The organism is Shinella sp. R2-11, from assembly GCF_055330205.1.
In genome coordinates this window covers 275,973-331,767 of record NZ_JBVAPC010000004.1, presented here as the reverse complement: position 1 = coordinate 331,767, position 55,795 = coordinate 275,973, and the positions used below count along the sequence as shown (strand labels likewise).

Here is a 55,795-nt window from a genome sequence, read left to right as displayed (position 1 = left end):
GAGCACAAGCTGCTCGCCGCCGGGCACGATATCGGTATCGCCGACCTGGACCTGGCGAAAGCCTACAAGGAACGTGTCGTCGGCTGAGGTAGAAGAGGGCGCGTCCGCAAGGCGCGCCCTCTTTTTATCGGCAAGCCTTACCCGCCCATCGACGTCATCCTCGGCCTTGTGCCGAGGATCTGCCAACGCGTCGAAGAAATGGAGGCGCCGCAGCTGCTCGAAACAGGCCCGAGCATGACGGAGGAGAGGGGGGCGGACTTTGCCGGCAGTCTCAGTCCTTGAAGTTGGTGACGAAGGCGGCGAAGCCGGTGATGAAATCGCGCAGCTTCCTTTCGGTCGCCTCGTCGACGATCCGGCCGTCCTCGATGACGGTGGCGGCGCGCGAGACCATCAGCTTGGCGCCGAACCACGGCACGGTGCCGAGCGTGCGCATGGTGGGAAGCCAGGCTTCCTGCGAGAGCAGCGTGCCGAAATTGCCGGGCGAGGCCCCGGCAATGGCGAAGGGCTTGCCGCCGAACACGCGGGGAATGTCGGCCGGCGGGCGGCTCATCCAGTCGATGGCGTTCTTGAAGACGCCGGGAATGCCGTTGTTGTATTCCGGTGTGAAGAGGATCGCGCCATCGGCCCCGGCCACCTGCTCCTTGAGGTGGGCGACGGCCTGCGGAATGCCGTCGGAGGCTTCCACGTCCGCATCGTAGAGCGGAATGCCGCGGATGGTGCCCTCGACGATCTCGACGCCTTCCGGCGCCATGTCGAGGGCGGCGCGCAGCAGCGCCGTGTTGAAGGAGCCCTTGCGCAGGCTGCCCGAGATTGCCACCAGTCTGGTCATGTCGTTTCTCCGCTGTGAGGGTGCAAAAAACCCGGCGGGGGGCTGCCACGCCGGGGTTTCGGTCGGGTCAGGCGAGCGGCTTCAGCCGGGCCTCGATCTGCGCGCGGCGCGGCTCGAGGAAGGGCGGCAGCGACAGGCTCTCGCCGAGGGTTTCGAGCGGCTCGTCCACGGCGAAGCCGGGGCCGTCCGTCGCGATCTCGAACAGGATGCCGTTCGGCTCGCGGAAATAGAGCGAGCGGAAGTAGAAGCGCTCGACCTCGCCGCTGGAAGGCACGCGGAAGCCGCGCAGCCGCTCCGTCCAGGCATGCAGCGCTTCGACGTCCGGCGCGCGGAAGGCGACATGGTGCACGGCGCCCGCGCCCTGGTGGGCGACCGGCAGGTCCGGCTCGACGGCGACATGCAGTTCGGCCGCCGGCCCGCCATCACCCATCGAGAAGACATGGACCTCGCCCGCGCCATCGGGGTTGGGATAGGTCGAGGTCTCCGCCATGTTCATCACCTCGGTCAGCACGATTTCCGTGTTGCGGAGATCGGGCACGCTGAGCGTGATGGGGCCGAGGCCCTTGATCTGGTGCTCGGCCGGAACGGGGCTCTTCTTCCAGGGATTGGACGGCGCGCCGGCATTGTCGACGGTCAGGCGGAAGCGCTGGCCTTCGCCGTCCTCGAAATCGAGCGTGGCGCGGCCGCCGACATCGCGGATATCGCCGGCCTTGACCTTCAGGTCGGCAAGGCGGGCCTTCCACCATTCGAGCGTCGAAAGGCTCGCGACGCGCAGGCCCGTGCGCGAGACGCTGTGCGTGCCGCGGCGCTCATGGCCGACCGGCCAGTCGAAGAAGGTGAGGTCCGTGCCGGGCGAGGCGAGGCCGTCGGCATAGAAGAGATGGTAGGCGGTCGTGTCGTCCTGGTTCACCGTCTTCTTGACGAGGCGCAGGCCGAGTACCTGCGTATAGAAGCGCAGGTTCTCCGCTGCGTTCGCGGTGATCGCCGTCAGGTGGTGGATTCCTGTGAGCTCAAGGGTCATGATAACTCCTCCCCGGAACCGTCCGGGATGTTCGGGTGCGGCGCCGGTTTCGGCGCCTCGCATTGAGGCGAATATCGCCCTTTGCGCCGCCTGCCGGAAGGCCGGGTGGGGCGAACGCATCGTTCACTTTTCCCGAACGACCCTCCCGAGCGTGCCGGCGCCGCGAAATGCGCTCCGACGCCCTGAAAAGCCGCCCAGCGGGAAGAGCGCGCCGACCGGCATTTCGTTCCGGATATCGTTCATTCGAATTTTATCGTTTCATAAACCAGTACGCGCTTACGCTCCGGGTCTGCGAAATGACTTCGTCTCTGTTTCGCCGCGCCCGCCGGCATGTTTCCGCCATTTCCCGACGATTGCCGGTGCGTGCTTGCATGCCCGGATGCAAGGAGACGTTTCATGCTGCCAAAGACTGCGACTGCCCGGAACATGTTCGCCATCGTGGCGGCCGGCGTTGCCACCACCGTCGCGACCGCGGGCGTTCTGCTCTGGCTGTCCTACCGGGCGGTGGAGGAACGATCGATCTCGGAAATGGTGAACGCCGCCGAGGCGAGCGCCGGCAAGGTCGAGACCTATTTCTCCAAGGTCAAGGCGCTGAGCTGGAACATGCGCTCCACCCTCTATGCGGTGAAGGCGACGGGTACGCCGAGCCGCGAGGCGATGAACGGCATCTTCGACCGCCTGATGGCGGACAATCCCTATGCGCTCGGCGTCAGCACCGGCTGGGAGCCGAATGCCTTCGACGGCAAGGACGAGGAATACCGGAACAAGCCGGGCCACGACGCGACGGGCCGCTACATTCCCTATTTCGTGCGCAACGAGGGCAAGGTCGGCATGGAGGCGCTGGTCGACTACGACAAGCCCGGCCCCGGCGACTACTATCAGGTGCCCAAGGCGACCGGGAAGGATTTCCTGACCGAGCCCTACAGCTATGTCATCGGCGGCAAGAACGTGCTGATGACCTCCTTCATGGTGCCGCTCCTGTTCGACGGCGAATTCAAGGGCGAGACGGGCGTCGACATCGCGCTCGATTCGCTCGCCGCCGACATGGCGCGGCTGAAGCCGCTGGGCGAGGGCTATGTCGCGCTGCTCAGCCAGGACGGCAGCGTCATCAGCCATCCCGACCAGACCGCGCTCGGCAAGTCGCTTGCCGATTCCGGCCTCGACGTCGATGTCTGGAAGGCGATGCTCGCCAATCCGGAACAGGCGATGGAAATCAAGGATGCCGAGGGCGTCTCGTCGATCGCCGTCGCCGTACCGGTGCCGCTGGTGCCGGGCACCACATGGTTCACCGTCGTCGCCGTGCCGAAATCGGTGCTGTTCTCGCATCTTTCGGCGCTGGCGCTCACCTCGACCGTCGTCATCGCCATCGCCGCCGGGCTGATGGTGGCGATCGGCTGGCTGCTGGCGGCCCGCTTCCGCAGGCGGCTGGGCAAGGTCATCGTCGCCACCAGCGAGATCGCCGCCGGCCGCACGGATGTCGACCTTTCGGAATCCGAGCGCCAGGACGAGATCGGTGAAATGGCCCGGTCGCTGGCCGTGCTGCGTGATGCGACGCTCGCCAAGATCCGCCTCGAAGGCGAGGCGGAGCAGAACCGCGCGCTGACCGAGGAAGAGCGCCGCCAGCGCGCCGGGGAGGCCGAGGAGCGCGAGCGCCAGACCCGCATGGCCGTTGAGGCGCTTGCCGACGGGCTGCAGAAGCTCGCCGACGGCGACATGACGCACCGGATCGAACAGGCCTTCGCCGGCTCGCTCGATGAGGTCCGCCACGACTTCAACATCTCCGTCGAGAAGCTGCAATCGGCCCTTCGCTCGGTCGGCAGCAACGCCAATGCCATCCAGGCCGGCTCGGCGGAAATCCGCACGGCCTCCGACGACCTCGCCAAGCGCACCGAACAGCAGGCGGCCTCCGTCGAGGAGACGGCGGCGGCGCTGGAGGAGATCACCACCTCGCTCAAGGATGCGACGCGCCGGGCGGAGGATGCCGGCCAGCTCGTCGAGCGCACCCGCGCCAGCGCGGAAAAATCCGGCGACGTCGTGCGCCGGGCGGTGGATGCGATGAGCGGCATCGAGGCCTCCTCGCGCGAAATCTCCAACATCATCGGCGTCATCGACGAGATAGCCTTCCAGACCAACCTGCTGGCGCTCAATGCCGGTGTGGAAGCGGCGCGGGCAGGGGAAGCCGGCAAGGGTTTCGCCGTCGTCGCGCAGGAAGTGCGCGAGCTCGCGCAGCGCTCGGCCAACGCCGCCAAGGAGATCAAGGCGCTCATCACCAAGTCGGGCGAGCAGGTGCATCTCGGCGTCGCGCTGGTCGGCGAGACCGGCTCGGCGCTCTCTGAAATCGTCGACCAGGTGCAGGAGATCGACCAGAACGTGGCGGCGATCGTGCGCTCGGCGCGCGAGCAGTCGACGGGCCTCAACGAGATCAGCTCGGCGGTCAATTCCATCGATCAGGGCACGCAGAAGAACGCGGCCATGGTGGAGGAGCAGACGGCGGCAAGCCACGCGCTGGCAACCGAGGCCTCGGCCCTCAACACGCTGATCGCCCAGTTCCGCCTCGGAATGGGGACCGCCGACGCACGGCCCGCCGTGGCCTCGCCCGCAGAGCACCGCCCGGTCGCCTCCGGCGCGCGGGCCCTCGGCAGCAAGCTCGCCCGCGCCTTCGGCGGTGGCGGACAGCCGGCCGCGGCGGGCGCTGCGGCGCAGGACTGGGAAGAATTCTGAGATAGCCGCCGGGAACGGAGCCGGGGCTGGGGAGAGGGGCGGTCCGCCAAGGGCCGCCCCTCGATTTGTTGATAAACCCTGTACCACCCACCGACGTCATCCTCGGCCTTGAGCCGAGGATCCATGAACGCACCGAGAGATCGAGACGGTGTAGATGCCCGAACCGGGCCCAAGCATGACGGAAGAGAGGGTTTCGGACTGCGTCGGCAGTATGGATGCGGTCCGGCGATGGGCGCCCTTCTTTTGCGCTCAGGATTTAGGCTTTGCTCAGCTTTTGAACAGATCGAGTTGGCGCCCCTCGTCGCCTTGCCGTGGCGGAAAAATTACAAGCCGTTGAATTTACTTATTTGTTTTTCACCTTCCAAGTTTGGCACGCTTCCTGCTTTCCTTGGGGAAGGTCCAGAGGGGACCGCTAGAAGCGCTGGAAAACGGCGCTCCGGTAAAGCCGCCGTGCCGCTGCAGAGAAACACCAACGTTTCCGGGCGGCCCGGCGGCTTTCTCGTCTGACGGGCGGGCGGCGGCTGCGTGCCTGACGCGAATGGACCTCTTCTCTTTTTCCGCCACAGCACCTTCCCCCGATTGGCTTTTTGGCAAGACTTCGCCACACTCTGTCCCGGCATGTTCAACGCCTGATGGTGTGAAGGCTTGCCAGTCTGCTCTTCGCGATATAATGAGGACCCACACTAAATGGGTTCTGCAACGGTGGAGACGACGATGACCCGATCGGGCAGAATGATGCTGGCAGCGCTGCTGCTGTCCGCCACGGCCATGCCGGCGCTTGCCGATGGCGCGTCGCGTCCGGTGCGCACGGCGCCGGTCCATTTCGAGGAACGCGAGCAGACAGTCACCATCACCGGCGAGGTGGTGGCGCGGGTGGAGACGGATCTCTCCTTCCGCGTCGGCGGGCGCATTACCGGCTGGTTCGTCGACGTGGGCGACGCGGTGAAGGAAGGCCAGGTCCTGGCGCGCCTCGATCCAGAGGAGCAGAAGGCGGATGTGGAGGCCGGGGAGGCCGGCATCCGCGCCGCCGAGGCCCAGCTCAAGCTCGCCCGCGCCAATTTCGACCGCCAGAAATCCCTCCTCAACGACGGCATCAGCACGCGGCGCGACTTCGACGATGCGGAGACCGCGCTGCGCACGGCCGAAAGCGCCCGCGAGGCCGCCGTCGCCCAGAGCGATACGGCGAAGGAACTCCTTTCCTACACCGAGCTGCGCGCCCCGGCAGACGGCATCGTGACCGCCCGTCTTGCCGAGGCGGGGCAGGTGGCGCAGGCGGCGCAGACCATGTTCACCATCGCCGATACCGGCCCGCGCGACGCCGTCTTCAACGTCTACGAATCGCTCTTCTTCGAGCAGCCTTCCAAGGAGGGCGTGATCGTCACGCTGCTCAGCGACGACAAGGTCCGCACGACCGGCCATGTGCGGGAGGTTTCCCCGACCATCGACACGCAGACCGGCACCGTGCGCGTCAAGATCGCCATGGACCAGACGCCGCCGGAAATGACGCTCGGCGCGTCCGTCGTCGGCGTCGGCTCGCTCGCGCCCCGCCGCGTCGCGGTCGTGCCGTGGCAGGCGCTCTCCGGCGTCGGCAGCAGGCCCGCGCTCTGGATCGTCGACAAGGCGAACAACACCGTCAGCCTTCGCCCGGTCGAGGTGCTTTCCTTCGAGACCGGCTCGGCGCTCGTTTCGGGCGGCATCGAGGAAGGCGAGACCTATGTCGCCGACGGCACGAAGCTCTTGCGGCCCGGCCAGACCGTCACCGCCCTCGAAGGAGGCGCCCAATGAGGATGTCCGTTCCGCTGGCCATCGCCGTTATCGCCGCGCTGGCGCTTGCCGGCTGCAAGAAGGAAGAGGAGGCGGCCGCGCCGCCCCGGCCGGTGCTGTCGCTGGTCGTCGCGCCCTCCGCGCTGCCCGGCACGCGTTTTGCCGGCACGGTGCAGGCGAAGGTTCAGGCCGCGCTCGGTTCGCGCGTCGCCGGCCGCCTCGTCTCGCGCAGCGTCCATGTCGGCGATCTGGTGCAGAAGGGCGATGTGCTCGCCGTGCTCGACGCCACGGCCTATGAGCTTGCCGTCCGCTCGGCGCGCGCCGAGCTTTCCAGCGCGGAGGCGACGCTTGCGAGCGCCGTCGCCAACCAGGAGCGGCAGAAGACGCTGCTCCAGTCGAACGCCGCCGCCAAGGCGGCCGTCGAGAGCGCCGAGCAGTCCCGCGAGGCGGCCGATGCCGGCGTGACGCGGGCGCGCACGGCACTCGTCAAGGCGGAAGAGCAGCTTTCCTATACCCGCATCCTGGCCGAATTCGACGGGGTCGTGGTGGCGACGGGCGCGGAAGTCGGCCAGACGGTCTCGCCGGGCGAAGCCATCGTCACCGTCGCGCGGCCGGACGAGCGCGATGCGGTCGTCGACATTCCGGAAACCTCGGGCGGCGTTGCCGTCGGCAGCCGCTTCGAGGTGTCGCTGCAGATCAATCCCGCCGTCACCGTCAAGGGCGTGGTGCGCGAGGTCGCCCCTTCCGCCGATGCGGCGACCCGCACGCGGCGCGTCAAGATCGCGCTGGAGAACCCGCCGGATACGGTCCGGCTCGGCACGACGATCACCGCCGAACTCGAAGGGCCGGACCTCACCGCCCTCATGGTGCCGGAAAGCGCGGTGCTCACCAAGGACGGCAAGCCGCATGTCTGGCTGGTCGATGTGGGCAAGGGCGAGGTGCATCTCGTGCCCGTCGAGACGGGCATGACCGCCGGGCGCTCCCTTGCCGTGACGAGCGGCATCAAGGAGGGCGACCGTGTCGTCACCGCCGGCGTGCACAGCCTTGAAGAAGGCCAGAAAGTGAAGATCGAGGACGAGGCAAGCCTATGAAGAAGTTCAACCTTTCGGACTGGGCGCTCGAACATGCTTCGCTCGTCTGGTACTTCATGATCGTCTTCGCGCTGCTCGGTTTCTTCACCTACCAGAATCTCGGCCGCGAGGAGGATCCGTCCTTCGTCATCAAGACGATGACGATCAGCGCGGCCTGGCCCGGCGCCTCCGTGGAGGAGACGACGCGGCAGGTGACGGAGCGCATCGAGCGCAAGCTGGAAGAACTGGAATCGCTCGATTTCAGCCGCAGCATCACGACGCCCGGCCAGACGCTCGTCTTCGTCAACCTGAAGCCGACGACCCGCGCGCGCGACGTCGCGCCGACCTGGCTGACCGTCCGCAACATGATCAACGACATTCGCGGGGAGTTTCCCTCGGGCGTCGTCGGCCCCGCCTTCAACGACCGTTTTGGCGACGTCTTCGGCAATATCTACGCCTTCACCGCCGACGGCCTGACCTCCCGCCAGTTGCGCGACTATGTGGAGGATGCGCGCCGGCGCGTGCTCACCGTGCCGAATATCGGCAAGGTCAATCTCATCGGCGCGCAGGACGAAGTCATCTATCTCGAATTCTCGACGCGCCAGCTCGCCGCGCTCGGCATCTCCACCCAGCAGGTGGTCGCCACGCTGCAGGCGCAGAACGCGATTTCGCCCTCCGGCGTGGTGCAGGGCGACGGCGAGCGCGTCGCCGTGCGCGTCGGCGGGCAGTTCACCTCGGAGGCAAGCCTTCGCGAGGTGAACCTTCGCGTCAACAACCGCTTCTTCCGCCTCAGCGACATCGCCACCATCACCCGCGGCTACCAGGACCCGCCGTCCTCGCTCTTCCGCTTCAACGGCGAGCCGGCCATCGGCCTTGCCATCGGCATGAAGCAGGGCTCGAACCTCCTGGAATTCGGCGCGGCCGTCGAGAAGGAGATCGAGCAGCTTTCGCACGAGCTGCCGGTGGGCGTCGACGTGCACCTCGTCTCCGACCAGCCGAAGGTGGTGGAGGAGGCCGTTTCCGGCTTCACCCGCGCGCTCTTCGAGGCGGTCGCGATCGTTCTCGTCGTCAGCTTCGTCAGCCTCGGCATGCGCGCCGGGCTCGTCGTGGCACTCTCCATCCCGCTGACGCTCGGCATCACCTTCGTCTTCATGTATTACGACGACATATCCTTGCAGCGCGTGTCGCTCGGGGCGCTCATCATCGCGCTCGGCCTTCTCGTCGACGATGCCATGATCGCGGTGGAGATGATGGTGGCGCGGCTGGAGGCGGGGGATTCGCTGCGCAAGGCGGCGACCTATGTCTATACCTCCACCGCCTTCCCGATGCTGACCGGCACGCTGGTGACGGTGGCGGGCTTCATCCCGATCGGCCTCAACAACAGCGCGGCCGGCGAGTTCACCTTCAGCCTCTTCGTCGTCATCGCGATCTCGCTCGTCGTCTCCTGGGTGGTCGCGGTGATCTTCACGCCGCTGCTCGGCGTCACCATCCTGCCGAAGAGCATGAAGAAGCATCACGATGAGAAGGGCTGGTTCGCCCGCACCTTCGCGCGCATCCTCGATACCTGCATGCGCTGGAAGTGGACGACCATCGTCGCGACCGTGCTCATCTTCTTCGTCTCGGTCTTCGGCATGCGCTTCGTGCAGGAGCAGTTCTTCCCGTCCTCGGACCGGCCGGAACTGGTGATCGACTGGGGCCTGCCGCAGAACGCCTCGATCGCCGACACCAATGCGCAGATCGCGAAACTCGAGGAGGAAAAGCTCAAGGGCAATCCGGATATCGAGCGCTGGTCCTCCTATGTCGGCGAGGGCGCAGTGCGCTTCCTGCTCTCCTTCGACGTGCAGCCGCCGTCGCCGGCCTTCGGCCAGACGGTCATCGTCAGCAAGGACCTGGAGGCGCGCGACCGTCTCAAGGCGGACCTGCAGGATTACCTGCGCAAGACCTTCGTCGGGACGGACGCGCTTGTGAAGCTCCTCGACATCGGCCCGCCGGTCGGCCGGCCGATCCAGTACCGCGTCAGCGGGCCGGACATCCAGGAAGTGCGCAAGCAGGCGCTCGCCTTCGGCGAACTCATCGGCAAGAACGACCATCTCGGCGACATCGTCTACGACTGGAACGAGCCGGCCCGCGTCGTGAAGGTCGATGTGCTGCAGGACAAGGCCCGCCAGCTCGGCGTGACCTCGCAGGACATTTCCTCGGCGCTGAACGGCGTCGTCGGCGGCACGACCGTCACCCAGATCCGCGACGACGTCTACCTGATCGACGTCATCGGCCGGGCGCGGGCGGACGAGCGCCAGTCCATCGAGACGCTGCGCCAGCTCCAGCTCCCGACGGCGAACGGTACCTCGGTGCCGCTCGCGGCCGTCGCGAACTTCCGCTACGAGATGGAGCAGCCGGTCGTCTGGCGCCGGTCGCGCCAGCCCACCATCACCGTCAAGGCGAGCGTCACCGGCGGCGTGCAGCCGGCCACCATCGTCTCGCAGATGGACAAGGACGTCGAGAGCTTCCGGCAGGGCATGCCCTCCGGCTACAAGGTCGTCGTCGGCGGCACGGTGGAGGAAAGCGCCAACAGCCAAGCGCCCATCGTCGCCGTCGTGCCGCTGATGCTGTTCGCCATGGCGACGATCCTGATGCTGCAGCTCCAGAGCTTCTCGCGGCTCTTCCTCGTCTTCGCGGTGGCGCCGCTGGCGCTCATCGGGGTGGTCATAGCTCTCCTCGGCAGCGGGGCGCCGCTCGGCTTCGTGGCGATCCTCGGGGTGCTGGCGCTCATCGGCATCCTGATCCGCAACTCGGTGATCCTCGTCGTGCAGATCGAGGACCTGAGGCGGGAGGGCATGCATGCCTGGGATGCCGTGCGCGAGGCGACGGAGCACCGCATGCGGCCGATCATGCTGACGGCGGCGGCGGCGAGCCTGGCGCTCATCCCCATTTCGCGCGAAGTGTTCTGGGGGCCGATGGCCTATGCCATGATGGGCGGCATCATCGTCGGCACGGTGCTGACGCTGCTCTTCCTGCCGGCGCTCTACATCGCCTGGTTCCGCATCAAGCCGGAGGACAGGGACGGGGAGGCGCCTGCGCCGGAACCCGAACCCGTCGAGCCGCTCCCGGCGGTGTGACGTGTGCGGTGTAATTGGCACGATGTGACTTGCTTAGCGTAGCTTTCAGGGCGTGACGCGCGTCGTGCGGCTTGCGTCGCGACGCTTGAGCTCTCGCCCGAGCATGATGCCGGGATTGGGGGCAGGTCAATTTCCCCCGCCGGAGCTCCAGCCCGTCCTTGCCGCGATGAAGTTCGGATTGGCGAAATCCGCGTCTTGGGGCTGGTTGCGCTTGCCGTAGGTGAGCGGCGTGCCGTCGAGCATGCGCGTTTCGCCGCCGGCGGCGCGCAGCACGGCGTCGCCCGCCGCCGTGTCCCATTCCATCGTCCGGCTGAAGCGGGGATAGACGTCGGCGAGGCCCTCGGCGACGAGGCAGAATTTCAGCGACGAGCCGATGGCGGTGCAGGCGTCGATGCCGTGGTCGTCGAGGAAGCGCGCCGTCTCGGGCGTGTCGTGCGAGCGGCTGGCGACGGCCGTCAGCGCGCTGCCGCGGCTGCGGCAGCCGATGGGCTGGCGTTCGACGATCGCACCGCCGTCGACCGTGAAGCCTTCGGCGCGCCCGTCGACGGCGGTGAAGCCGTTCGACAGCGCCGGGGCATAGACGATGCCGGCAATGGGAACGCCGTTCTCGACGAGGGCGATGTTGACGGTGAACTCGCTGCGCCCGGCGACGAATTCCTTCGTGCCGTCGAGCGGATCGACGAGGAAGAAGAGACCGCCGGAAATGTCCGGCACCAGCCCGGCCGCGACCGCCTCCTCCGCAACGACGGGGATGGCCGGAAAGTGCGTCAGCAGGGCGGCGAGAATCAGCCGCTCGGCCTCCTCGTCGGCTTCCGTCACCGGGGAGCTGTCGGGCTTGTAGTGCACGTCCGCCCCGTCGCCGCGGATCGTCATGATGGCGCGGCCCGCGGCAAGCGCCGCGTCTTCCATCACCCGTCTCAGCTCTTCGAGGTCGCTCTGCATGGCTCATGCCTTAGCCCCGGCATGGGGCGAAAGCAATGTGGCGCATCGCCGGTACGCCGGTGGACGACCTCGCAAGCAAGGCGCGCAGCCATGATCTGCCGGTGGATTCGCGACGCGGTGAGACGTGTGTTCCACATTGGAACAGGCGTGTCGCGATTGCCCGCATCTTTCGGGGCAAAATGCCGATTTCGCTGCCGAATTTTTGGTTTTCGTGGCGTTAAACGCGCCATTTAACGCTTCCGGCCAAAGAAATTGTCGATCCGGGCATTTTGGGCTTCCCTTTTGTCTCGAAAGCGGTATGGAATCCCTTTGTCGAACAAGCTCTAAAATGAGCGGCAAGAAAAAGAGATGCGGCCGTCAGGAACCGCATCCGGGGGATTGTATATATGGAATACTTCGTGCAGCAGCTCGTGAACGGGCTGACTCTTGGCTCGATTTACGGCCTGATAGCCATTGGCTACACCATGGTTTACGGCATCATCGGCATGATCAACTTCGCGCATGGCGATATTTTCATGCTCGGCGGATTTGCCGCTCTCATCACCTTCCTGATCCTGACCAGCGTGTTTGCCGGCCTTCCGGTCGTCATCCTGCTGCTGGTGATGATCGCGGCGGCGATGCTGACGGCGTCGTTGTGGAACTGGACGATCGAGAAGGTGGCGTACCGGCCGCTGCGCGGCTCGTTCCGGCTTGCCCCGCTGATCACGGCGATCGGCATGTCGATCGCGCTGTCGAACTTCATCCAGGTGACGCAGGGCCCGCGCAACAAGCCGATCCCGCCGCTGGTCTCGTCGGTCTACAATGTCTTCGGCATCGCGATCTCGCTCAAGCAGATCATCATCATGGTGCTGACGGTCGTGCTGCTGACGACCTTCTGGTACATCGTCAACAAGACCTCGCTCGGCCGCGCCCAGCGCGCCACCGAGCAGGACCGCAAGATGGCGGCGCTGCTCGGCATCGACGTCGACCGAACGATCTCGGTGACCTTCATCATGGGCGCCTCGCTCGCCGCCGTCGCCGGCACCATGTACCTGATGTATTACGGCGTGACCGTCTTCACCGACGGCTTCATCCCGGGCGTCAAGGCCTTCACGGCCGCGGTGCTGGGCGGCATCGGCTCGCTGCCGGGCGCCGTGCTCGGCGGCATGCTGATCGGCCTCATCGAGAGCCTGTGGTCCGCATACTTCACCATCGACTACAAGGACGTCGCGACGTTCTCCATCCTCGCCATCGTCCTGATCTTCAAGCCGTCCGGCATTCTCGGACGACCGGAAGTCGAGAAGGTTTGATCCATGTCCAACATTTCGAATACCAATGAGAGCGCCGGCGGGAACCTGACGGCGCGGGCTCTGCGCGAAGGCTTTTTCGCCGGCCTCGTCTCGCTCGGCCTCTTCGTCCTCTTCGTCGGCCTGGAGACCACCCAGAACATCCGCAACGAGCTGGTGCTCAACCAGCGCTGGGGGCTGCTGGCGATCTTCGTGATCGTCGCCGCCGTCGGCCGCTTCCTCACCGTCGCCTATCTGCGCCCCTGGATGGCCGCCCGCAAGGCCGCCGCCGCGGCGAAGCCGGCCGCGGAGGTCGAGGAGAGCTTCTTCAAGCGCAATTTCAGCAAGATCGCCATCGCGTTCCTGCTGATCTATCCCTTCCTCGCCATCGCGATCTTCGGCGTGCAGGGCTCGCTGAAATGGGTCGACAATTTCGGCATCCAGATCCTCATCTACGTGATGCTCGCCTGGGGTCTCAACATCGTGGTCGGCCTTGCCGGTCTGCTCGACCTCGGCTACGTCGCCTTCTATGCGGTCGGCGCCTATTCCTATGCGCTGCTGTCGCAGTATTTCGGCCTGTCCTTCTGGATCCTGCTGCCGATGGCCGGCATCCTCGCCGCCTTCTGGGGCATGATCCTCGGCTTCCCGGTGCTGCGCCTGAAGGGTGACTACCTCGCCATCGTTACGCTCGCCTTCGGCGAGATCATCCGCCTCGTCCTCATCAACTGGACGGAGGTCACCAAGGGCACCTTCGGCGTCTCGGGCATTCCCAAGGCCTCGGTCTTCGGCATCTGGTCCTTCGACGTTTCCGCGCCGAACAATTTCGCCAAGGTCTTCGGCCTGCCGATGTCCTCGGCCTATTACAAGATCTTCCTGTTCTATCTCATCCTGGCGCTGGCGCTGCTCACCGCCTATGTGACGATCCGCCTGCGCCGCATGCCGATCGGCCGGGCCTGGGAAGCGCTGCGCGAGGACGAGATCGCCTGCCGCTCGCTCGGCATCAACACGGTGACGACCAAGCTGACGGCCTTCGCCACTGGCGCCATGTTCGGCGGCTTCGCCGGCTCGTTCTTCGCCGTGCGCCAGGGCTTCGTCTCGCCGGAAAGCTTCGTCTTCCTCGAATCGGCGATCATCCTCGCCATCGTGGTCCTCGGCGGCATGGGCTCGCTGGTCGGCATCGCCGTCGCCGCGGCCCTCATGGTCGGCGGCACGGAGCTCCTGCGCGAGATGCAGTTCCTCAAGCAGGTCTTCGGGCCCGACTTCACCCCGGAACTCTACCGCATGCTGATCTTCGGCCTCGCCATGGTCACCGTCATGGTCTGGAAGCCGCGCGGCTTCGTCGGAAGCCGTGAGCCGACCGCCTTCCTCAAGGAGCGCAAGGCCGTCTCCGGCAGCTTCACCAAGGAAGGGCACGGCTGATGGCGCCCGGCACGGATACAGCGACCCATACGATGACGAAAGATCCCATTCTCAAGGTCGAGCATCTGTCGATGCGCTTCGGCGGCCTGATGGCCATCAACGACTTCTCCTTCGAGGCCGAGCGCGGCGAGATCACCGCGCTGATCGGTCCCAACGGCGCGGGCAAGACCACGGTCTTCAACTGCGTCACGGGCTTCTACAAGCCGACCATGGGCATGATCACCATGCGCCAGAAGGAGGGCAGGGAGTTCCTGCTCGAACGCATGGCGGATTTCGAGATCACCCGCGACGCCAAGGTGGCGCGCACCTTCCAGAACATCCGGCTCTTCTCGGGCCTGACTGTCCTGGAGAACCTGCTCGTCGCCCAGCACAACAAGCTGATGAAAGCGTCCGGCTACACGCTCCTCGGCCTCCTCGGTTTTCCGACCTACAAGAAGGCTTCGGCGGAATCGATCGACGTCGCCAGGCACTGGCTGGAGAAGGCGAACCTCATCGAGCGCGCCGACGACCCGGCCGGCGACCTGCCCTATGGCGCGCAGCGGCGCCTGGAAATCGCCCGCGCCATGTGCACGGGGCCGGAATTCCTGTGCCTCGACGAGCCGGCGGCCGGCCTCAACCCGCGCGAATCCCTCGCGCTCAACGAACTGCTGCGCTCCATCCGCAAGGACAGCGGCACGTCGATCCTGCTCATCGAGCACGACATGTCGGTCGTCATGGAGATCTCCGACCATGTGGTCGTGCTCGAATACGGGCAGAAGATCTCCGACGGTACGCCGGAGCATGTGAAGAACGATCCGAAGGTTATCGCGGCCTATCTCGGTGTCGAAGATGATGAGGTCGAAGAGGTGATCGAGGAAATCGAAGAGATCGAAAGCACTGAGGGAGGGTCGCAGGAATGAGCGATACGCTTCTCAGCGTGAAGGGCGTGGAGACCTATTACGGCAATATCCGCGCGCTGGCCGGTGTCGATGTCGAGGTCAACAAGGGCGAGATCGTCTCGCTGATCGGCGCGAACGGCGCCGGCAAGTCGACCCTGATGATGACGATCTGCGGCAGCCCGCAGGCCCGCGCCGGCACCATAACCTTCGACGGCGAGGACATCACGCGCCTGCCGACGCACCTCATCGCCCGCCGCCGCATCGCCCAGTCGCCGGAAGGCCGCCGCATCTTCCCGCGCATGACGGTCTACGAGAACCTCCAGATGGGGGCGAGCCTCGACAACCTGAAATATTTCAACGAGGACGTGGAGAAGATCTTCACGCTCTTCCCGCGCCTCAAGGAGCGCCAGGGCCAGCGCGGCGGCACGCTTTCGGGCGGCGAACAGCAGATGCTGTCCATCGGCCGCGCGCTGATGGCCCGTCCGAAGCTGCTGCTTCTCGACGAGCCCTCGCTCGGCCTCGCGCCGCTGATCGTCAAGGGTATCTTCGATGCCATCAAGGTGCTGAACCAGGAACAGGGCCTGACCGTGTTCCTCGTCGAGCAGAACGCTTTTGCCGCCCTCAAGCTCTCAGACCGGGCCTATGTGATGGTCAACGGCCAGGTGACGATGAGCGGCTCGGGCAAGGAACTGCTGGCCAATCCGGAAGTGCGCGCCGCCTATCTCGAAGGCGGCAGGCACTAGACGGGTCCGGCAGGGGAGACAGGACAATGCAGGGAATTCTCTACGAAGAACCGTCGATCTGGCAGTTCCTCTTCATCACCGTCATCATGGGCGGCTGGACGGCCTGGCGCACCGGCAAGAGCGTCGCGGAGAACTGGCAGAGCTACGGCACGCTCGTCATCTACGTGCTGCTGCTCGGCGCTGCCATCCGCTTCATCCATCACGCGCTCTTCCACGGCACCATGCTCACGGTGCAATACTATGCCGTGGACACCGTCGTGCTTTTGCTGTTTGCTACACTCGGCTATCGCTACTACCGTACGCGGCAGATGACCAACATCTACTACTGGCTCTACGAAAAGGCCTCGCCCTTCTCCTGGAAAGCCAAATAATCAGAGGGAACACCGCTGCCGGCCCCGGCGGCGGAACGACGATACCGGCGCAATGAATGCGGGTGTTGCGACCGGTCGAAATCAACCCGCTTCAAATTGGGAGTAATAATATGAAGAAGTCTCTCATGTCGGCTGTTGCTTTGGCTGCAATGGTCGCTTTCAGCGGCAGCGCCTGGGCCGATGTGCTTTTGGGTATCGGTGCTCCGATCACGGGCCCCAACGCCGCCTTCGGCGCACAGATCCAGAAGGGCGCCGAGCAGGCGATCGCAGACCTCAACGCAGCCGGCGGCATCAACGGCGAACAGATCAAGGTCTCGATCGGCGACGACGTTTCGGACGCCAAGCAGGGCGTTTCGGTCGCCAACAAGTTCGTCGCTGACGGCGTGAAGTTCGTTGTCGGCCACTTCAACTCGGGCGTTTCCATCCCGGCTTCGGAAGTCTATGCCGAAAACGGCATCCTGGAAGTCTCGCCGGCCGCCACCAGCCCGACCTATACGGAGCGCGGCCTGTGGAACACGTTCCGTACCTGCGGCCGTGACGACCAGCAGGGCTCCGTGGCAGGCTCCTTCATCGCGGCCAACTTCAAGGACGCCAAGGTTGCCGTTCTGCACGACAAGACGCCTTACGGCCAGGGTCTTGCCGACGAAACCAAGAAGTTCATGAACGAAGCCGGCGTCACCGAGACCCTCTATGAAGGCGTCAATGTCGGCGACAAGGACTTCTCGGCCCTCATCGCCAAGATGAAGGAAGCCGGCGTGACGGTCGTCTACTGGGGCGGTCTGCACACCGAGTTCGGCCTCATCGAGCGCCAGTCCGCCGACCAGGGCCTGAAGGCCCAGTTCATCTCGGGCGACGGCATCGTTTCGAACGAACTGGCTTCGATCGCCGGCGACGCCGTCGACGGCACGCTGATGACCTTCGCTCCGGACCCGCGCAAGAACCCCGCCGCCAAGGAGCTCGTCGAGAAGTTCCGCGCTGCCGGTTTCGAGCCGGAAGCCTACACGCTCTACGCTTACGCGGCCGTTCAGGTCATCGCGCAGGCAGCAGCGGCAGCCGGCGGCAACGACCCGCAGGCCGTGGCCGAAGCCCTGAAGTCGAAGGGTCCGTTCAACACGGTCATCGGCGAACTGAGCTTCGACGAGAAGGGCGACATCACCCGTCCGGACTACGTCCTCTACACCTGGAAGAAGGGTGAAGACGGCAAGTACACCTACTCCCAGAACGAATAGTCCTCGTTCCGGAACGGGCGGCGCATGCACGCCGCCCGGCCGCCTCGATTTCGGCCCGGCCTTCGCGCCGGGCTTTTTCGTGGGCGAAAAGGCCGGGCACGCGCGTCGCCGCTTGCGCGGGTGTCGGCATCGTGGACATATGGAAGAGCCGGGCCTGATCCGGCCTCCCGGGATTCCGCTCCGCACGATGATCGCAAAAATTCCAGACGTTTCCGTTCCGGTCGCCCGTCCGCAGCGCGCGCGGGGCGAGGGCAGGCTCGTCACGAAGGCCTCTGCCGCCGGCACGCGGCTGGACGTGTTCTATCAGGAGGGCTGCGCCAAGATCCGCCTGCCGCGGACATTCGACGGCACGATGGAGGCGGTCCTGATCAATACCGCCGGCGGCCTGACGGGCGGCGACCAGATCGACTGGCGGCTCGACGCCGCCGCCGGCACGCGCCTTACCGCGACGACGCAGGCCTGCGAACGGATCTACAAGGCGACCGGCTCCGCCGCGGCCGCGGTCGAGACCCGCATCGTGGCGGGGGCGGGAGCACGCGTCGACTGGCTGCCGCAGGAGACCATCCTCTTCGACCGCTCGGCGCTCGCACGCCGGCTGGAAGTCGAACTTGCGGAGGATGCGACCTTCCTTGCGGTCGAAGCCGTGCTGCTCGGGCGCAAGGCGATGGGCGAGCGGGTGGAGGCCGGCGCCTTCCGCGACCGCTGGCGCATCCGCCGGGCGGGCCGGCTGATCCATGTGGAAGAGGTGCGGCTCGACGGCGACATCGCGGCGCTGACGGGGGAGCGGGCTGTGCTTGCCGGCGCCCGCGCCTTCGCCACGGTGCTCTTCTGCGGCGCGGGGGCCGAGGCGCATCTCGCTCCGCTGCGCCGCCTGCTGGAGGGTCTGGACGGCGGCGTCAGCCATTGGCAGGACAAGCTCGTGGCGCGCGTGATCGCCGAAGACGGCTTTGCCCTCAGAAAAAAGCTGCTTCCTGTCATTTCGCACTTGCGTGATGGCGCGGGCGTGCCGAAAGTCTGGAGTCTCTAGTCGCAACCGATGGATCGCCCATGAACCTAACACCCCGCGAAAAGGACAAACTGCTGATCGCCATGGCGGCGATCGTGGCGCGCAAGCGGCTGGAGCGCGGCGTGAAGCTCAACCATCCGGAGGCGATCGCCCTCATCACCGATTTCGTCGTGGAGGGCGCGCGCGACGGACGCTCCGTGGCCGACCTGATGGAGGCGGGCGCGCATGTGCTGACGCGCGACCAGGTCATGGAGGGCATCCCCGAGATGATCCACGATGTGCAGGTGGAAGCGACCTTTCCCGACGGCACGAAGCTCGTGACCGTCCACGAACCGATACGGTAGGCTCATGCTCGAGATCAGGCCGAACTGCGAATGCTGCGACCGCGACCTTCCGCCAGAGAGCCGCGAGGCGATGATCTGTACTTTCGAATGCACGTTCTGCGCGGATTGCGTGGCGGGCGTCCTCGGCGGCGTCTGCCCGAATTGCGGCGGCGACTTCGTGCCCCGGCCGATCCGGCCGGCGGCGCTTCTTGCGAAATATCCGGCATCCACCAAGCGGGTCCTGAAAGCCGAAGGCTGCGGGCCGGCAGAAGCTGCGTGAGGAAAGCATGATCCCGGGTGAAATCATCGCCGCCGAAGGCGAGCTCGAACTCAATGCCGGCCTGCCTGTGACGGAGCTGGACGTCTCCAATGCCGGCGACCGGCCGATCCAGGTCGGCAGCCATTACCATTTCTACGAGACCAATCCCGGCCTTTCCTTCGACCGCGAGAAGGCGCGGGGCCTGCGGCTCGACATTCCCGCGGGCACCGCCGTGCGCTTCGAGCCCGGCCAGACCCGCACGGTCCGGCTCATCCCCTTTGCCGGCAAGCGGGAGATCTACGGTTTTCGCCAGCGCGTGATGGGGAAGCTCTGAGATGCGGCGCCATCTTCTCCTCGCTTCCGCGGCGCTCCTCCTTTCATCCGCCTTCGCAATGGCGCAGGAGGACGAGCCCGAGGTCGATTGCGACAACGCCATGACCCAGGCGGATATGAACATCTGCGCCCGCCGCGACTACGAGGAGGCCGACGAGGCGCTCAACGCCGCCTATCGCAAGGCGATGGCCGCGGCGCAGACGATGGACGCGGACGCCCGCGACATGGGCGAGCAATATGTCGGCGCCGTCAATGCGCTGAAGAACGCCCAGCGCGCGTGGATCGGCTATCGCGACGGCCAGTGCGAGCTTGCCGGTTTTCCCATGCGCGGCGGCACGGGGGAGCCTTTGCTCGTCTCGGGCTGCCTTGCCGACCTCACGCGCAAGCGCACCGAGGAACTGAAAGCCGTCTACGAGCAGGAAAACTGAGGAGCCCATCGGTGTCGCGCAGGATCGTCATCGTTGGCAATGGCGACATCCCGGAAGGGGTGGCCGGAACGATCGACGCCGCGGACATGGTGATCCGCTTCAACGGGTGCCGCTCGGCGGGGCGCGGCGGTCGCAAGACCGACATCGTCGCCGTGTGCAATACCGGCCGCCCGGCGCTGGAGATGCTGGCCGGCGGGCGATGGAAGGCGAGCGAGACCGTGCGGCAGGCCGGTGAAATCTGGTGCGTGCGCGCTTCGCAGGTCTTCGCCGCGCTGCGTGCGCCGCTCGCCGAAAGCCACCCGGACCTCGACGATTTCTGCGATGATCATACCGACGGCTTCCGCACCTTCGCCGCGATGACGGGCCGGCGCCTGAAGGTCGTTCCGGCCGCCGTGCACCATGCGGTCGTCGCCTCGCTCCGGGCCTTCGACCCGGCGCCCTATGTGGTGCCGAGTTCCGGGCTCATCGTCATCGCCCATGTGTTCGACAATGTGGCTGGGGCCGGCGACCGGGTGTCCCTTGCCGGCTTCGGCCATGAGGGCTGGATGTGGCATCCCTTCGCCGCGGAGCGGCGCTGGGTGGATGCCCGCATCGCCGCCGGCCGCCTCGAACGTCTCGATCCTCCTTCCGCCTCCCGGAGAAGCTGACCATGTCCTACAGAATGTCCCGCGCCGCCTATGCCGGCATGTTCGGCCCGACAACGGGCGACAAGGTGCGCCTTGCCGATACGGAACTCTTCGCCGAAGTGGAGAAGGATTTCACCATCTATGGCGACGAGGTGAAGTTCGGCGGTGGCAAGGTCATCCGCGACGGCATGGGCCAGAGCCAGGCGACGCGGGCGGAGGGCGCGGTCGATACCGTCATCACCAATGCGCTGATCATCGACCATACCGGCATCTTCAAGGCGGATGTCGGGCTGAAGGACGGGCGCATCGCCGCCATCGGCAAGGCCGGTAATCCCGACACGCAGCCGGGCGTCACCATCGTCGTCGGCCCGTCGACGGAAGCGATCGCCGGGGAGGGCAGGATCCTGACGGCGGGCGGCATGGATACGCATATCCACTATATCTGCCCGCAGCAGATCGAGGAGGCGCTCGCAAGCGGCATCACGACGATGCTCGGCGGCGGCACCGGCCCGGCGCATGGCACGCTTGCCACCACCTGCACCGGCGCATGGCATATCGAGCGCATGATCGAGAGCTTCGACGCCTTCCCGATGAACCTTGCCATTGCCGGCAAGGGCAATGCGTCGCTGCCGGCGCCCCTCGAGGAGATGATCCGGGCCGGCGCCTCCTGCCTGAAGCTGCACGAGGACTGGGGAACGACGCCGGCGGCCATCGACTGCTGCCTTTCCGTCGCGGACGACTACGACGTCCAGGTGATGATCCATACGGACACGCTCAACGAGGGCGGCTTCGTGGAGGATACGATTGGGGCCATCAGGGGCCGCACCATCCACGCCTTCCACACCGAGGGCGCGGGCGGCGGCCATGCGCCGGACATCATCAAGGTCTGCGGCCAGCCCAATGTCATTCCCGGCTCCACCAATCCGACGCGGCCCTATACGGTCAACACCATCGCCGAGCATCTCGACATGCTGATGGTGTGCCACCACCTGTCGCCGTCGATCCCGGAGGACATCGCCTTTGCCGAAAGCCGCATCCGCAAGGAGACCATCGCGGCCGAGGACATCCTGCACGATATCGGCGCCTTCTCCGTCGTCTCTTCCGACAGCCAGGCCATGGGCCGTGTCGGGGAGGTGGCGATCCGCACGTGGCAGACTGCCGACAAGATGAAGCGCCAGCGCGGCCGGCTTGCCGGCGAAACAGGCGACAACGACAATCTCCGCATTCGCCGCTACATCGCCAAATACACGATCAACCCCGCCATCGCCCATGGCGTCGGCCATGAGGTCGGCTCGATCGAGGTCGGCAAGCGGGCGGACCTCGTCCTGTGGTCGCCGGCCTTCTTCGGCGTGAAGCCGGACATGGTGCTCCTCGGCGGCTCCATCGCCATGGCGCCGATGGGCGATCCCAACGGATCGATCCCGACGCCGCAGCCGGTGCACTACCGGCCGATGTTCGGCGCCTATGGCAGGATGCGCACGAATTCCTCCGTCACCTTCGTATCACAGGCCGCCATCGACCTTGGCCTCAGTGAACGCCTCGGCGTCGACAAGCAACTGATCGCCGTCCGCAACACGCGCGCCATTTCCAAGGCGTCGATGATCCTCAACGACCTGACGCCGCATATCGAGGTGGACCCGGAGACCTATGAGGTGCGGGCCGACGGGGAACTGCTCACCTGCGAGCCGGCCACCGTGCTGCCCATGGCGCAGCGTTATTTCCTGTTCTGAGACGAGGTTCCCGTGCCCTATCGTTCCACCCGGATCCTGCGGCATGGCGCCGGCGGCGACCATAAACCCATCGATGTCGTCGTGCTGACGCATGACCAGCGCCATGTGCGCCGCAAGCTGCTCCACATGCAGCATGACGATGTCGTCATGCTCGACCTCAAGGAGCCGGTGCAGCTCGGCCATGGCGACCTGCTTCTCACCGAGACGGGCGAGACCATCGAGGTGATCGCCGCGCAAGAGCTGCTCTACGAGGTGACGCCGAAGGACCGGCTGCACCTCGTCGAACTCGCCTGGCATCTCGGCAATCGCCATCTGCCGGCGCAGATCGAGGGCGAGCGCATCCTCATCCTGCGCGATCACGTCATCCGCGACATGCTGGCGGGGCTCGGCGCGACGGTGCGCGAGGTCTGCGAGCCGTTCCATCCGCTGCGCGGCGCCTATCATGGCCACGGGCACCATCATCACGGCCATGGCTGATACCGCGGCGCTCGTCCGGCTGATGACATGGCTGTCGCCCGCCTTCCCGGTCGGCGCCTTCTCCTATTCCGGCGGGCTGGAGCAGGCGGTTGCCGATGGCGACGTACAGGATGCGAGCACCTTGCGCGCCTGGCTCGCGAGCCTTCTTGCGCATGGCGCCCTCTGGAACGATGCGGTGCTGCTTGCCGAAGCCCATGGCGCGGCGGGCGATGCGGCACGGCTTGCGGCGGTGACGGAGCTTGCCGAGGCCCTTTCGGGCTCGGCGGAACGGCACCGCGAGACGATGCTGCAGGGCGGCGCCTTCCTTGCCGCCGCGGCAAGCTGGCCGCATCCGGTCCTTGCACTTCTCGGAGAGGCGGCGGCCTATCCGGTCGTGGTCGGCGCGGTTTCGGCCGGCCATGGCATTGGAGCGGAAGCGGCGCTTGCCGCCTATCTCCACGCGGTCGCGTCCAATCTCGTGTCCGTCGCCATCCGCTGCGGCGTCATCGGCCAGAAGGACGGCGTTGCCGTGCTTGCGGGGCTGGAGGCGCTGATCCTCGCACTGGCGGATGCGGCGGCACGGTCGACGCTGGACGACCTCGGCACGTCGGCGATCCGCGCGGACATTGCCAGCCTTCGGCACGAGACCCTGCCGACGCGGCTCTTCCGCTCATGAAGGCGCTTGCGGTCCGCTCCGCCGGAGCGCAGATTTTCAACGAAGGAGCGGCGGCGATCCCGGCCGGCCGCTCCGGACTTTCCGGAGGTTGGGAATGACATCGAAGAACGGTCCCCTGCGCGTCGGCATCGGCGGTCCCGTGGGCTCGGGCAAGACGGCGCTGACGGAAAAGCTCTGCAAGGCGATGCGCGAGCACTATTCCGTGGCGGTCGTCACCAACGACATCTACACCAAGGAGGATGCCGAGGCGCTGGTGCGCATGCAGGCGCTTTCCTCAGACCGCATCGTCGGCGTGGAGACGGGTGGCTGCCCGCACACGGCGATCCGCGAGGACGCCTCGATCAATCTCCAGGCCATCGCCGATCTCAACCGGCGCTTTCCCGATCTCGACGTGGTCTTCATCGAATCGGGCGGCGACAATCTGGCGGCAACCTTCTCGCCGGACCTTGCGGACCTGACGATCTATGTCATCTCGGTCTGCCAGGGCGAGGAGATCCCGCGCAAGGGCGGGCCGGGCATCACGCGCTCCGACCTTCTCGTCATCAACAAGAAGGACCTCGCGCCGCATGTCGGCGCCGATCTCGACGTGATGGAGCGGGATGCCGGGCGCATGCGCGCGGCGCGTCCTTTCGTCTTCTCCGACATGAAGCGCGGCGAAGGGGTCGACCGGATCGTCGATTTCCTCAGGGTCGAGGGCGGGCTCTGATCAGACGCGCCGCAATGCCTCGGGATCGCCTATATGGACGAGGCGGCCGCGCACGCTGACGCCGTGGCCGCGCAGCAGCGAGAAGGCGCGGGAAAGCGCTTCCGGCGCAAGGCCGAGCTTTCCGGCAAGCAGGCTCTTCTGGTAGGGCAGGCGGAAGCTGGAAGGCTTGCCGTCCACCGAGCAATGGGAGAGCAGGTAGCGCGCGACGCGTTGCGGCGCGGTGTGCAGCCGGTCGTCGGAAAGGCTTGCGAAGGCCCGGCCGAGCTGGCTGGAAAGGGTGGCGGCCAGCGCCATGGCAAGATCGGGCCGGCGGGCGGCGATGTCGCGCACGCGCTTCAGGTCGAAGCGGGCGATGAGGGACGGTTCCGCCGCCTGCGCGGTGGCCGGGTAGCGTCCGCCTTCCAGCACGACGCTGGCGCCGACCACGTCGCCGGGGCCGTAGAGTTCCACATCGGCCTCGCGCCCGTCGGGGTCGAGCTTGTAGACGCGGATATAGCCCGAGAGCACGCAATGCAGCATGTCGGCGGGCTCGCCCTCGCGGAACAGCATCTGGCGCGCCGGCAGGTTGCCGATCACCGCGATCTCCATCATCACCGCGACGCTCTCCACGCCGAGCATGGAAAGAAGGCCGGCGTTCAGCAGCGTTTCGCGTTCCCGTGCACCGGGTTTCATCAGCCTGTTCATCGATCTCACTCCGTGCTCCCGCAGGCATCCTGTGGTCTTGGATGCAAGAACGATAGTCGAGGTTCGGCCAGGCTTGCTTGATTTCGATCAAAGAACAACAAAACGGCCGGCCCGCATTTGCGCGGGCCGGCCGTTTTATTGCGATGGGCGGTGCCTATTCGGCCGCGAGCGGCGAGTGATGCACCACGCTGAAGGGCTTGCGCTCGCCGTTCTTCCTTTCGAGCGTGTCGATCCGCTTTTCGAGATCGGCGACGTCGCGGGCGGTCTGGTCGGCAAGGCGGGTGAGGGCTTCCGGCTTCATGGCGAGCTGCTCGTCATCCTTCCTGCCGACGAAGCGGCCGAAGAGCCAGCCGAGGAAGCGCGAGACGTCGTCCATGATGAGGAAGAAGGACGGCACGACGACGAGCGAGAGCACCGTCGAGACGATGATGCCGCCGATCACCGCGATCGCCATGGGCGAGCGGAACGAGCCGCCTTCGCCGACGCCGAGCGCCGAGGGCAGCATGCCGGCCGACATGGCGATGGAGGTCATGACGATCGGGCGGGCGCGCTTGCGGCCGGCCTCGATCATCGCATGCACCCGCTCCATGCCGTGGTGCATCATCTCGATGGCGAAGTCGACGAGCAGGATGGCGTTCTTCGTCACGATGCCCATCAGCATCAGGATGCCGATGAGGACGGGCATGGAGAGCGCGTTCTGCGTCAGGATGAGGCCCGCCGCCACGCCGCCGATGGCGAGCGGCAGCGAGAGGATGATGGTGAAGGGCTGGATCACGTCCTTGAAGAGCAGGATCAGCACCATCAGCACCAGGAGCAGGCCGAGCAGCATGGCGTTGCCGAAGGACTGCTGCATCTCCGCCTGCACCTCTGCGTCGCCGCTTTCGGCGAACTGGACGGTCGGCGGCATGTCGATGCCGGAGGCGATCTCCTTGAAGCGGGCGGTCGCCGTGTCGAGGGCGACGCCCTGCCTAAGGTCGGAGCCGATGGAGACGACGCGGTTGCGGTCATGCCGCTTCACCGAGCTCGGACCTTCCGAATAGTCGATGTCGGCGACCGAGGAGAGCGGCACGAACTGGCCGGCCGCCGTCTGGATCTTCAGGTTGCGGATGGCGGCAAGGTCGGTGCGGAAGCTGCGGTCGACCTGAACGCGGATCGGAATGAGGCGGTCGTCGAGCGAGACCTTGCTGAGCTGGGAGTCGATGTCGCCGATGGTGGCGACGCGCACGACCTCGGCGATCTGCGCCGTGGTGATGCCGAGGCGGGCCATCTGGTCGTCGCGCGGGCGGATCTGCAGCTCCGGCCGCGGCAGCGAGCCTTCCGAGCTGACATTGGCGAGCAGCGGATCGGCGCGCAGCCTGGATTCCAGCACCGCGACGGTGTCGTTGAGGGCCGCCTCGTCGTTGGAGAGCAGGTTGAAGGCAAGGTCCCGCTCGCCGCGGTCGTTGAGCTTGATGATGCGCACGTCGGGAATGTCGCGCAGGGTCGCGAAGAGCTCCTTCTCGATATCCCATTGCGGCCGCAGGCGGCCCTCGGCTTCCAGCTTCGGCAGATGCGGGCCGATGAAGGGGATGCGGCCCAGCACGTCGTTCACCAGCTTGTGGGTGAGCGAATGCTCCAGCTTGTCGAGGATGACGGTGACGGAGGCGCGGCGCAGTTCCAGGTCGCCCTTCGGCGAGGAGCCGCCGAGCACGAAGACGCTCTGCACGCCGTCGATGTTCTTGATGCGGTCGTAGATCTGCGTCGTGGTGCGATCCGTGTCGTCCAGCATGGCATCGGGCGGAAGCTCGACCGAGAGCACGACGCGCGAGGCGTCTTCCGGCGGCAGGAAGCTGCCGGGCACGGTTGAGAGCAGGGCGACGGAGGCGACGAGGAAGGCGATGGCCGCAAGCAGCGTCGCATAGCGGGCATACCACCTGCTCGTCGTCTTGCTGACGAGCCAGGTGTAGAAGCGCATGAAGGCGCCTTCCTTCTCCTCGCCATGGCCGTCCGCATCGCCGGAGCGCATGAGATAGGCAGCCATGACGGGCGTGATGAGGCGCGCCACCATGAGCGAGAAGAACACGGCGACGGCGACCGTCAGGCCGAACTGGATGAAATACTGGCCCGGAATGCCCGGCATGAAGGAGACCGGCACGAAGACCGCGATGATGGTGAAGGTCGTCGCGATGACGGCAAGGCCGATCTCGTCGGCGGCCTCGATGGCGGCCCGGTAGGGCGTCTTGCCCATGCGGATATGCCGCGCGATGTTCTCGATCTCCACGATGGCGTCGTCGACGAGGATGCCGGTCGCCAGCGTCAGCGCCAGGAACGAGACGAGGTTCAGCGAGAAGCCGAGAAGGTCCATGACGAAGAAGGTGGGGATTGCCGACAGCGGCAGCGCCACCGCGGAAATCAGCGTCGCCCGCCAGTTGCGCAGGAAGAGGAACACGACGATGACGGCGAGCAGCGCGCCCTCCATCAGCGTGTGAAGCGCCGCCTCGTAGTTGCCGTAGGTGAAGTAGACGGAATCGTCCACCAGCTCGATGGAGACGCTCGGATATTGCGTGCGTACCTTTTCGAGCGATTTGGCGACGGATTCGGCCACCGTCACCTCGCTGGCGCCCTTGGAGCGGAAGACCGCGAAGGTCACGACCGGGGTGCCGTTGAAGCGCGAGAAGGAGCGCGGCTCCTCATAGGTGTCGGTGATCCTGCCGAGCTCGGAGAGCCGCACGAAGCGGCCGTTCGGCAGCGCGATCATCGTGTTGGTGAGCTTTTCCACCGAGCGGGCATCGCCCAGCGTGCGGATCGCCTGTTCGGCGCCGGCGATCTGGCCGCGGCCGGAGCCGGCATCCGCATTCATGCTGCGGATCTGCCGGTTCACGTCTGCGGCGGAAACGCCGAAGGATTCCAGCTTGTCGGGATTGAGGTCGACGCGCACCTCGCGGTCGGCGCCGCCGAAGCGGTCGATCTTGCCGATGCCGGGCTGGCCCTGCAGGGCGCGCTTGACCTTGTCGTCGACGAACCAGGACAGCTCTTCCAGCGTCATGTTGGGCGAGGAGACGGCGAAGGTCTGGATCGCCTGGCCCTCGACGTCGATCTTGGTGACGACCGGCTCCTCGATGGAGGCCGGCAGGTCGCTGCGGATGCGGTCGATCGCGTCCTTGACGTCCTGCAGCGCCTGGTTGGTCGGCTTCTCGATCTCGAAGAGCACCGAGGTGACGGAGCTGCCGTCGGTGACGGTGGACATGATGTCCTTGACGCCCTCGATGCCGGCGACCGCGTCCTCGATCTCCTTGGTGACCTGCACCTCGAGCTCGGCCGGCGCGGCGCCGCTCTGCGTCACGGAAATGGCGACGACGGGCACGTCGATATTCGGGAACCGCGTGATCGGCAGCGAATAGAACGACTGGATGCCGACATAGAGCAGCAGGAAAAACGCGAGCAGCGGCGCAATCGGATTGCGAATGGACCAGGCTGAAAAATTCATGTCCCCAAAATCCTCTTTGCGAGACCGGACGTTCCCTCGGATCGATCCGCCCCGGACCGTCCGTCATGCCGCCGGGCGCCCCAGCCCGGCATCGCAGCCCCGCGACCTGCGGGGCCTCCCGTCATTTCGTGGCCGAGGCTTCCTCGGCATGGACCGGGTTGATGCGGTCGCCGTCGCGCACATAGGCGCCGGCCTTGGCGACCACCTCGTCGCCGGCCGCAAGGCCGCTGACGATCTCGATCACCTGGCCGTCCTGGATGCCGGTTTCCACCGGAACCAGCTTCACCACGCCGTTCTCGACCCTGCGGGCCACCGTCTTGCCGTCCGCCGTCGTGATGGCGGAAAGCGGCAGGACGATGCCCTGCCGTTCCTCGATGACGATCTCCGCGCTCGCGAACATGCCGGCGCGCGCCTTGCCCGGTTCGTCGAAGCGGATATAGACGCGGCCGAGCCGGCTTTGCGCATCGAGCGTCGGCTCGACGAGGCGCACGTCGCCCTTGAGTTTCGCCGCGCCGCCGGCGAGCGAGACGGTCGCCTTCTGCCCCGGGGCGAGCTTGAGGATCGCATCTTCCGAGACGTCGGCCTTCAGTTCGATGGCCCCGTCGCGGATGACGGTGAAGAGCGGGGAGGAGGCGCCGCTGGCGATCGCGCCGATCTTGGCCGTGCGGGCAGAAACCACGCCGGCGACCGGCGACTTGACGGCGGTGCGGGCAAGCTTCAGGTCGATGTCGTCGATCTGCGACTGGGCCACCTTGATGTCGGCCTCGGAGACGGCGATCGCCTGTTCGGCGGAATTGACGCGGGCGAGCGCGGCGTCGGCGGCGGCAAGCGCCTGATCGGCATTCGCCTGCGACTGCGAGCCGGACTTGACGAGGCGCTGGGCGCGGTCGCGGGCGCGCACGGCCTCGTCCGCATTGGCCTTCGCCTCGACGAGCTGGGCCTTGATCTGCGCGAGGGCGGCGTTCGCCTTGGCAAGCGAGGCTTCGGTCTGGCTCTTCTGCAGGACGAGCGCGTCGTCGTTGAGCGTCGCCAGCGTGCCGTTCTCTTCCACCCGGTCGCCGACATCGGCGGCGAGCGTGCGGATGGAGAGGCCATCGACGAGCGGCGTCACATAGACCTCCTCCACCGCCTGGACGGTGCCGGTGGCGATCACGCGGTCGACGACGGGGCGCTTTTCAGCGGCGGTGACGACGATTGCCGGAAGATTTTGCGTCTGTTCCTGCCCGGCGGCATCACCCGTCGCCGCATCGGCGGCGAAGGCGAGGGCGGGCATGACCGTCATGAATGCAGCGACGGAAAAAGAGAGAACTGTCCTGTGTCCAGAAGCCATAGGCCGAACTTTCCAAAAGCATGACTTTATGATCTTCGTCCGGGCGCTCTTCTTGTGATTATGCCGGACTTATTCCTGCCAGTATGGCGACGCGGAACGGCTCCCGGCCTCTCCAAGTTCCAACTGCGCGGTCTATGTAATTGGCGTTTCCCGCGCTTACAAGGGGTAACGAAATGGTGCCTCATTATTTTAGGCGTTTGGCATTTCGATGACGGTGAGCGTGCGCGGGCGGTATCGCCGAAACGAAACGTGCGGGGCGCAGGGCCCCGCACGTCGCAAGCATCCGGCAAGTCACTGATTACTTGAGCGCTTCGTCGGTGATCTCGTGCGTCCAGGCGCCCTCCGGCTCCTTGGAGATGACCGGATCGGAGCCACCGGCGAGCAGCGATTCCACGGTGCGCTTGTAGTCGGCCTCGTCGAGCGCGCCGTTGGAGCCGGCGGTCAGCTTGATGACCTCGCCCATCATGAACTTCTGGTGCGCCTCGGTCTGCGCGCCGGTCGAGTCGTTCTCCAGGACGATCTCGGCGGCCTCGTCCGGGTGCTCCTCGGCATATTTCCAGCCCTTCATGGAGGCGCGCACGAACTTGACCATCTTCTCCTTGAAGGCCGGGTCCTTGAGCTTGTCCTCCAGCACGTAGAGGCCGTCTTCCAGCGTCGCGACGCCCTGGTCCTCATATTTGAAGGTGACGAGATCCTCCGGCTTGATGCCGGCATCGAGCACCTGGCCGTATTCGTTGTAGGTCATGGTCGAGATGCAGGCGGCCTGCTTCTGGATCAGCGGGTCGACGTTGAAGCCCTGCTTGAGGACGGTCACGCCGTCCGGCCCGCCCTCGGTCGGGATCTTCAGATGCGCCATCCAGGAGAGGAAGGGATATTCGTTGCCGAAGAACCAGACGCCGAGCGTCTTGCCCTTGAAGTCGTCCGGGCCCTTGACGCCGGATTCCTTCAGACAGGTCAGCATCATGCCCGAGGACTTGTAGGGCTGGGCGATGTTGACGAGCGGCACGCCCTTCTCGCGCGTTGCCAGCGCCGAGGGCATCCAGTCGACGATGACATCGGCGCCGCCGCCGGCGATCACCTGCGCGGGGGCGATGTCCGGGCCGCCCGGCTTGATCTCGACGTCGAGGCCCTCTTCCTCGTAGAAGCCCTTGTCCTTCGCGACGTAGTAGCCGCCGAACTGGGCCTGGGTCACCCATTTGAGCTGGAGGACGACCTTGTCGGCGGCCCCGGCCTGGAACGCGGCAAGCGAGAAGGCGCTTGCCATCAGCAGCGATGCGATCTTCGTTTTCATGTCAGTTCCCTCTTTCTTCTTGTTACGCCTGTCCACCGCGGACAGACGGATGCCAGAACGTGACGACCCGCTCGATAAGCGCGACGATCCCGTAGAATAGGGAGCCAGCCACCGCGGCGACCGCGATTTCGGCCCAGACCATGTCGACATTCATGCGGCCCACTTCCGTGGAGATCCGGAAACCCATGCCGACGATGGGCGTTCCGAAGAACTCGGCCACGATGGCGCCGATGAGGGCCAGCGTGGAATTGATCTTGAGGGCATTGAAGATGAAGGGCCAGGCGGCCGGCAGGCGCAATTTCACCAGCGTCTGGAACCAGTCGGCGGCATAGGTGCGCATCAGGTCGCGCTCCATGTGGCTGGTGGCGGCAAGGCCGGACACGGTGTTCACCAGCATGGGGAAGAAGGTCATGATGACGACGACGGCGACCTTCGACTGCCAGTCGAAGCCGAACCACATGACCATGATGGGCGCGACGCCGATGACCGGCAGGGCAGAGACGAAATTGCCGAGCGGCAGCAGGCCCTTCTGCAGGAAGGGCGAGCGGTCGATGAGGATGGCGACGAGGAAGCCGAGGCCGCAGCCGAGCGCGTAGCCGACCAGCACGGATTTCAGGAAGGTCTGGCGGAAATCCGCCCAGAGCGTCGGCACGGAGCCGATGAGCCGCGTCCAGATCATGCTCGGCGGCGGCAGCAGGACGGAGGGGACGTTGAAGCCCCGGACGATGCCCTCCCAGAGCACGAGGATGGTGGCGCCGAAGATCAGCGGCACGGCGAGGCGTGCGGCGCGGTCGGCGACGGGATTGTAGAATTTCCGGCGCACCAGCCATTCGTTGAACGCCCAGGCGGCGAGCCAGAAGACGACGGCAGCGATCAGGATCGATGCATTCATGCCCGTGCCCCCATGCGCTTGAGGACGAGATTGTGCGCGATGCCGACGATGATGACGAGCAGCGCCGCAACGCCCGCCGCCATGAAGAGCGCCGCCCAGATCTGCACCGTCTGGCCGTAGTAGGAGCCGGCGAGGAGGCGCGCGCCGAGGCCGGCGACGGCGCCCGTCGGCAGTTCGCCAACGATTGCCCCGACGAGCGAGATGGCGACCGCCACCTTCAGCGAGGTGAAGAGGTACGGCATGGACGCCGGCCAGCGCAGTTTCCAGAAGGTCTGCGCCGGGGAGGCATTGTAGGTGTGCATCAGGTCGAGCTGGATCTGCTCGGGGCTGCGCAACCCCTTCACCATGCCGACGACGATGGGGAAGAACGAAAGGTAGGTCGAGATCAGCGCCTTCGGCATCAGGCCCGATATGCCGATGGCGTTCAGCACGACGATGATCATCGGCGCGATGGCGAGGATGGGGATGGTCTGGCTGGCGATGACCCAGGGCATCAGCGAGCGGTCCATGGCGCGGTTGTGCACGATGGCGATGGCGAGCAGGATGCCGAGCAGGGCCCCCATGGCGAAGCCGAGCAGCGTCGCCGACAGCGTGACCCAGGCATGATAGACGAGGCTGCGCTTGGAGGTGATCGCCTTGTTGACGGTGGTGTCCCAGAGCTCGGCGAAGACCTGATGCGGCGCCGGCAGCACCGGACGCTCCTGCGCCATGGTCTTCGGCAGCAGCTCCATGAAGCCGATCGTCCCCCCGGCCCGCGCCGCCGTATCGCGCTCGAAGGGCGCGTTGAGCACGGCGGAGAAGACATACCAGAGCGCGATGAGGGCGATAAGGACGGTGCCTATCGGAAGCAGGCGGTCGCGAAGGAAACTTGCCTGTTCCATGGGTCAGCTCCGCGACGGGGAGGGGATGGAGGAGAACGTCATCAGGCGTGCTCCTCGTAGCTGTGTCCGGCGCGAAGCCCCTCGCGCACCCGATGCGCGATCTCCAGGAATTCCGGCGTCTCGCGGATGCCGAGCGGGCGGTCCTTCGGCAGCGGGGATTCGATCACGTCGGTGACGCGGCCGGGGCGGGGGCTCATGACGACGATCTTCGTCGAGAGATAGACGGCCTCGGGGATCGAGTGCGTGACGAAGCAGATGGTCTTGCGCGTCGCGGCCCAGAGCTTCAGGAGCTGCTCGTTGAGATGGTCGCGGACGATCTCGTCGAGCGCGCCGAAGGGTTCGTCCATCAGCAGGAGATCGGCGTCGAAGGCCAGCGCCCGGGCGATGGAGGCGCGCTGCTGCATGCCACCCGAAAGCTGCCAGGGGTATTTCTTGCCGAAGCCCGAAAGGTTGACGAGATCGAGGGTGCGTTCGATGCGCGCCTTCCGGTCCTCCTTCGAATAGCCCATGATTTCAAGCGGCAGGGCGACGTTGTTCTCGATGGTGCGCCAGGGATAGAGCGCGGCGGCCTGGAAGACATAGCCGTAGGCGCGGTGCCGGCGGGCTTCCTCCGGCGTCATGCCGTTGACGGTGATCGCGCCCGATGTCGGCTTCTCGAGATCGGCGATGACGCGCAGGAACGTCGTCTTGCCGCAGCCGGACGGGCCGATGAAGGAGACGAAATCGCCCTTCTCGACGGAAAGGTTGACGTCGGAAAGCGCCGTGACGGGGCCATCGGCCGTCTGGAAGGTCAGGCCGAGATCTTTCGCGGAGACGACGGTATCGGACGAGGACATACGGGTCATCTTTCGGCACCTGCAAGGGCGCGGTTTTCGGCAGACTGCATGTCCGTTCCCGGCATTGCAATCGGCATTGTCTGCAGTATCACTTTAGGCACGGAATTCTCACGCTGGGATCGGTGGAGGAGACGATGGCGGTGGAAACGACGGCCGAATGCCGGGTGGTGCGCCCGGGCGGAACCTATGATGGAAAGCAGGGGTTCAGCTATTTCGAGGGCATTGCCCGCGAGACGGTGGGCGCCTCCGGCATCTGCATGCATCTGCTGACGATCCCGCCCGGCGGCCGGGCGAAGGCGCATCTGCACGAGAGCCACGAAACGGCGATCTACGTGCTCTCCGGCGAGGCGCATACCTGGTACGGCCCGCGGCTGGAGAACCATGTGATCGTCAGGGCGGGCGAGATGTTTTACATCCCCGCCGGCGTGCCACATCTTCCCGCCAATCTCTCCGACGGGCCGGTCTGCGCCGTCGTCGCCCGGACAGATCCCCACGAGCAGGAGAGCGTGGTGCTTCTGCCGCATCTCGATGCGCTGATTCCCGCGTAGGCGTCTATATGCCGGATGCCCACCCGTCACTTCTTGCACCGCATCAGCGGCCCCCAGCGCGTGCCGTCGGCAAAGCCGACCGTGTAGCCGCCATGGTCCGGCGTCAGCGTCATCTCGTAGGGCGTCGCCTCGGTCGAACCCTCCTCGTGGCATTCGGCGGATATCACCGTCGCGCCGCCCACCTTCCGGCCGTCGCCCTTGAAGGCGCAGTAGGAGACGGCGGTGGTCACGCCTTCCCTGTTGAGAAGGAAGAAGATGTCGCTGCCCGAGGATTCGCCGGTTTCGGAATAGAGGCAGCCTTCCTTGTCGCCATAGTTGCCGTCGACCACGGCCGCAGCCCCCGCCGGACCGGCGAGGAGGATGCCGAGGAAAAGAGCGGGAAGCGAACGGCCGGCGCCCATCAGACGCCGCTCGCCGGAATGCCGCTGCGCTCCACCTTGCGCGGCGCGGTGATCTCCTTCCAGGTGGAGAGCGCCTTGTTGACCGCCGTGAAGGGCTCACGCCTGACGAACTGGCCGTGGCCCTCGCGGGTCTTGACCGTGCTCTCCTCGACGGCGACGACGCCGCGCGTCAGCGTGTAGCGCGGCAGGCCGGTCACGTCCTTGCCCTCGAAGACGTTGTATTCGATGGAGGATTGCTGGTTCTTCGCCGAGATGGTCTTGCTGCGCTTCGGATCCCAGACGACGATATCGGCATCGGCGCCGACGAGGATCGCACCCTTGCGCGGATAGACATTGAGGATCTTGGCGATATTGGTGGAGGTAACGGCGACGAACTCGTTCATGGTGAGGCGGCCGGTGTTGACGCCGTGCGTCCAGAGCATCGGCATGCGGTCTTCCAGGCCCCCGGTGCCGTTCGGGATTTTGCGGAAATCGCCGATGCCGGTGCGCTTCTGCTCGGTCGTGAAGGCGCAGTGGTCGGTCGCCACCACCTGCAGCGAGCCGCTGGCAAGGCCGGCCCAGAGCGAATCCTGGTGCTGCCTGTTGCGGAAGGGCGGGCTCATGACGCGGCGGGCGGCGTGGTCCCAGTCCTTGTCGAAATATTCGCTCTCGTCCAGCGTCAGGTGCTGGATCAGCGGCTCGCCATAGACGCGCATGCCGTTCTGCCGGGCGCGGCGGATCGCCTCGTGCGATTGTTCGCAGGAGGTGTGCACGACATAGAGCGGGGCACCCGCCATGTCGGCGATGATGATGGCGCGGTTCGTCGCCTCGCCCTCGACGGAGGGCGGGCGGGAATAGGCGTGGCCTTCCGGCCCGTTGTTGCCCTCGTCCATCAGCTTCTGCTGCATGGCGGCGACAACGTCGCCGTTCTCCGCATGGACGAGCGGCAGCGCGCCGAGTGCGGCGCAGCGCTGGAACGAGGCGAACATCTCGTCGTCGTTCACCATCAGCGCGCCCTTGTAGGCCATGAAGTGCTTGAAGGTGTTGATGCCCTTTTCCTCGACGACGGTCTTCATCTCGTTGAAGACCTGCTCGCCCCACCAGGTCACGGACATGTGGAAGGAGTAGTCGCAATTGGCGCGGGTCGACTTGTTGTCCCAGCGCTTCAAGGCGTCGAGCAGCGACTGGCCGGGATCGGGCAGGCAGAAATCGACCACCATGGTCGTGCCGCCGGCAAGGCCGGCCCGCGTGCCGCTCTCGAAATCGTCGGCCGAATAGGTGCCCATGAAGGGCATTTCGAGATGCACATGCGGATCGATGCCGCCCGGCATGACATAACAGCCCGCCGCATCCAGCACCTCGTCGCCGGAAAGGTCCGGGCCGATCCCGACGATCTTCCCGCCCTCGATCTTGACGTCCGCCTTGTAGGTCAGGTCGGCGGTGACAATGGTACCGCCCTTGATGACTGTGCTCATGTTGGTCCGTTCCCTGTCTTGATTTTCGTGCACGCAACGCGTGGAGCCGCCCGGCCAGCCGGGCGGCTGAGGATCACTCGGCGATGCCCGCCGTCTCGATCACCGCATGGAGCAGCACGTCCGCGCCGGCGGCGGCCCATTCCTTCGAGATGTCCTCCGCCTCGTTGTGCGAGAGGCCGCCGACGCAGGGGCACATGATCATGGTGGCGGGGGCGACCTTCGCGGCCCAGCAGGCGTCGTGGCCGGCGCCGGAGATGATGTTCATGTGGCTATAGCCGAGGTCTTCGGCGGCCTTGCGCACGGTTGCGACCAGCGTCGGGTCGAAGGTGACGGGGTCGAAATGGCCGACCGCCTCGACGGAACAGCCGACGCCGAGCGCCTCGCAGATATTCGGGGCTTCCGCCTCGATGCGGGCGCGCATGCCGTCGAGCTTCTTCTGGTCGGGCGAGCGGATGTCGACGGTGAAGACGACCCTGCCGGGCAGCACGTTGCGGGAATTCGGCGAGAAGAACACCTGGCCGACGCCGCCGACGGCGCCCGGCTGGTTCTCCATGGCGACCGTCTGCACCATTTCGAGGATGCGCGCCATGGCAAGGCCGGCATTGACGCGCATCGCCATCGGCGTCGAGCCGGTATGCGCCTCGCGGCCGGTCAGCGTGAATTCCAGCCACCACAGGCCCTGACAGTGGGTGACGACGCCGATCTCCTTCTTCTCGGCTTCGAGGATCGGTCCCTGCTCGATGTGATATTCGAAATAGGCGTGCATCCTGCGCGCGCCGACCTCTTCGTCGCCGACCCAGCCGATGCGCTTCAGCTCGTCGCCGAAGCTCTTGCCTTCCGGGTCCTTGCGGCCATAGGCGTAGTCCTGCGTGTGCACGCCGGCAAAGACGCCGGAGGCGAGCATGGCGGGGGCGAAGCGGGCGCCCTCCTCGTTCGTCCAGTTGGTGACGACGATCGGGTGCTTCGTTTCGATGCCGAGATCGTTCAGCGAGCGCACGACCTCCAGGCCGGAAAGCACGCCGAGCACGCCGTCATATTTGCCGCCCGTCGGCTGGGTATCGAGATGCGAGCCGACATAGACGGGCAGGGCGTCCGGATCGGTGCCGGCGCGCGTCATGAACATGTTGCCCATCGTGTCGACGCCCATGGTCAGGCCCGCGTCGTCGCACCATGTCTGGAAGAGGCGCCGGCCCTCGGCGTCTGAATCGGTCAGCGTCTGGCGATTGTTGCCGCCGGCGATGCCGGGGCCGATCTTCGCCATGTCCATGAGGGAATCCCACAGGCGGTCCGCGTTGACACGCATGTTCTCGCCGGGTGCGGCCATGTCGTATGCTCCCACGTCTTCGGGCTCTTGAGGCCCCATTTTGTTCCCACCGGCCGGCAGCGCGATTGTTGTTTTTGCGCCGTCCGTTCAGAGCAGTTGCCTTTACTTGATAACTGTCTGATAATTTGACCGGTTGGTAAACATTACAGCTTCCGTTGCGGCACTCAAGCCGAAAAACCAAAAACCTTTGGTGAGCGCCAAGAAAATGGCGGCTGGTTAAACTGGTGAATTTGACGGCACTTTTCCGCTCAGCGGAGGACGCCGAGGGGGCACGATGGCACTACCGAGGGCGGCGAGGACACAGCGGCGCACGCGCATCCAGGAAGCCAAGGAAGAGCAGATCCTCGAAGCGGCGCTGGAGGTCTTTTCGCTGCACGGCTTCCGCGGCGCGACGGTGGACCAGATCGCCGAGGTCGCCGGCATGTCCAAGCCGAACCTCCTCTATTATTTCCGTACCAAGGAGGCGATGCACCGGGCGCTGATCACCCGCGTCCTCGACACCTGGCTCGATCCGCTGCGCGAGTTCGACGCGGGCGGCAATCCGGTCTCGGAGATCCGCAGCTACATCCGCCGCAAGCTGGAGATGGCGCGGGATTTTCCGCGCGAAAGCCGGCTCTTCGCCAATGAGATCCTGCAGGGCGCGCCCAATATCGAGGACGAGTTGAAGGGGCCGCTGAAGGCGCTGGTGGACGAGAAGGCGGAGGTCATCCGAAGCTGGGCGAAGGCCGGCAAGATCGCCAAATGCGATCCCTACCACCTCATCTTCTCCATCTGGTCGACCACGCAGCACTATGCCGACTTCGACGTGCAGGTGCGCGCGGTGCTCGGGCAGGGGCAGTCCGGCGAGGGGCGGTTCGAGGATGCGGCGCGCTTCCTCGAACAGCTTTTCGTCGCCGGGCTCAATATCAGCGAGCAGCAGATCTAGACTTCGTTTCCACCGGTTCGGCCTTCGTCTGGCCGAAGAGGCCGGCGGCGATCTGATCGCGTTCGCGCCAGGGCGCGGGCAGGGGAAGCAGCGCGATGCAGACGAGCGCGATCGTCGTCTTGGTGAGCTGCGAAAGCTCGGGCGTGCGGCCATCCGCATAATAGACCGCATAGACGATGGCGACGTGCCAGACATAGACCTGCAGCGAATGGCGGCCGAGCAGGCGCAGGAAGCGCAGCGTGAAGACCGCCGTCACACCGCGGGCAAGCGCGCGGACGAAGGCATTGTGATGCTTCGGGCCGGCGATCAGCAGCCAGGCGAGGCCCGTCGCGACGGCGGCGAAGTTGAGGAGGTAGACCGGGCCGAAATCGGCGCGGATCTCCATCGTCGCGAACTTGTCGAGCACGGCTTGCGGCAACAGGTCCCAGGCGGTGACGATACGCAGCGGCAGGAAGAACAGGCAGATGGCGAGCGCGGCCTTGGGCAGCAATGTCTTCTCCGGCGAAAAGACGGTCTGCCAGTCGATCTTCTTTTGCGCGGTGAGGACGCCGATCACCATGGCGGAGAAGAAGACGATCTGCCAGCCGAGCATGTTGAAGCTGGCGCGGATGCCCTGGCCGTCGGCGCCGGTGACGAGGGCGTTCAGCGGCTCGGTGGCGAAGCGCTGAAGGCCGAGCTGCGCGGCCATCCAGGCGATCAGCGAGCCGGCGAGCACATGCGCCCACTTGCCCTGCAGGCACAGCCAGACGAGCGGCGGGGCGAAGATCATGTAGACGATATATTGCGGCAGGATATCCATGAAGGTCGGCTGGAAGAGGAAGGTGGCGATGGCCGCCAGCCGCAGCGGCTCGTCGAAATTGGTGGTGCCGAGCCAGTTGTACCAGAGCCGGTAGGCGTCGGGCAGGAACATCTGCACGACGAGCACCGCCATCACCGTTCCCATGGCATAGCGGTAGAGCTCGAAGGCGCGGTTGCGGATGAGCTGGCGACCGGTGTCGTAGCCGTATTTCAGCATCTTGCGGGCATAGACCATGCCGATCAGCAGACCCGAGAGGAAGACGAAGCCCTGCGCGTCCTCGACGAAGGCGAACTGACGGTGGTTCACTTCCATCATCCAGTAGCCGCCGACGAATATCAGGTGGTTGATGAGCATGAAGACGAGGAAATAGCCCCGCATGCCATCGATGATCTCAAATCGCTTCAAAATGCGCACTCCGTCGCTGCTCATGGTGCGCCCCAACGGGGCCGCAACGTATGAAGCGGCGGATCGTTCCGAAAAAAATTCAATCGGGCAGGAAAGCCATCAGCGCGAGGCCGCAGGCCGTGACGAGCGCGCCGGCCAGAACGGGCAGGCTCGCCCAGCCATGGCCGAGCAGGCCTTCCAGCAGGATGATGAAGCTCGGCGTCAGGTAGCCGTAGCCGAGCAGCTTGGAAGCCGGCAGGCGCATCGAGGCATATTGCAGCAGCAGGAAGGTGAGGGCCGTGGTGACGACCGCGAGATAGGCGACGGCGGCATAGACGGTGAGGGGGAGGGCCGAAAAGTCGGTCTGGACGAGGCCGCTTATGCCGGGCGGTATCAGCCAGAGCGTCGCGCCCACCGTGACCCAGAAGCCGAAGGCGACGGCGTGCTCGCCCCGGTCGAAGCGGCGGATCAGCGGCACATAGAGAGCATGGCAGATGACGCCGACGAAGAAGATCATCTCGCCGGTGCCGACATCGAAGGAGAGGATCGCATCGATATTGCCGCGGAAGATCACCCAGACCGCGCCCGCGGCGGCGATGATGAGGCCCGCCAGCACGCCCGGCCTGGTGCGCTGGCCGAGCACCGGCAGCGCGAAGGCGGCGCTCAGCAGCGGCATCAGGGTGAAGACCGCGCCGGTGGCGACGGGGCTGGTGAATTCCAGCGCCATGAACATGGTCAGCATGTAGGCCGCGATGAGGCCGCCGAGCAGCAGGAAGCGCCACGCCTGCTTCGGCAGGGCCGTGGGCACGCGGAAGACGCCGAAGGCGAGCACGGCCATGACGACGATGGTCAGGATATAGCGCCAGAGCATCAGCGGCTCGGCCTTCATGTAGCGGGCCGCGAGCCCCCCGAAGGAGAAGGAGCCGGCGATCAGCACGGCGAAGAGCAGCATGGCGAGATGGCCCTTCAGCTTCTCGTGGCCCCTGGCGTGGGTGGAAAGGCCCGCCGGGGCCGGCATACGCTTCGTCAAGAAAATCATCCTATCGTCTGCGGTGCGGCTTGCCCGCCTCCCGCACCGCTGCTCATAGCCTCGGGCGAGAGGATGCGCCAGAGCCCACAGGAAAGCCGCATTCCTCGCCCACAGACGCGCGGCACGGCAAAGGACAGTTCATGACGGCAGCCATCGGCTTCAAGGATACGGACCGCAAGACGAGCGAACTGCTCGAGGACATCCTCCATTCGATCCGGGGCGAGCACATCACGTTGCGCGACCTTCTCACGATGATGGGGGAAAGCGGTCTGCTGCTGCTCTGCGCCTTCCTGTCGCTGCCCTTCCTCTTTCCCGTGTCGATCCCCGGCGTCTCCACCGTCTTCGGTGCGGGCATCGTGCTGATCAGCGCGGCGATCACGCTGAACCGGCTGCCCTGGCTGCCGGAAAAGGTCGCCGACCGGCGGCTGGAAAGCGGCCGGCTGCGGCCGGTGCTCCAGCGCGGCGTGACGTTCCTGCGCCGGATCGACCGCTTCTTCAAGCCGCGCTTCGCCTCGGTGACGACCGGCGCCGTCATGAACCGGATCAACGGGCTGGCGCTGATGGGGGCGGGGCTGCTGCTGATGGCGCCGCTCGGGCTCATTCCCTTTTCCAACACGCTGCCGGGCGTCGCCATCCTGCTGCTCGCCGCCGGCATCTCGCAGCGCGACGGGCTGGTGGTGCTCGCCGGCTACGCGATGGTAGCGCTGACCGTCGTCTATTTCACGGCGCTTGCCTTCCTTGCCTACAGCGCGGGGCAGAGCTTCAACACCTTCGGGTAAGAGGGCTGCCCCTCATCCGGCCTGCCGGCCACCTTCTCCCCGCAAGCGGGGAGAAGGGGATATGACGCACCGTTTTCCCCAACCAACGACCGCGTGGGTCAGGGTGAGAGGCAAGTGCGGCGCTTACTCAGCCGCCTGGCGGGCGGCCGGGTTGTTCGGATGGGTCGTCCAGTTGGCGTAGTTCGGATCGACCGGCTTGCCGGTGCGCTGGTCGAGCGTGCCGGGTTCAAGGCCCACCATGGTGATGCAGTTCTCGACCGGGCAGACGTTGACGCAGAGATTGCAGCCGACGCACTCGTCCTCCATTACCTCGAAATGCCGGACGCCGTCGACGAACTGCGTGATCGCCTGGTGCGAGGTGTCCTCGCAGGCGATGTGGCAGCGGCCGCACTTGATGCAGGCATCCTGGTCGATATGGGCTTTCGCGATGTAGTTGAGGTTGAGATACTGCCAATCGGTGACGTTCGGCACGGCGCGCCCGCAGATGTCGTCAAGGCTGCGGTGGCCCTTGGCGTCCATCCAGTCGGAAAGGCCGGAGATCATCTCCTGCACGATCTTGAAGCCGTAGGTCATGGCCGCCGTGCAGACCTGCACGTTGCCCGCGCCGAGCGCCAGGAACTCGGCGGCATCCCGCCAGGTCGTCACGCCGCCGATGCCGGAGATCGGCAGGCCGTAGGTTTCCGGGTCGCGGGCGATCTCGGCCACCATGTTGAGCGCGATGGGTTTCACCGCCGGGCCGCAATAGCCGCCATGCGTGCCCTTGCCGCCGACCGTCGGGTTGGGGGCGAAGCTGTCGAGGTCGACCGACACGATGGAGTTGATCGTGTTGATCAGCGACACGGCGTCGGTGCCGCCGGCCTTGGCCGCGCGGGCGGGCTTCCTGATATCGGTGATGTTCGGCGTCAGCTTGGTGATGACGGGCATGCGGGTGTACTGCTTGCACCAGCGCACGACCATCTCGATATATTCCGGCACCTGCCCGACCGCCGCGCCCATGCCGCGTTCGGACATGCCGTGCGGACAGCCGAAATTGAGCTCGATGCCGTCCGCGCCGGTCTCTTCCACCAGCGGCAGGATCGCCTTCCAGCTCTCCTCCTCGCAGGGCACCATGATCGAGGCGATCAGCGCCCGGTCCGGCCAGTTCATCTTGACCTGCTTCATCTCGATCAGGTTCGTGTAGAGATCGCGGTCGGTGATGAGCTCGATATTGTTGAGGCCGAGGAGGCGGCGGTCGGCGCCCCAGATCGCGCCGTAGCGCGGGCCGTTGACGTTGACGACCGGCGGGCCTTCCTCGCCGAGCGTCTTCCAGACCACGCCGCCCCAGCCCGCCTTGAAGGCGCGCTCGACATTGTAGGCCTTGTCGGTCGGCGGCGCGGAGGCCAGCCAGAACGGGTTGGGCGACTTGATGCCGACGAAGTTGTTGCGAAGATCAGCCATGTCTCATCTCCCTCAAGCGACGGCAACGGAAGGCTGCGCGCCGGCAGCCAGCATGCGGTTGATCGAATCGGCCGCGTCGCGCCCTTGCGCGACAGAGGTGACCGTCAGGTCCTCGCCGGCCTTCACGCAGTCGCCGCCGGCCCAGACATTGGGAACGGAGGTGCGGCCCTCGGCGTCGACGGCGATGCGGTTGCCGGCCATGGCGAGCAGGCCGAGCCCGGCCGCCTCGAAGGTCTGGCCGATGGCCTTGAAGATCTGGTCGGCGGCGAGCGCCCCGGTCTCGCCGGTGCCGACGAGCCTGCCGTCGCGCATCTCGGTATATTCCACCTCGATGCCGGCGACATGGCCGTCGCGGGCGATGACGCGCTTCGGCTGGAGCCAGTGGCGGATCATCACGCCCTTGGAGGCGGCGAGGTCCTGCTCGAAGGGCGAGGCGTTCATGTGCTCCTTGCCGCGGCGGTAGCAGATCGTCACCTCTTCCGCGCCGAGGAGCTTTGCCTGCACGGCGGCATCGATGGCCGTCATGCCGCCGCCGATGACGACGACGCGCCGGCCGACCGGCACGCTCGCCTTGTCCTCGGCCTGCCGCAGCTCGGCGATGAAATCGACGGCATCCACCACGCCCGGAAGGTTTTCGCCTTCCGCGCCGAGCGCGTTGACGCCGGCAAGGCCCATGCCGAGGAAGACGGCGTCGAAATTGGCGGTGAGGTCGACGAGCGTGAAGTCGCGGCCGAGCTTCAGGCCGTTCTTCACCTCGATGCCGCCGATGGCAAGCACGTAATCGACCTCGCGCTGGGCGAAATCGTCGACCGCCTTGTAGGTGGCGATGCCGTATTCGTTGAGGCCGCCGGCCTTTTCGCGGGCCTCGAAGATCACGACGTCATGGCCGTTCATGGCGAGGCGATGGGCGCAGGCAAGGCCCGCCGGGCCGGCGCCGACGACCGCCACGGCCTTGCCGGTGCGCGCCGCGCGTTCGTAGAAATGTTGGTTCTCCGTCATCGCGACGTCGGTGGCGTAGCGCTGCAGGCGGCCGATTTCGACCGGGCGGTGTTCCGCGGTGTTGCGCACGCAGGCCTGCTCGCAGAGCGTCTCGGTGGGACAGACGCGGGCGCACATGCCGCCGAGGATGTTCTGGTCGAAGATGGTCTTTGCCGAGCCGATCGGGTTGCCCGTCGAGATCTGGCGGATGAACAGCGGAATGTCGATGGAGGTGGGACAGGCCGTCATGCACGGCGCGTCGTAGCAGAAGTAGCAGCGGTCGGCTGCGACCAGCGCCTCATGGTCGTCGAGGCGCGGGTGGAGGTCGGAAAAGTTCGTCTCGTATTCGGCCGGCGCAAGACGCCCCCGATGAATCCCAGATTGCGTCGTTCCCATAGTTATCTCCCATTCGAGTGGGCTTTTTGGATAAGAGAACGGTAACCCAGCTTTATTTTTTTATCAAACGGTAAAACTTCAAAAGAAATGCTGGTTTTTCAATGGTTGCAGCGAAAATAAACATGAGTAATCCGGTTATCTTTTTGCGACGTCAATAAAGCCGTGCGGCCTTGCCTGTCTTTCCTGCGCCATCACGCGGCGTTTGACAGGCCGGGGGAAAAGATGCAGCAAATCGTAGGAAAGGAACGGGGAATACGATGGCGAAGCGGACGGAAACAGCCGGGCGGCTGGACGATGCGGCAAGGGCCGGCTGGCTCTACTATGTCGCCGGCCGCACGCAGGACGAGATCGCCTCGGCCATGGGCATTTCCCGCCAGTCGGCGCAGCGCCTCGTCTCGCTCGCCGTCGCCGAGCGGCTGATCAAAGTGCGCCTCGACCATCCCATCGCCGAATGCCTGGAGCTGGGCGAGGCGCTCAAGCGGAAATTCGGCCTCGTGCATGTCGATATCGTGCCGAGCGATCCGGGTTCCACCTCCACGACGATCGGCATCGCCGAGGCGGGGGCGGCGGAGATCGAGCGCTGGCTGAAGAAGAGCGAGCCCATCGTGCTCGCCGTCGGCACGGGGCGCACGCTGAAGGCGGCGATCGACCAGCTTCCGGCGATGGAGTGCCCGCAGCACCGCATCCTGTCGCTCACCGGCAATATCGGGCCGGACGGCTCGGCCGCCTATTACAACGTCATCTTCTCCATGGCCGACGCGGTGAAGGCCCGGCACTATCCGATGCCGCTGCCCGTCCTCGTCTCCTCGACGGAAGAGCGCGATCTCCTGCACCGGCAGAGCCTCGTGCAGTCGACGCTGCAGCTCGGCCGCGAGGCGGACGTCGCCTTCGTCGGCATCGGCGAGCTCGGTGCCGACGCGCCGCTCTGCCTCGACGGTTTCCTCGATCCCGGGGAGATGGCGCGGCTGATGGAGGAGGGGGCGGCCGGCGAGATCTGCGGCTGGATGTTCGACAGCAATGGCAGGCTGCTCGACGGCAGCATCAACGAGCGCGTCGCCTCGGTGCCGCTGCCGCCGCGCGAGACGACCACGGTCATCGGCCTTGCCAAGGGCAAGCGCAAATATGCCGCCCTCCTCGCCGCCCTCAGGGGGCGCATGATCAACGGCGTGATCACCGACGAAGCGACGGCGCGCTACCTGCTTTCGGCCTGACGGCGCTTTCGCCGGACAGAAATTTCCCATGAGATTCAAGGCATGGCTGTGTGCATTGTGCATCGCAGCAACGAATGGTCGTTGACTTCCTGCGGCATTTTGTGAGTAATTGCCCATGAGCGAAGCAAATGCTCATAACTCTTCTGGGAGGAAGATGATGAATTTGAGAACCCTTCTGCTGGGCACCTGCTCGGCTGCTCTTCTTGCCGGTTTCGCCAATGCCGAAACCCTCACGATCGCTACCGTCAACAACGGCGACATGATCCGCATGCAGGGGCTGACGGAAGACTTCACCACCAAGAATCCGGACATTCAGCTCGAGTGGGTGACGCTCGAGGAAAACGTGCTGCGCGAGCGCGTCACGACCGACATCGCGACGAAGGGCGGCCAGTACGACATCGTCACGATCGGCAACTATGAAGTTCCGATCTGGGCGAAGCAGGGCTGGCTGGTCGCGCTCGACGGCCTCGGCGACGACTACGACGTCGACGACCTCCTGCCGGCGATCCGCGGCGGCCTTTCCGTCGACGGCAAGCTCTATGCCGCGCCGTTCTACGGCGAATCCGCCATGATCATGTACCGCAAGGACCTGTTCGAGAAGGCCGGCCTGACGATGCCCGATTCCCCGACCTGGGAATTCATCGGCGATGCCGCCCGCAAGATCACCGACCGCAGCGCCGACATCAACGGCATCTGCCTTCGCGGCAAGGCCGGCTGGGGTGAGAACATGGCGTTCCTCACCGCGCTCGACAACTCCTTCGGTGGCCGCTGGTTCGACGAGAACTGGCAGCCGCAGTTCGACCAGCCGGAGTGGAAGACCTCCCTCCAGTTCTACGTCGACATGATGAAGGATGCGGGCCCGCAGGGCGCCTCGTCCAACGGCTTCAACGAGAACCTGACGCTCTTCCAGCAGGGCAAGTGCGGCATGTGGATCGACGCGACGGTCGCCGCTTCCTTCGTCTCCAACCCGAAGGACTCGACGGTCGCCGACAAGGTCGGCTACGCGATCTTCCCGGATACGGGCAACGGTAACCACGGTCATTGGCTGTGGTCGTGGAACCTCGCGGTTCCGGCAAGCTCGACCAAGGCCGAGGCCGCGCAGAAGTTCATCGCCTGGGCGACCAGCAAGGGCTACACCGAGCTCGTCGCCAGCAAGGAAGGCTGGGCGAACGTTCCTCCGGGCACGCGCACCTCGCTCTACAAGAACGCCGAATACGAGAAGGCAGCGCCCTTCGCGGCTCCGACCCTTGCGGCGATGGATGCGGCCGACATCACCAAGCCCTCGGTCAAGCCGGTGCCCTATACGGGCGGCCAGTTCGTCGCGATCCCGGAATTCCAGGGTCTCGGCACGACGGTCGGCCAGCTCTTCTCGGCCGTGCTCGCAGGCCAGTCCTCCGTGGACGACGCGCTGGCACAGGCCCAGACAACGGCCGTGCGCGAAATGACCCGCGCCGGCTACATCAAGTAAGCCTCCTCCCCAAGGACGGGCTGCCCGGAATGCGTTCCGGGCAGCCGAGGACGCGGGGTGCCGTGCTCGGCGTTTGCCCCTCATCCCCCTGCCGGGACCTTCTCCTCGCAGGCGGGGAGAAGGAGGAAAACGGCGCGCCCATCGTTCCTCTCCCCGCCTGCGGGGAGAGGATGCCGGCAGGCAGGTGAGGGGCCGCTGGCGGCATATATGATCTGACAGCATCGGCCGGCCGCACCGGCCCTCGGGAGGAAATCATGGCGACGGAGAATACGCGCGGTTTGGCGCGGCTGATGTTGGCGCCCTCTGTGGGCTTGCTTCTGATCTGGATGATCGTGCCGCTGGCGATGACGCTGTGGTTCTCGTTCCAGAACTACAACCTCCTGAACCCGGCGAATGTCAGCTGGACGGGGCTCTTCAACTACCAGTTCTTCTATACCGATCCGGCCTTCTTCCAGTCGATCTGGAACACGCTGCTGATCGTCGGCGGGGTGCTGCTCATCACCGTCGTCGGCGGGACCGCCATCGCGCTTCTCCTCGACCAGCCGGTCTGGGGGCAGGGGATCGTGCGCATCATGATCATCTCGCCCTTCTTCGTCATGCCGCCGGTGGCGGCGCTCGTCTGGAAGAACATGATCATGCATCCGGGCTACGGGGTGCTTGCGGATATCAACCGCGCCTTCGGCTTCCAGCCCATCGACTGGTTCGCCCAGTTCCCGCTGCTGTCGATCATCATCATCGTCGCCTGGCAATGGCTGCCGTTTGCGACGCTCATCCTGCTGACCGCCCTGCAGTCGCTCGACGGGGAGCAGAAGGAAGCGGCCGAGATGGACGGCGCCGGCTTCGTGTCCCGCTTCATCTACCTGACGCTGCCGCATCTCGCCCGCGCCATCACGGTCGTCATCCTCATCCAGACGATCTTCCTGCTCGGCGTCTATGCGGAAATCCTCGTCACCACCAATGGCGGGCCGGGCTATGCCTCGACGAACCTCGCCTTCCTGATCTACCGCACCGCGCTCCTCGGCTACGACGTGGGCGGCGCCTCCGCCGGCGGCATCATCGCCGTCATCCTCGCCAATATCGTCGCCATCTTCCTGATGCGCGCCGTCGGCAAGAACCTGGACAAATAGGGAGAGAAGCCATGGCAAGAGCCGTTTCGACCCGCCACAAGGTTGTGGCCACGATCGCCGCCTGGATCGTCGCGCTGATCATCTTCTTCCCGATCCTCTATACCGTCATCACCTCGCTGAAGACGGAGCCGGAGGCGATCAAGGGCTTCAGCCTCATCCCGTCCTTCACGCTGGAAAGCTACGTGACGGTGCAGACCCAGCGCGACTATCTCAAGCCCTTCATGAACTCGGTGGTCATCTCCGTCGGTTCCACGCTGCTGGCGCTTATCGTCGCCATCCCTGCCGCCTGGTCGATGGCCTTCGCGCCGACGCGCCGGACCAAGGACATCCTGATGTGGATGCTCTCGACCAAGATGATGCCGGCCGTCGCCGTGCTGGTGCCGATCTACCTGATCTTCCGCGACACGGGCCTTCTCGACACGCGCTTTGGCCTCACCGTCATGCTGACGCTGATCAACCTGCCGATCGTCGTGTGGATGCTCTACACCTACTTCCGCGAGATCCCCGGGGAGATCCTAGAGGCGGCCCGCATGGACGGGGCGACGCTCTGGGGCGAGATCGTGCATGTGCTGACGCCGATGGCGGTGCCGGGCATCGCCTCGACGCTGCTGCTCAACATCATCCTCGCCTGGAACGAATCCTTCTGGACGATCCGCCTGACGACGACCAACGCCGCGCCGCTCACGGCCTTCATCGCCTCGTTCTCGAGCCCGCAGGGCCTCTTCTGGGCGAAACTTTCGGCGGCATCCACGCTCGCCATCGCCCCCATCCTCATCATGGGATGGTTCAGCCAGAAACAGCTTGTCCGCGGCCTGACCTTCGGCGCCGTGAAGTAAGGGGAGGGAACTCATGGGCAAGATCATCCTGAAGAAAGTCAACAAATCCTTCGGCGCCACGCAGGTCATCCCGGGCATCGACCTCACCATCGAGGACGGCGAGTTCGTGGTCTTCGTCGGCCCGTCGGGCTGCGGCAAGTCCACGCTCTTGCGCCTCATCGCAGGCCTGGAGGACACGACGAGTGGCTCGATCGAGATCGACGGCAAGGACGTCACCGCCGCCGCCCCCGCCAAGCGCGGGCTCGCCATGGTGTTCCAGTCCTATGCGCTCTATCCGCACATGACGGTGAAGAACAACATCGCCTTCCCGCTGAAGATGGCGAAGACCGATCCTGCCATCATCGACAAGAAGGTGACGGAAGCAGCACGCGTGCTGAACCTCACCAACTACCTGGAGCGGCGGCCGGGTCAACTTTCCGGCGGTCAGCGCCAGCGCGTGGCCATCGGCCGCGCCATCGTGCGCGAACCGTCGGCCTTTTTATTCGACGAGCCTCTGTCCAACCTCGACGCGGCGCTGCGCGGCACGATGCGGCTCGAAATCAGCGAGCTTCATCACCAGCTCAAGACCACGATGATCTACGTCACCCACGACCAGGTGGAGGCCATGACCATGGCCGACAAGATCGTGGTGCTGAATGCCGGCAATATCGAGCAGGTCGGCTCGCCGCTCGATCTCTACAACAAGCCGGACAACCTCTTCGTCGCCGGCTTCATCGGCTCGCCGCGCATGAACTTCGTCACGGGCGAGGCGGCAAGGCCCTGGAACGCGCCGACCGCCGGCATCCGTCCGGAGCACCTGAAGCTCTCCAAGGAGAGCGGCACCTGGAAGGGCGTCGTCGGCGTCGCCGAGCATCTCGGCTCCGACACGTTCCTGCATGTCAATGTCGACGGCGTCGGCACGATGACGGTGCGCGCGGACGGCGGCTTCCCCGTCACCCATGGCGACACCGTCTATCTCACGCCGGACGAGACCCGCATCCACCGCTTCGACGACAAGGGAATGGCGATCCGATGAACAGACTGGAAGGCAAGAGTGCGCTGATCACCGGATCGGCGCGGGGTATCGGCCGCGCCTTCGCGGAGGCCTATGTCCGGGAGGGCGCGCGCGTCGCCATCGCCGACATCAATATCGAGCGGGCCGAGGCGACCGCGAAGGAGATCGGCCCCGCGGCCTATGCGATCCAGATGGACGTGACGCGGCAGGAGTCCATCGACGCGGCCATCGGGGCTTGCGTGAAGGAGGCCGGCGGGCTCGACATCCTCGTCAACAACGCCGCGCTCTTCGATCTCGCGCCGATCGTCGAGATCACGCGGGAGAGCTACGACAGGCTGTTCTCGATCAATGTCGCCGGCACGCTCTTCACGCTGCAAGCGGCGGCGAAACAGATGATCGCGCAGGGCCGCGGCGGCAAGATCGTCAACATGGCGAGCCAGGCCGGCCGGCGCGGCGAGGCGCTCGTCGCCATCTACTGCGCCACCAAGGCGGCCGTCATCAGCCTGACCCAGTCGGCCGGGCTGAACCTCATCAGGCACGGCATCAACGTCAATGCCATCGCCCCCGGCGTGGTCGACGGCGAGCACTGGGACGGCGTCGACGCGCTCTTTGCGAAATACGAGAACCGGCCGCTCGGCGAGAAGAAGCGCCTCGTCGGCGCCGAAGTGCCCTTCGGCCGCATGGGAACGGCGGACGACCTCACCGGCATGGCGATCTTCCTGGCCTCGCAGGAGAGCAACTACGTCGTCGCCCAGACCTACAATGTCGACGGCGGCAACTGGATGAGCTGAGCCCGCGCCGAACGCGGACCCCGGCAAGAGAGATGACCGGACAGACCGGAAGGAATGGACCATGACCACGAAACTGTCGCTCGCCAACCTCAGGGAAATCGCCAGGACGGCAAGCGTGCCCGCCTATGAGCGCGGCAGCCTTGCGGCCGGCATCGTCCATTTCGGCGTCGGCAATTTCCACCGGGCGCATCAGGCGGTCTATCTCGACGACCTCTTCAATCTCGGCCTCGACCATGACTGGGCGATCATCGGCGCGGGTGTCCTGCCCTCGGATGCGGCGATGCGTGACAAGCTCGCGGGCCAGGATTTCCTGACGACCGTGGTCGAGCAGGACAACAACCGCTCCGGCGCGCGCGTCACCGGCGCGATGATCGGCTACCTCGCCCCCGGCAATGCCACGGCGACTATCGCCCAGCTCTCGGACCCGGCGATCCGCATCGTCTCGCTGACCATCACCGAGGGCGGCTATTTCATCGATCCGGCCTCCGGCGTCTTCGATCCCACCCATCCGGCGATTGCCGCCGACGCCGCAAATCCCGGCGATCCGAAGACCGTCTTCGGCCTCATCCTCGCAGGGCTCAAGGTGCGCCGGGAGAAGGGCATTCCGCCCTACACCGTCATGTCCTGCGACAACATTCCCGGCAATGGCGAGGTCACGCACGCCGCCGTCTCCGGCCTTGCCCGCCTCTCCGATCCGGCGCTCGCCGACTGGATCGACGCCAATGTCGCCTTCCCGAACGGCATGGTAGACCGCATCACGCCCGCCACCGGGCCGCGCGAGATCGGCATCGCCGCCGCCGACTACGGCATCGACGACGCCTGGCCGGTCTTCTGCGAGGAATTCAAGCAATGGGTGCTGGAGGATCATTTCCCGCAAGGTCGCCCGGCGCTGGAGAAGGCCGGCGTCCAGTTCGTGCCGGATGTCGCGCCCTACGAGCACATGAAGATCCGCATCCTCAACGGCGGCCATGCGGCCATCGCCTATCCGGCGGCGCTGCTCGACATCCATTTCGTGCACGAGGCGATGGAGGATGCGGATATCCGCGCCTTCCTCGCCAAGCTGGAACGGGACGAGATCATCCCCGTCATCCCGCCCGTGCCGGATACCGACCTCAACGACTATTATGCGCTCATCGAGCGGCGCTTCTCCAATCCGAAGATCGCCGATACGATCCCGCGCCTTGCGCAGGACGGGTCCAACCGCCAGCCGAAGTTCATCCTGCCGTCCACCGCCGACCGGCTGTCGCGCGGCGAGGATGTCGTCGGCCTCTCGCTGGTCTCGGCGCTCTGGTGCCACTATCTCGCCGGCACGACCGACAGCGGCAAGGATATCGCCTTCAACGATCCCAATATCGACCGCATCCGTGCCGCCGCGACGGCCGCCAGGGACGAGCCGCTCGCCTTCCTCGACATGAAGGACATCTTCGGCGCCGTCGGCACGTCGGAGCTCTTCCGCCGGCGCTTTGCCGATGCGCTCCGCTCCCTTCAGCAAGAAGGAACGCGTGCGACGCTGACGCGCTATCTGGAAGGCCGCCTGGCAAATTGAGGAGATCGCCAATCGGGGCTTTTCATCGCGCGGGGCAGACAGTACCAACGGGGGCCTGAAAACGGAACGGAACGCCATGGCCGCCAAAGCGACAGAACTGGTCATCTTCGATTGCGACGGGGTGCTCGTCGACAGCGAACCCATCTCGATCACCGTTCTTGTCGAAGCGCTTGCCGCCGCGGGCGTCGCGATGAGCGAGGCGGAGGCGCATGAGCGTTTTCTCGGCCGCAGCCTCAAAAGCATGTCGGAGATCCTGCACGACGAATACGGTCTTGCGATAGATGCGGCCTTCCTGGAGGCCATGCGCAAGGTGCTCTACGAGCGCTTCCGTTCGGAGCTCCGGCCCATCGCGGGCGTGGCCGAGACCGTCGATGCGCTCGGCGTCGCCCATTGCGTGGCCTCGTCCAGCCAGCCCGAGCGCATCCGGCTGTCGCTTTCCGTCACCGGCCTCATCGGCCGCTTCGAGCCGAACATCTTCAGCGCCAGCATGGTCGTCCACGGCAAGCCGGCGCCGGATCTCTTCCTGCATGCCAGCGCCGAGATGGGGGTGGACCCTGCGCGCTGCGTGGTGGTGGAGGACAGCCCCGCCGGCATCATGGCCGCCAAGGCCGCCGGCATGCGGGTCGTCGCGTTCACCGGCGGCTCCCATGCGCGCACGTCCCGCCATCGAGACGCCCTGCTCGACCTGCGTCCCGATGCCCTGTTTGACGACATGCGGGAATTGTTACAGTTTGTCCGCGAGGAAGAGGACGTCGGGAAAGAGCATTGATGCGCGATCTGATCGTTGCGGTGGACATCGGCACGGGCAGTGCCCGCGCCGGTGTGTTCGACCGGAGCGGCGCGCTGCTCGGGCGTTCCGAGCATCCGATCGCCATGCGCCGCCCGGCCGCCGACCATGCCGAACACGATTCCGAGGATATCTGGCGCGCCGTCTGCGGCGCGGTCCGGGGCGCCTGCGCGGCGGCGGATGCGCGCCCGTCGCGGGTCGCCGCGCTGGGCGTGGATGCGACCTGCTCGCTGGTCGTCCGCGACGGGGCGGGAAAGCCGCTCGCCGTTTCCGGCGATGACGCGCGCTGGGATACGATCGTCTGGCTCGACCACCGGGCGCTGGAGGAGGCCGATGCCTGCACGGCGACGGCGCATCCGGCGCTTGACCATTCCGGGCGCGTGATGTCGCCGGAAATGGAAATGCCGAAGCTCATGTGGCTGAAGCGCCACCGGCCCGGGCAATGGGCGAGGGCCGGCTATTTCTTCGATCTCGCCGATTTCGTCACCTGGCGGGCGACGGGCTCGAATGCCCGCTCGCGCTGCACGATGACGGCCAAGTGGAACTATCTTTCCCATGCGGAAGAGCCCTGGAGCGAGGATTTCCTCGCCGCGGTCGGGCTTGAGGACGTGCGCGAGCGTGGATCGCTGCCGCAAACGACCCTGCCCGTCGGGCAGGCGGTCGGGCGGCTTGCCGCCGGGGCGGCGGAAGACCTCGGGCTGGACACGGACTGCGTGGTCGCGAGCGGCCTCATCGATGCCTATGCCGGCGCCTTGGGCGTGCTCGGCCCGTTTGCCGGCGCGCCGGAAAAGCTGGAGCGGCAGCTTGCGCTGATCGGCGGGACGTCGAGTTGCATCGTCGCCTTCGCGCGGGAAAAGAAATTCGGCTACGGCATGTGGGGACCCTATTACGAGGCGGTCCTGCCGGGCCTCTGGCTGCTGGAGGGCGGCCAGTCGGCGGCGGGCGCGCTGCTCGACCATATCGTCCGGACGCACAGCGCCGGCGGCGAGCCCACGGCGGTAACGCATGCCCGGATCGTCGAGCGGATCGGGGAACTGCGGGCCGAAGAGGGCGAGGCCTTCGCAGAGCGGCTGCATGTCCTGCCCGATTTTCACGGCAACCGTTCGCCGCTCGCCGATCCCCATGCCCTCGGCGTGATCAGCGGGCTGGCGCTCGATGCCTCCTTCGACGGGCTCTGCCGGCTCTACTGGCGGACCTCGGTCGCCATCGCGCTCGGCATCCGCCATATCCTTGAAAAGCTCGCCGACGGCGGCTATCCGCTCGATACGCTCCATGTCGCGGGCGGCCATGTGCGCAATCCGCTGCTGATGGAACTCTACCGGGATGTGACCGGCTGCCGCCTCGTCGTGCCGCAGACGCAGGATGCGGTGCTGCTCGGCACGGCGATGGCCGCGGCGGTTGCCGGCGGCCTCTATCCGGACCTGCCGGCGGCGGGCTCCGGCATGTATCCGGGCGGGCGGGAATACCTGCCGAATGCGGCCCGCAAGGCCCGCTACGACCGGGATTTCCGGCGTTTCCTGGCGCTCTATCGCCATCGCGCCGAACTCGACGCCATCGACTGAAAAATTTCTCGAAAAATCCGCAACCGGTCGGAACCAAATCGCGCGCCGCGTGTTTATCGGTTGTCACCGGTCTGCGCATATCCCCCAAATGCGAGGCCCTCGACCGGTGATCGACCACGACACCGTGTCCCCCTCCGGTCCGTGGACATTCAAGCAGCCAGTGCCTCCCCGGCGCTGGCTGTTTTCTTTTGTCGGCCTTTCATCGTTGCGGACAAGGAAAGGCGGCGGTGGGCGTGCCGTCCCACCGCCGCCGGCCGCGCCGCCGCTGCGGCTATCCGGGAGCGAGATCAGGCCGCTGCGCGGGTCTGCGGCGTAAAGAGGAGAGCCTGGTTGATCAGCACCTTCACCTGTTCGGGGTTGAAGGGCTTGGAGACGAGGAAGGCCGGTTCGGGCCGCTCGCCGGTCAGGAGCTTCTCCGGGTAGGCGGTGATGAAGATCACCGGGATATCCGTGCGCGAGAGGATGGTGTTGACGGCATCGATGCCGGAGGAACCGTCGGCAAGCTTCACGTCGGCGAGCACCAGGCCCGGGCGGCTGTCGCTCCACAGCGTCTCGGCCTCGGCCTGGGTGCGGGCGATGCCGGTGACGCGGTGGCCCATGCCGGCGACCATGTGGGCAAGGTCGAGCGCGATCAGCGGCTCGTCCTCGATGATCATGATGCCCGTTTCCGCCTGCGCCGCGATTTCCGCGAAGGCGGCGTCGAGCAGGTCGCGGATGTCCGCGGCGTCAGCCTCGAGGATCTCGGCGGTCTTCTCGACCGAGAAGCCCTCGACGGTTGCAAGCAGCAGGGCCTGGCGGCCGAGCGGGGGCACGCCGGAAAGATCGAAGGGCGCCTCCTTGCCCGGCACGATGGCGCCGGCGGCGCGGCTCATGGAAACCGGCAGCGATGCGATGATGCGGCTGAGGAGCCCGAAGAGCCTTGCCTTGTCGTCCTGGCCTTCCGGCATGGTCGAGGGATCGATGAGGATGGTTTCCAGGGTGGCGGCCACATAGGCGTCGCCGGAGGACTGGGTGCCCGTAAGCGCGCGGGCGTAGCGGCGAAGCGCCGGAAGATGAGGTCCGATGCGGTCGGAAATCGGCATAGTGTGTCCCCTGTTCTCGAATTGCTGCACTGGCAGTTGACGGTTTGAACGCGGCAATCAAATTTAGGTTCCGGGGGAGGGAACTTTTTTCGCCAGGCGGCATTTTGACGCCGAAATCTTCACCGGGGCGTGGAGCGACACAAGATGAAAGTGGCCAAGAGTGAATAGTTTGGAAAAACAGACGAGGGCGGGACCGTCCGCCAGAAAACCGGACGATCCGAACGGGCAGATCGCGATGAAGCTTCGCGCCTTCTACCATTCGGTTCAGGATGAGGCGCTTCCCCAGAGGTTCCTGGATCTTCTCGAAAAATTGGATGCTGTCGAAAACAGCGTTCAACGGGCCGAGTGAGGAAGCAATGGACAGGGACCAGACCAATTTCAAGCGGGAGCTGCTGGCCGTTCTGCCGAGCCTGCGCGCCTTCGCCATTTCGCTGATCGGCCGCCACGACCAGGCGGACGATCTCGTGCAGGACACGATCATGAAGGCCTGGGCGAAGCAGGAGCAGTTCGAGATGGGCACGAACATGAAGGCCTGGCTCTTCACGATCCTGCGCAACGAGCTCTACAGCAAGCTGCGCAAGCGCGGCCGCGAGGTGCAGGATTCCGACGGCATCTTCACAGAGAACCTCGCCCAGCATCCCTCCC

54 protein-coding genes (2 of these 54 only partly in view) are annotated in these 55,795 nt (G+C 65.8%); 36 read left to right on the top strand and 18 right to left on the bottom strand.

Annotated elements, in window-relative coordinates; translation table 11 throughout:
* Window positions 1-87 carry the 3' portion of a VOC family protein gene (locus ACZ1A1_RS13470; RefSeq protein WP_463620329.1) on the top strand. The gene continues 1,470 nt to the left of window position 1, outside the view, so 87 of the gene's 1,557 nt are visible here — the last part of the coding sequence; its start codon lies off the left edge, out of view; the stop codon is at window positions 85-87.
* Between the two features lie 184 nt (window positions 88-271).
* Here ACZ1A1_RS13470 and ACZ1A1_RS13465 read toward each other — a convergent pair whose 3' ends face one another.
* A complete protein-coding gene (locus tag ACZ1A1_RS13465; protein WP_463620328.1) occupies window positions 272-829 on the bottom strand; it encodes an NADPH-dependent FMN reductase in 558 nt (185 codons plus the stop codon).
* A 67-nt stretch (window positions 830-896) separates the two neighbouring features.
* Window positions 897-1,850 carry a ring-cleaving dioxygenase gene (locus ACZ1A1_RS13460; protein WP_463620327.1) on the bottom strand — a complete coding sequence of 318 codons (954 nt, stop codon included), beginning with the start codon at window positions 1,848-1,850 and terminating at the stop codon, window positions 897-899.
* A 396-nt stretch (window positions 1,851-2,246) separates the two neighbouring features.
* Between ACZ1A1_RS13460 and ACZ1A1_RS13455 the strand changes: the two genes are divergently transcribed.
* The 5 genes from ACZ1A1_RS13455 to ACZ1A1_RS13435 all read left to right on the top strand — a co-directional run bounded on the left by ACZ1A1_RS13455 (window position 2,247) and on the right by ACZ1A1_RS13435 (window position 10,521).
* Window positions 2,247-4,571 carry a methyl-accepting chemotaxis protein gene (locus tag ACZ1A1_RS13455; protein ID WP_463620326.1) on the top strand — a complete coding sequence of 775 codons (2,325 nt, stop codon included), beginning with the start codon at window positions 2,247-2,249 and terminating at the stop codon, window positions 4,569-4,571.
* A gap of 228 nt (window positions 4,572-4,799) precedes the next feature.
* A complete protein-coding gene (locus tag ACZ1A1_RS13450; RefSeq protein ID WP_463620325.1) occupies window positions 4,800-5,078 on the top strand; it encodes a hypothetical protein in 279 nt (92 codons plus the stop codon).
* 207 nt (window positions 5,079-5,285) lie between these two features.
* Entirely contained in the window at window positions 5,286-6,356 is a 1,071-nt protein-coding gene (locus ACZ1A1_RS13445) for an efflux RND transporter periplasmic adaptor subunit (RefSeq protein ID WP_463620324.1), read from the top strand.
* Complete coding sequence (locus ACZ1A1_RS13440; RefSeq protein ID WP_463620323.1) at window positions 6,353-7,426, top strand: efflux RND transporter periplasmic adaptor subunit; 1,074 nt, start codon at window positions 6,353-6,355, stop codon at window positions 7,424-7,426. Before ACZ1A1_RS13445 ends, ACZ1A1_RS13440 begins: the two co-directional genes overlap by 4 nt.
* Entirely contained in the window at window positions 7,423-10,521 is a 3,099-nt protein-coding gene (locus tag ACZ1A1_RS13435; RefSeq protein WP_463620322.1) for an efflux RND transporter permease subunit, read from the top strand. The genes ACZ1A1_RS13440 and ACZ1A1_RS13435 overlap by 4 nt, the downstream gene beginning before the upstream one ends.
* Before the next feature lie 126 nt (window positions 10,522-10,647).
* On the opposite strand, the gene cysQ is transcribed toward ACZ1A1_RS13435, so the two are convergent.
* A complete protein-coding gene (gene cysQ, locus ACZ1A1_RS13430; protein WP_463620421.1) occupies window positions 10,648-11,442 on the bottom strand; it encodes a 3'(2'),5'-bisphosphate nucleotidase CysQ in 795 nt (264 codons plus the stop codon).
* 407 nt (window positions 11,443-11,849) lie between these two features.
* Between cysQ and ACZ1A1_RS13425 the strand changes: the two genes are divergently transcribed.
* From ACZ1A1_RS13425 to ureG, 16 genes are all read left to right on the top strand, one after another.
* Window positions 11,850-12,752 (top strand): branched-chain amino acid ABC transporter permease, encoded by a 903-nt coding sequence (locus tag ACZ1A1_RS13425; RefSeq protein WP_119256827.1) that lies wholly within the window; start codon window positions 11,850-11,852, stop codon window positions 12,750-12,752.
* Window positions 12,753-12,755: 3 nt separating this feature from the next.
* Window positions 12,756-14,147 carry a high-affinity branched-chain amino acid ABC transporter permease LivM gene (gene livM, locus ACZ1A1_RS13420; RefSeq protein ID WP_415213964.1) on the top strand — a complete coding sequence of 464 codons (1,392 nt, stop codon included), beginning with the start codon at window positions 12,756-12,758 and terminating at the stop codon, window positions 14,145-14,147.
* The gene (locus ACZ1A1_RS13415) at window positions 14,147-15,046 is read left to right on the top strand and encodes an ABC transporter ATP-binding protein (protein WP_463620321.1); all 900 of its coding nucleotides are present in this window, start codon (window positions 14,147-14,149) and stop codon (window positions 15,044-15,046) included. The genes livM and ACZ1A1_RS13415 overlap by 1 nt, the downstream gene beginning before the upstream one ends.
* Window positions 15,043-15,768, top strand: a complete 726-nt coding sequence (locus ACZ1A1_RS13410) for an ABC transporter ATP-binding protein (RefSeq protein ID WP_313193640.1) — start codon at window positions 15,043-15,045, stop codon at window positions 15,766-15,768. Before ACZ1A1_RS13415 ends, ACZ1A1_RS13410 begins: the two co-directional genes overlap by 4 nt.
* Before the next feature lie 26 nt (window positions 15,769-15,794).
* On the top strand, window positions 15,795-16,139 hold the full coding sequence (locus ACZ1A1_RS13405) for a DUF6867 family protein (protein WP_313193639.1): 345 nt from the start codon (window positions 15,795-15,797) through the stop codon (window positions 16,137-16,139).
* A 110-nt stretch (window positions 16,140-16,249) separates the two neighbouring features.
* Window positions 16,250-17,368: a branched-chain amino acid ABC transporter substrate-binding protein gene (locus ACZ1A1_RS13400; RefSeq protein ID WP_415212627.1), complete on the top strand. Its 1,119-nt coding sequence runs from the start codon at window positions 16,250-16,252 to the stop codon at window positions 17,366-17,368.
* A gap of 187 nt (window positions 17,369-17,555) precedes the next feature.
* Window positions 17,556-18,395, top strand: coding sequence for an urease accessory protein UreD (locus ACZ1A1_RS13395; RefSeq protein ID WP_463620320.1), 840 nt, complete (start codon window positions 17,556-17,558; stop codon window positions 18,393-18,395).
* A 20-nt stretch (window positions 18,396-18,415) separates the two neighbouring features.
* Window positions 18,416-18,718 (top strand): urease subunit gamma, encoded by a 303-nt coding sequence (locus ACZ1A1_RS13390; protein WP_313193636.1) that lies wholly within the window; start codon window positions 18,416-18,418, stop codon window positions 18,716-18,718.
* A gap of 4 nt (window positions 18,719-18,722) precedes the next feature.
* Window positions 18,723-18,977, top strand: a complete 255-nt coding sequence (locus ACZ1A1_RS13385) for a DUF1272 domain-containing protein (protein ID WP_463620319.1) — start codon at window positions 18,723-18,725, stop codon at window positions 18,975-18,977.
* Window positions 18,978-18,984: 7 nt separating this feature from the next.
* Complete coding sequence (locus tag ACZ1A1_RS13380; RefSeq protein ID WP_313193634.1) at window positions 18,985-19,290, top strand: urease subunit beta; 306 nt, start codon at window positions 18,985-18,987, stop codon at window positions 19,288-19,290.
* 1 nt (window position 19,291) lies between these two features.
* A complete protein-coding gene (locus ACZ1A1_RS13375; RefSeq protein ID WP_409530003.1) occupies window positions 19,292-19,717 on the top strand; it encodes a lysozyme inhibitor LprI family protein in 426 nt (141 codons plus the stop codon).
* 11 nt (window positions 19,718-19,728) lie between these two features.
* Window positions 19,729-20,364, top strand: a complete 636-nt coding sequence (locus ACZ1A1_RS13370) for a Urease operon accessory protein (protein WP_463620318.1) — start codon at window positions 19,729-19,731, stop codon at window positions 20,362-20,364.
* Between the two features lie 2 nt (window positions 20,365-20,366).
* On the top strand, window positions 20,367-22,073 hold the full coding sequence (gene ureC, locus ACZ1A1_RS13365; RefSeq protein ID WP_463620317.1) for an urease subunit alpha: 1,707 nt from the start codon (window positions 20,367-20,369) through the stop codon (window positions 22,071-22,073).
* A gap of 12 nt (window positions 22,074-22,085) precedes the next feature.
* Window positions 22,086-22,550: an urease accessory protein UreE gene (gene ureE, locus ACZ1A1_RS13360; protein WP_463620316.1), complete on the top strand. Its 465-nt coding sequence runs from the start codon at window positions 22,086-22,088 to the stop codon at window positions 22,548-22,550.
* The gene (locus ACZ1A1_RS13355) at window positions 22,534-23,205 is read left to right on the top strand and encodes an urease accessory protein UreF (RefSeq protein WP_463620420.1); all 672 of its coding nucleotides are present in this window, start codon (window positions 22,534-22,536) and stop codon (window positions 23,203-23,205) included. Before ureE ends, ACZ1A1_RS13355 begins: the two co-directional genes overlap by 17 nt.
* A gap of 94 nt (window positions 23,206-23,299) precedes the next feature.
* Complete coding sequence (gene ureG, locus ACZ1A1_RS13350) at window positions 23,300-23,911, top strand: urease accessory protein UreG (protein ID WP_463620315.1); 612 nt, start codon at window positions 23,300-23,302, stop codon at window positions 23,909-23,911.
* On the opposite strand, the gene ACZ1A1_RS13345 is transcribed toward ureG, so the two are convergent.
* The 7 genes from ACZ1A1_RS13345 to ACZ1A1_RS13315 all read right to left on the bottom strand — a co-directional run bounded on the left by ACZ1A1_RS13345 (window position 23,912) and on the right by ACZ1A1_RS13315 (window position 33,291).
* Window positions 23,912-24,595 (bottom strand): Crp/Fnr family transcriptional regulator, encoded by a 684-nt coding sequence (locus ACZ1A1_RS13345; protein ID WP_463620314.1) that lies wholly within the window; start codon window positions 24,593-24,595, stop codon window positions 23,912-23,914.
* Window positions 24,596-24,749: 154 nt separating this feature from the next.
* Window positions 24,750-28,061 (bottom strand): efflux RND transporter permease subunit, encoded by a 3,312-nt coding sequence (locus ACZ1A1_RS13340; protein WP_463620313.1) that lies wholly within the window; start codon window positions 28,059-28,061, stop codon window positions 24,750-24,752.
* A gap of 121 nt (window positions 28,062-28,182) precedes the next feature.
* Window positions 28,183-29,343 (bottom strand): efflux RND transporter periplasmic adaptor subunit, encoded by a 1,161-nt coding sequence (locus tag ACZ1A1_RS13335; protein ID WP_463620312.1) that lies wholly within the window; start codon window positions 29,341-29,343, stop codon window positions 28,183-28,185.
* A gap of 346 nt (window positions 29,344-29,689) precedes the next feature.
* A complete protein-coding gene (locus tag ACZ1A1_RS13330; protein ID WP_463620311.1) occupies window positions 29,690-30,682 on the bottom strand; it encodes an ABC transporter substrate-binding protein in 993 nt (330 codons plus the stop codon).
* A gap of 22 nt (window positions 30,683-30,704) precedes the next feature.
* The gene (locus tag ACZ1A1_RS13325; RefSeq protein ID WP_415212637.1) at window positions 30,705-31,574 is read right to left on the bottom strand and encodes an ABC transporter permease; all 870 of its coding nucleotides are present in this window, start codon (window positions 31,572-31,574) and stop codon (window positions 30,705-30,707) included.
* Complete coding sequence (locus ACZ1A1_RS13320) at window positions 31,571-32,455, bottom strand: ABC transporter permease (protein WP_119256842.1); 885 nt, start codon at window positions 32,453-32,455, stop codon at window positions 31,571-31,573. The genes ACZ1A1_RS13325 and ACZ1A1_RS13320 overlap by 4 nt, the downstream gene beginning before the upstream one ends.
* 41 nt (window positions 32,456-32,496) lie before the next feature.
* Entirely contained in the window at window positions 32,497-33,291 is a 795-nt protein-coding gene (locus tag ACZ1A1_RS13315) for an ABC transporter ATP-binding protein (protein WP_424547281.1), read from the bottom strand.
* 134 nt (window positions 33,292-33,425) lie between these two features.
* Here ACZ1A1_RS13315 and ACZ1A1_RS13310 point away from each other — a divergent pair, with 134 nt between their 5' ends.
* Entirely contained in the window at window positions 33,426-33,839 is a 414-nt protein-coding gene (locus ACZ1A1_RS13310; RefSeq protein WP_463620310.1) for a cupin domain-containing protein, read from the top strand.
* Window positions 33,840-33,865: 26 nt separating this feature from the next.
* On the opposite strand, the gene ACZ1A1_RS13305 is transcribed toward ACZ1A1_RS13310, so the two are convergent.
* The 3 genes from ACZ1A1_RS13305 to ACZ1A1_RS13295 form a co-directional block, all read right to left on the bottom strand.
* Window positions 33,866-34,240, bottom strand: a complete 375-nt coding sequence (locus tag ACZ1A1_RS13305; RefSeq protein WP_454632123.1) for a hypothetical protein — start codon at window positions 34,238-34,240, stop codon at window positions 33,866-33,868.
* Window positions 34,240-35,694, bottom strand: a complete 1,455-nt coding sequence (gene hydA / locus ACZ1A1_RS13300; RefSeq protein WP_463620309.1) for a dihydropyrimidinase — start codon at window positions 35,692-35,694, stop codon at window positions 34,240-34,242. Before hydA ends, ACZ1A1_RS13305 begins: the two co-directional genes overlap by 1 nt.
* A gap of 73 nt (window positions 35,695-35,767) precedes the next feature.
* The gene (locus tag ACZ1A1_RS13295) at window positions 35,768-37,018 is read right to left on the bottom strand and encodes a Zn-dependent hydrolase (protein WP_463620308.1); all 1,251 of its coding nucleotides are present in this window, start codon (window positions 37,016-37,018) and stop codon (window positions 35,768-35,770) included.
* A gap of 274 nt (window positions 37,019-37,292) precedes the next feature.
* Here ACZ1A1_RS13295 and ACZ1A1_RS13290 point away from each other — a divergent pair, with 274 nt between their 5' ends.
* Window positions 37,293-37,943 carry a TetR family transcriptional regulator C-terminal domain-containing protein gene (locus tag ACZ1A1_RS13290; RefSeq protein WP_119256849.1) on the top strand — a complete coding sequence of 217 codons (651 nt, stop codon included), beginning with the start codon at window positions 37,293-37,295 and terminating at the stop codon, window positions 37,941-37,943.
* Here the strand turns inward: ACZ1A1_RS13290 and ACZ1A1_RS13285 are convergent.
* Window positions 37,924-39,147 carry an OpgC family protein gene (locus tag ACZ1A1_RS13285; protein WP_463620419.1) on the bottom strand — a complete coding sequence of 408 codons (1,224 nt, stop codon included), beginning with the start codon at window positions 39,145-39,147 and terminating at the stop codon, window positions 37,924-37,926. The two genes, ACZ1A1_RS13290 and ACZ1A1_RS13285, sit on opposite strands and share 20 nt — an antisense overlap.
* A 79-nt stretch (window positions 39,148-39,226) precedes the next feature.
* Complete coding sequence (locus ACZ1A1_RS13280) at window positions 39,227-40,156, bottom strand: DMT family transporter (protein ID WP_463620307.1); 930 nt, start codon at window positions 40,154-40,156, stop codon at window positions 39,227-39,229.
* A gap of 140 nt (window positions 40,157-40,296) precedes the next feature.
* Between ACZ1A1_RS13280 and ACZ1A1_RS13275 the strand changes: the two genes are divergently transcribed.
* Window positions 40,297-40,935: an exopolysaccharide biosynthesis protein gene (locus ACZ1A1_RS13275; RefSeq protein ID WP_463620306.1), complete on the top strand. Its 639-nt coding sequence runs from the start codon at window positions 40,297-40,299 to the stop codon at window positions 40,933-40,935.
* A gap of 123 nt (window positions 40,936-41,058) precedes the next feature.
* Here the strand turns inward: ACZ1A1_RS13275 and preA are convergent, their stop codons facing one another.
* Window positions 41,059-42,372, bottom strand: coding sequence for an NAD-dependent dihydropyrimidine dehydrogenase subunit PreA (gene preA / locus ACZ1A1_RS13270; RefSeq protein ID WP_463620305.1), 1,314 nt, complete (start codon window positions 42,370-42,372; stop codon window positions 41,059-41,061).
* Between the two features lie 12 nt (window positions 42,373-42,384).
* A complete protein-coding gene (locus ACZ1A1_RS13265; protein ID WP_463620304.1) occupies window positions 42,385-43,746 on the bottom strand; it encodes an NAD(P)-dependent oxidoreductase in 1,362 nt (453 codons plus the stop codon).
* A 257-nt stretch (window positions 43,747-44,003) separates the two neighbouring features.
* On the opposite strand from ACZ1A1_RS13265, the gene ACZ1A1_RS13260 reads away from it, so the two are divergent.
* From ACZ1A1_RS13260 to ACZ1A1_RS13220, 9 genes are all read left to right on the top strand, one after another.
* On the top strand, window positions 44,004-44,957 hold the full coding sequence (locus ACZ1A1_RS13260) for a sugar-binding transcriptional regulator (protein ID WP_313193615.1): 954 nt from the start codon (window positions 44,004-44,006) through the stop codon (window positions 44,955-44,957).
* Window positions 44,958-45,114: 157 nt separating this feature from the next.
* Complete coding sequence (locus ACZ1A1_RS13255; protein ID WP_415215731.1) at window positions 45,115-46,425, top strand: ABC transporter substrate-binding protein; 1,311 nt, start codon at window positions 45,115-45,117, stop codon at window positions 46,423-46,425.
* Between the two features lie 254 nt (window positions 46,426-46,679).
* Window positions 46,680-47,552 carry a carbohydrate ABC transporter permease gene (locus ACZ1A1_RS13250; protein ID WP_415215730.1) on the top strand — a complete coding sequence of 291 codons (873 nt, stop codon included), beginning with the start codon at window positions 46,680-46,682 and terminating at the stop codon, window positions 47,550-47,552.
* 11 nt (window positions 47,553-47,563) lie between these two features.
* Entirely contained in the window at window positions 47,564-48,388 is an 825-nt protein-coding gene (locus ACZ1A1_RS13245; protein WP_119256860.1) for a carbohydrate ABC transporter permease, read from the top strand.
* A 13-nt stretch (window positions 48,389-48,401) separates the two neighbouring features.
* A complete protein-coding gene (locus tag ACZ1A1_RS13240) occupies window positions 48,402-49,403 on the top strand; it encodes an ABC transporter ATP-binding protein (protein WP_463620303.1) in 1,002 nt (333 codons plus the stop codon).
* Window positions 49,400-50,173 (top strand): L-iditol 2-dehydrogenase, encoded by a 774-nt coding sequence (locus tag ACZ1A1_RS13235; protein WP_463620302.1) that lies wholly within the window; start codon window positions 49,400-49,402, stop codon window positions 50,171-50,173. The genes ACZ1A1_RS13240 and ACZ1A1_RS13235 overlap by 4 nt, the downstream gene beginning before the upstream one ends.
* Window positions 50,174-50,234: 61 nt before the next feature.
* Window positions 50,235-51,719 (top strand): mannitol dehydrogenase family protein, encoded by a 1,485-nt coding sequence (locus tag ACZ1A1_RS13230; RefSeq protein ID WP_463620301.1) that lies wholly within the window; start codon window positions 50,235-50,237, stop codon window positions 51,717-51,719.
* Window positions 51,720-51,795: 76 nt separating this feature from the next.
* A complete protein-coding gene (locus tag ACZ1A1_RS13225) occupies window positions 51,796-52,488 on the top strand; it encodes an HAD family hydrolase (RefSeq protein WP_463620300.1) in 693 nt (230 codons plus the stop codon).
* Window positions 52,488-54,068 carry an FGGY-family carbohydrate kinase gene (locus ACZ1A1_RS13220; RefSeq protein ID WP_463620299.1) on the top strand — a complete coding sequence of 527 codons (1,581 nt, stop codon included), beginning with the start codon at window positions 52,488-52,490 and terminating at the stop codon, window positions 54,066-54,068. Before ACZ1A1_RS13225 ends, ACZ1A1_RS13220 begins: the two co-directional genes overlap by 1 nt.
* 287 nt (window positions 54,069-54,355) lie before the next feature.
* On the opposite strand, the gene ACZ1A1_RS13215 is transcribed toward ACZ1A1_RS13220, so the two are convergent.
* The gene (locus ACZ1A1_RS13215) at window positions 54,356-55,150 is read right to left on the bottom strand and encodes a response regulator (protein WP_463620298.1); all 795 of its coding nucleotides are present in this window, start codon (window positions 55,148-55,150) and stop codon (window positions 54,356-54,358) included.
* 169 nt (window positions 55,151-55,319) lie between these two features.
* Here ACZ1A1_RS13215 and ACZ1A1_RS13210 point away from each other — a divergent pair, with 169 nt between their 5' ends.
* Both ACZ1A1_RS13210 and ACZ1A1_RS13205 read left to right on the top strand, forming a co-directional pair.
* Window positions 55,320-55,499, top strand: a complete 180-nt coding sequence (locus tag ACZ1A1_RS13210; RefSeq protein ID WP_463620297.1) for a NepR family anti-sigma factor — start codon at window positions 55,320-55,322, stop codon at window positions 55,497-55,499.
* 7 nt (window positions 55,500-55,506) lie between these two features.
* On the top strand, window positions 55,507-55,795 hold the 5' portion of the coding sequence (locus tag ACZ1A1_RS13205) for an RNA polymerase sigma factor (protein WP_119256868.1). It continues 266 nt past the right edge of the window; 289 of the gene's 555 nt are visible here — the first part of the coding sequence; it begins with the start codon at window positions 55,507-55,509; its stop codon lies off the right edge, out of view.

Excerpts from the sequence above, each read along its gene's own strand:
- ACZ1A1_RS13265 (WP_463620304.1), bottom strand. The coding sequence starts at position 43,746 with ATGGGAACGACGCAATCTGGGATTCATCGGGGGCGTCTTGCGCCGGCC.
- ACZ1A1_RS13400 (WP_415212627.1), top strand. The coding sequence starts at position 16,250 with ATGAAGAAGTCTCTCATGTCGGCTGTTGCTTTGGCTGCAATGGTCGCT.
- hydA (WP_463620309.1), bottom strand. The coding sequence starts at position 35,694 with ATGAGCACAGTCATCAAGGGCGGTACCATTGTCACCGCCGACCTGACC.
- ACZ1A1_RS13450 (WP_463620325.1), top strand. The coding sequence starts at position 4,800 with ATGGGCGCCCTTCTTTTGCGCTCAGGATTTAGGCTTTGCTCAGCTTTT.
- ACZ1A1_RS13445 (WP_463620324.1), top strand. The coding sequence starts at position 5,286 with ATGACCCGATCGGGCAGAATGATGCTGGCAGCGCTGCTGCTGTCCGCC.
- ACZ1A1_RS13225 (WP_463620300.1), top strand. The coding sequence starts at position 51,796 with ATGGCCGCCAAAGCGACAGAACTGGTCATCTTCGATTGCGACGGGGTG.
- livM (WP_415213964.1), top strand. The coding sequence starts at position 12,756 with ATGTCCAACATTTCGAATACCAATGAGAGCGCCGGCGGGAACCTGACG.
- ACZ1A1_RS13255 (WP_415215731.1), top strand. The coding sequence starts at position 45,115 with ATGAATTTGAGAACCCTTCTGCTGGGCACCTGCTCGGCTGCTCTTCTT.
- ACZ1A1_RS13230 (WP_463620301.1), top strand. The coding sequence starts at position 50,235 with ATGACCACGAAACTGTCGCTCGCCAACCTCAGGGAAATCGCCAGGACG.
- ACZ1A1_RS13390 (WP_313193636.1), top strand. The coding sequence starts at position 18,416 with ATGAACCTAACACCCCGCGAAAAGGACAAACTGCTGATCGCCATGGCG.
- ACZ1A1_RS13275 (WP_463620306.1), top strand. The coding sequence starts at position 40,297 with ATGACGGCAGCCATCGGCTTCAAGGATACGGACCGCAAGACGAGCGAA.
- preA (WP_463620305.1), bottom strand. The coding sequence starts at position 42,372 with ATGGCTGATCTTCGCAACAACTTCGTCGGCATCAAGTCGCCCAACCCG.
- ACZ1A1_RS13315 (WP_424547281.1), bottom strand. The coding sequence starts at position 33,291 with ATGTCCTCGTCCGATACCGTCGTCTCCGCGAAAGATCTCGGCCTGACC.
- ACZ1A1_RS13455 (WP_463620326.1), top strand. The coding sequence starts at position 2,247 with ATGCTGCCAAAGACTGCGACTGCCCGGAACATGTTCGCCATCGTGGCG.
- ACZ1A1_RS13235 (WP_463620302.1), top strand. The coding sequence starts at position 49,400 with ATGAACAGACTGGAAGGCAAGAGTGCGCTGATCACCGGATCGGCGCGG.
- ACZ1A1_RS13415 (WP_463620321.1), top strand. The coding sequence starts at position 14,147 with ATGGCGCCCGGCACGGATACAGCGACCCATACGATGACGAAAGATCCC.
- ACZ1A1_RS13380 (WP_313193634.1), top strand. The coding sequence starts at position 18,985 with ATGATCCCGGGTGAAATCATCGCCGCCGAAGGCGAGCTCGAACTCAAT.
- ACZ1A1_RS13215 (WP_463620298.1), bottom strand. The coding sequence starts at position 55,150 with ATGCCGATTTCCGACCGCATCGGACCTCATCTTCCGGCGCTTCGCCGC.
- ureC (WP_463620317.1), top strand. The coding sequence starts at position 20,367 with ATGTCCTACAGAATGTCCCGCGCCGCCTATGCCGGCATGTTCGGCCCG.
- ACZ1A1_RS13345 (WP_463620314.1), bottom strand. The coding sequence starts at position 24,595 with ATGAACAGGCTGATGAAACCCGGTGCACGGGAACGCGAAACGCTGCTG.
- ACZ1A1_RS13375 (WP_409530003.1), top strand. The coding sequence starts at position 19,292 with ATGCGGCGCCATCTTCTCCTCGCTTCCGCGGCGCTCCTCCTTTCATCC.
- ACZ1A1_RS13440 (WP_463620323.1), top strand. The coding sequence starts at position 6,353 with ATGAGGATGTCCGTTCCGCTGGCCATCGCCGTTATCGCCGCGCTGGCG.
- ACZ1A1_RS13260 (WP_313193615.1), top strand. The coding sequence starts at position 44,004 with ATGGCGAAGCGGACGGAAACAGCCGGGCGGCTGGACGATGCGGCAAGG.
- ACZ1A1_RS13465 (WP_463620328.1), bottom strand. The coding sequence starts at position 829 with ATGACCAGACTGGTGGCAATCTCGGGCAGCCTGCGCAAGGGCTCCTTC.
- ACZ1A1_RS13290 (WP_119256849.1), top strand. The coding sequence starts at position 37,293 with ATGGCACTACCGAGGGCGGCGAGGACACAGCGGCGCACGCGCATCCAG.
- ACZ1A1_RS13425 (WP_119256827.1), top strand. The coding sequence starts at position 11,850 with ATGGAATACTTCGTGCAGCAGCTCGTGAACGGGCTGACTCTTGGCTCG.
- ACZ1A1_RS13240 (WP_463620303.1), top strand. The coding sequence starts at position 48,402 with ATGGGCAAGATCATCCTGAAGAAAGTCAACAAATCCTTCGGCGCCACG.
- ACZ1A1_RS13320 (WP_119256842.1), bottom strand. The coding sequence starts at position 32,455 with ATGGAACAGGCAAGTTTCCTTCGCGACCGCCTGCTTCCGATAGGCACC.
- ACZ1A1_RS13310 (WP_463620310.1), top strand. The coding sequence starts at position 33,426 with ATGGCGGTGGAAACGACGGCCGAATGCCGGGTGGTGCGCCCGGGCGGA.
- ACZ1A1_RS13325 (WP_415212637.1), bottom strand. The coding sequence starts at position 31,574 with ATGAATGCATCGATCCTGATCGCTGCCGTCGTCTTCTGGCTCGCCGCC.
- ACZ1A1_RS13410 (WP_313193640.1), top strand. The coding sequence starts at position 15,043 with ATGAGCGATACGCTTCTCAGCGTGAAGGGCGTGGAGACCTATTACGGC.
- ACZ1A1_RS13250 (WP_415215730.1), top strand. The coding sequence starts at position 46,680 with ATGGCGACGGAGAATACGCGCGGTTTGGCGCGGCTGATGTTGGCGCCC.
- ACZ1A1_RS13385 (WP_463620319.1), top strand. The coding sequence starts at position 18,723 with ATGCTCGAGATCAGGCCGAACTGCGAATGCTGCGACCGCGACCTTCCG.
- ACZ1A1_RS13435 (WP_463620322.1), top strand. The coding sequence starts at position 7,423 with ATGAAGAAGTTCAACCTTTCGGACTGGGCGCTCGAACATGCTTCGCTC.
- ACZ1A1_RS13305 (WP_454632123.1), bottom strand. The coding sequence starts at position 34,240 with ATGGGCGCCGGCCGTTCGCTTCCCGCTCTTTTCCTCGGCATCCTCCTC.
- ACZ1A1_RS13340 (WP_463620313.1), bottom strand. The coding sequence starts at position 28,061 with ATGAATTTTTCAGCCTGGTCCATTCGCAATCCGATTGCGCCGCTGCTC.
- ACZ1A1_RS13245 (WP_119256860.1), top strand. The coding sequence starts at position 47,564 with ATGGCAAGAGCCGTTTCGACCCGCCACAAGGTTGTGGCCACGATCGCC.
- ACZ1A1_RS13220 (WP_463620299.1), top strand. The coding sequence starts at position 52,488 with ATGCGCGATCTGATCGTTGCGGTGGACATCGGCACGGGCAGTGCCCGC.
- ureG (WP_463620315.1), top strand. The coding sequence starts at position 23,300 with ATGACATCGAAGAACGGTCCCCTGCGCGTCGGCATCGGCGGTCCCGTG.
- ACZ1A1_RS13335 (WP_463620312.1), bottom strand. The coding sequence starts at position 29,343 with ATGACGGTCATGCCCGCCCTCGCCTTCGCCGCCGATGCGGCGACGGGT.
- ACZ1A1_RS13395 (WP_463620320.1), top strand. The coding sequence starts at position 17,556 with ATGATCGCAAAAATTCCAGACGTTTCCGTTCCGGTCGCCCGTCCGCAG.
- ACZ1A1_RS13405 (WP_313193639.1), top strand. The coding sequence starts at position 15,795 with ATGCAGGGAATTCTCTACGAAGAACCGTCGATCTGGCAGTTCCTCTTC.
- ACZ1A1_RS13460 (WP_463620327.1), bottom strand. The coding sequence starts at position 1,850 with ATGACCCTTGAGCTCACAGGAATCCACCACCTGACGGCGATCACCGCG.
- ACZ1A1_RS13330 (WP_463620311.1), bottom strand. The coding sequence starts at position 30,682 with ATGAAAACGAAGATCGCATCGCTGCTGATGGCAAGCGCCTTCTCGCTT.
- ACZ1A1_RS13295 (WP_463620308.1), bottom strand. The coding sequence starts at position 37,018 with ATGGCCGCACCCGGCGAGAACATGCGTGTCAACGCGGACCGCCTGTGG.